The sequence below is a fragment of the Mesorhizobium sp. WSM4809 genome (assembly GCF_055811655.1).
The window spans coordinates 54,610-110,336 of sequence record NZ_JBVVQW010000006.1 but is presented as its reverse complement, the minus strand read 5'-3'; the positions used below and the strand labels follow the sequence as shown (position 1 = coordinate 110,336).

Below are 55,727 nucleotides of genomic sequence, written 5' to 3'. Positions count from 1 at the left end.
CAATCCTGGCTGCTGACCTTGAAGACAAAGGCAGGAGTTCCGGTGGAAGGTGCCGCGATCGCGATTTCGGGCGGTATGCCACTGCACAGTCACGGCCTGCCGACCAGCCCGCAGGCGACCGACTATCTCGGCGACGGGCGTTATCGAATCGAAGGAGTGAAATTCACCATGAGCGGCTGGTGGCAGTTGCATTTCGCCATCTCGGCCACCGCCGGCTCCGACACGGTGCTCTTCAACGTGGTGCTGTGAGCAGGACATGAGGCGGCGTTCGCGTTTTCTGGCGCTGATGGTGGCCGTTGTCCTTGCCGGTTGCACGAAGCCGGATTTTTCCGACGCCGAAAAGACGACCATCGCCTCGCTGGCGCTGTCGTCCCTGCCGGCGCTCAAGCCCGACACCACCAATCGTTTTGCCGACGTGCCGGCGGCTGCCGCACTCGGCTCGACGCTGTTCTTCGACCAGGGCATGAGCGGTGACGGGTCGGTATCCTGTTCGACATGCCACAAGATCGACCGCCAGTTCCAGGACGACCTGCCGCAGGCGGTCGGGGTCGGCCGTACCAGCCGGCGCACCATGCCACTGGCCGGCGTCGCGCGCGATCCCTGGTTCTTCTGGGATGGCCGCCGCGACAGCCTGTGGGCGCAAGCGCTGACGCCGCTCGAAAACCCGCTGGAGCAGGCGGGAAACCGCACCGCCTACGCGCATTACATCAAGGCGCGCTTCGGCGAACGCTATGAGCGCATCTTCGGGCCGCTGCCTGATTTTTCCGGCATGCCGTTGGATGCCAGCCCGCTTGGAAACGATGTCGAGAGGGCGGCCTGGAATGCCATGAGCGGCCCGCAGCGTGACGCTATCAACGGCGTCTTTGCCAATCTAGGCAAGGCGATTGCCGCCTTCGAACGCTCGATCGCGCCGGCGCCAACGCGCTTCGACCGCTTTGCGCTGGACCTCGCCACCGGTGCCGAGCCGAAGGGCGATGCTGTCTTTTCCAAACAAGAAATCCGTGGGCTTAAACTGTTCATCGGCAAGGCCAATTGCGTGACCTGTCACAACGGCCCGCGCTTCACCGACAACAGCTTCCACAACACCGGCGTGCCATCCGTTGCGGGCCTGCCGCCGGATCGCGGCCGTATCGATGCCGTGCACCAAGTCGAGGCGGACCCGTTCAACTGCTTCGGCGCCTATCGCGATGGCGACGCCAGCGCCTGCGGCGAGTTGCGCTTCATGGTCAAGGATGCGCCCGAACTCGTTCGCGCCTACAAGACGCCATCGCTGCGCGGAGCGGCAACGCGGCCGCCCTATATGCATGCCGGGCAGTTTTCGTCGCTCGACGAGGTGGTGGCGCACTATGCGAAGGCCGCGCCCAGCGTTGAGGGGGTGTCAGAAGTTCACCCGCTGGAGCTTTCAGATCGAGAGCGTGCGGCGCTGGTGGCGTTTTTGACGACGCTGGCGGAGTGAGGTTGCCGGCGATAGGAATAGTTGAGCGAAGCGAGGCGAGTTGGTGCTGAAGCGAGCAAAGGAGGTTCTATGAGCCGGAGTATGATTCCCGTCGAGGAAGCCGCCAAGGAATGGTTCAAGGATTCAAAATTCGCTGCCCAATATGAGCATTGGAAGAGGAATTCGCAATCGCAGAGGCTTCGATCAAGGCTCGGTGCGAGAAACAGGAAGCCAAAGTCGTGGGGCGACCGCTGAGCGCCTAATTCCTTAAGCACGGACCGCATGCTTCGGCGATTGGCGCAAACATCCATCGCTTCGTCATCCTGGGGCGTAGCAAGGAGCGAAGCGACGCGGCGCAGACCCCAGGATCCATGCCGGGACTCGGAAGCGCTGCTGCGGTGCGGAATTCTGCTCCGCTGCATTCTTCGGCCGAGGTCGCGGCATGGATCCCAGGGTCTCCGAGACGGAGCTTCGCTCCTGCTTCGCCCTAGGATGACGAAGTTGGGGAGGCTTCAGCCATCCCTACGCTCTACCGATCCTTGACCGTCTCCATGGCCACGAAGGTCGAAGTCTGGGCGACGTGGGGCAGGGCTGAGATGCGTTCGCCGAGGACGCGGCGATAGGCGGCGATATCCCTGGTGCGGACTTTCAGCAGATAGTCGAAGCTCGACGCCATCATGTGGCACTGCTCGATCTCCGGCACGGCCTGTACGGATCGGTTGAAGGCATCGAGCGCGGCGGATCGGGTGTCGGACAATTTCACCTGGACGAAAGCGACATGGCCTTCGCCCATGCGCTCGCGGTCGATGATCGCCTGGTAGCCTCTGATATAGCCGTCCTTTTCCAGCCGCTTCACCCGCGCCTGCACCGGCGTCTTCGACAGGCCGACCTTTGTCGCCAGTTCCGACATGGAAAGCCGGCCATCGCTTGCCAGCGCCGACAGGATATTCCTGTCGATGCGGTCCAATTGGTCTTCTATCATCGAAAATGCAGTCCATATGTCAGTTTTGAGCCGTTATGATAGATCGAATGACCTGCAATGTCGATTTCTTCGGACCGACTGAAAATTCGTACCTGTGCTAGCTTGCGCCATTCGGTCCGGTGACCGCCGGCCCGATCTCCTTTGCTCGATCCATGGGACCGCCATGCCAGCGCTCGATGCCATCCGCCAGCAGATTCGCGCCAACTACCTGCCCGACGAAGACGAGGCCGTGAAGCGGCTTGCCGACGCTACGGCGCTCTCCGGGAAAGACCGCAAGGCGATCTCGGCACGGGCCGCCGATCTGGTGCGGGCGGTGCGCGGCTCGTCGGATCCTCGGCTGATGGAAGTCTTCCTCTCTGCCTATGGTCTCTCCACCAAGGAAGGCGTGGCGCTGATGTGCCTGGCCGAGGCACTGTTGCGCGTGCCCGACACCGAAACGATGGACGACCTCATCGCCGACAAGATCGCGCCGCACGACTGGTCGGCGCATTCGGGCGGTTCAAGCTCCATCTTCGTCAATGCCTCGACCTGGGCGCTGATGCTGACCGGCCGCGTCCTCGATGAGGGCGAGGGCGGCATCGAGGGCACGCTGCGTTCTATGGTGCGGCGGCTGGGCGAGCCGGTCATCCGCAAGGCGGTGGCCGCCGCCATGCGTGAAATGGGCGAGCAGTTCGTGCTCGGCCGCACCATCACGGAAGCCGTCAAGCGCGGCCGGCCGATGACGCAGAAGGGCTACCTCTACTCCTTCGACATGCTGGGCGAGGCAGCCCGCACCGAGGCCGACGCCTTGCGCTATCACAAGGCCTATGCCGACGCGATTTCGTCGCTCGATTCCGGCTCCAACGGTCCTGACATCAGGCAGAACCACGGCATCTCGGTCAAGCTTTCGGCGCTGCATCCGCGCTACGAGGTGGGGCAGAAGGACGAGATGCTGCCTGTCATGGCAGACCGGCTCTTGTCGCTGGCGCTGGCCGCGCGCCATTCGCGCATGGGCCTCAACATCGATGCCGAGGAGGCCGATCGCCTCGATCTGTCGCTCGACGTCATCGAGCGGGTGCTGGCCGAGCCGGAACTCGCCGGCTGGAATGGCTTTGGTGTGGTGGTGCAAGCGTATGGGCCGCGCGCGGCCTTCGCCATCGATTGGCTCTATGCGCTGGCCAGGAAATACGACCGCAACATCATGGTGCGGCTGGTCAAGGGTGCCTATTGGGACACCGAGATCAAGCGCGCGCAGACGCTCGGACTGTCAGGCTATCCCGTCTTCACCCGCAAGACCAACACCGACGTTTCCTACATGGCTTGCGCGAAAAAGCTGCTATCGATGACCGACCGCATCTATCCGCAATTCGCCACCCACAATGCCCACACCGTCGCCGCCATCTTGGCGATGGCGGACAATCGCGATTCCTTCGAGTTCCAGCGCCTGCACGGCATGGGCGAGGCGCTGCACGAGACGGTGCGCCGGTCCGAAGGCACGCGCTGCCGCATCTATGCACCGGTCGGTGCGCATTCCGATCTGCTGGCCTATCTGGTCCGCCGGTTGCTGGAGAACGGCGCCAACTCCTCCTTCGTACACCAACTGACCGACGAGGACGTCGAGCCGGAGGACATTGCGCGCGATCCGCTCGAAACGGTCGAGAGCCAGGGTCCGGCCGCCAATCCGGCGATAGCCCGGCCTTCCCAGATCTTTGGAGCCGGGCGTCGCAATTCGAAAGGATTCGACATCGCCGACACGGTCACGCTGGCGGCGATCGACAAGGCCAGGGCGGCCTTCGCCGGGCCGGATCGCTGGCATGCCAAGCCGATCACCCGTGCCGCCGGCTACGGCAAGCTGCGTCCGATCGTCAACCCGGCAAAGCCTTCCGAAGTGGTCGGCACGGTCAGCGAAGCCGCCGCAAAGCAAGTCGCGACCGCCGTGCGCTTTGCGGTGGAAGCGCAGCCGGCCTGGGCAAAACGTCCCGTTGCCGAGCGCGCTGCCATCCTCAATCGTGCCGCCGATCTCTATGAGGCGAATGCGGTCGAGTTCTTTGCACTCGCCACCCGCGAGGCCGGCAAATCGCTGGCCGACGGCGTCGCCGAAGTGCGCGAGGCCGTCGACTTCCTGCGCTACTACGCCACCGAGGCGGCCAATGCGGAGGCGGGCACGCAAGCGCGGGGCGCCATCGTCTGCATTTCACCGTGGAATTTTCCGCTCGCCATCTTCACCGGCCAGATCGCGGCCGCGCTCGTCACCGGCAATTCGGTCATCGCCAAGCCGGCCGAGCAGACGCCGCTGATCGCCTTCCGCGCCGTCGAATTGCTGCGCGAGGCCGGTGTGCCGGAAGATGTCATCCAGCTCCTGCCCGGCGACGGCCCGTCGGTCGGTGGCCCGCTGACCGCTGACCCGCGCATCGCCGGCGTATGCTTCACCGGCTCGACCGAGGTTGCCAAGCTGATCGAGAAGCAATTGGCCCAGACGGCCGAGCCCGACGCCATGCTGATCGCCGAGACCGGCGGCCTTAACGCGATGATCGTCGATTCCACCGCGCTGCCCGAACAGGCGGTGCGCGATATCCTGGCCTCGGCCTTCCAGAGTGCCGGCCAGCGCTGCTCGGCGCTGCGCGTGCTCTACGTGCAGAAGGACGTCGAGAAGAAGATGCTGGAGATGCTGAAGGGCGCCATGGAGGCGCTCAATGTCGGCGATCCCTGGCGGATTTCGACCGATGTCGGCCCGGTCATCGACGACGAGGCACAGAGCTCGATCCGCGAGTACTGCACGAAAATGGGCCTGCAGGGCCGGCTGATCGCCAAGCTCGAAGCGCCGAAGGAAGGGCGCTTCGTCGCGCCCCACGTCTTCCGCGTCAAGGGTATCGAGGATATGGAGCGCGAGGTGTTCGGGCCGGTGCTGCATGTCGCCACCTTCGACGCCGACGAGATCGACGCGGTCATCGCTGCCATCAACCGCAAGGGCTATGGCCTGACCTTCGGCCTGCACACCCGGATCGAGGGCCGCGTGCAGCATTTCGTCGACGGCATCCATGCCGGCAACATCTATGTCAACCGCAACCAGATCGGCGCCGTCGTCGGTTCGCAGCCGTTTGGCGGCGAGGGGCTTTCAGGCACCGGTCCGAAGGCCGGCGGCCCGCACTACCTCCGCCGCTTCCGCAAGGGGCCGGAGGCTGGCACCCATGTGCAGGATGGCCACAAGGTCACGGCGACCGAACTTGCCGACAATCTGCCCGATCCCGCACTTGGCGGCTGGTCGACGCGGCCCGACCGGATCGCCATTCTGAGGAAGCATCTGCGCGGCAAGGGTGCTGCGGCCATTGGTGCGGCCGCCGGCATCGATTTCGGCCAGGTCGACCTGCCTGGGCCGACCGGCGAGGCCAACACGCTGTCGCTGTCGCCACGCGGACGGGTGCTGTGCCTTGGTCCTGACGGCGATACGCTGCTGGCGCAGACGATCCAGGCGCTCGCCGCCGGCAATGCGGTGCTGGCGGTGGCGCCCGGCGCACCGGCAGCCCTTTCTGCGTTGACCGGCAAGGGCCTGCCGCTGGCCGCCATCGACGGCCGGCCGGATCCGGTCGAGGCGCGCGCGCTACGCGTCGACGTCGTCGCTTTTTCAGGCACGTCCGAGGCCGCGCGCATCGTGCGCAAGGTCATCGCCGACCGCTCCGGCCCGATCGTGCCGCTGGTCACCGAGGTGCTCAACCCGGCGGCTTATGCGCATGAGCGCGCGGTCTGCGTCGACACCACCGCTGCTGGCGGCAATGCGAGCTTGCTGGCCGGGGCCTGACCCCGGTCAACTTTTGTTTTTATGCATGTCGTTGTCCCAAAAATCGGGACCACTTTTGGACGACATGCATTACGCGCCTTCGACGACCGAAAAACCCTCGAACTGCGGGTGGCCGAGATAGTGGACCTTTGTCGTGCCGACATTCCTGTGGGCGGCGCGGAAATTCTCGGACTTGGTCCAGGCGATAAAATCGTCGTGGCTGGCCCACACCGTGTGCGACGCGAAAAGCGTATAGCCTTCGGTCTCGTTGACCGGGCCACGCAGCAGATGGAATTCCCTAAACCCCTTCATCTCAGCAAGGCTGGAGTCGCGGTTCTTCCAGACGGCTTCGAAATCGTTCTCCGAGCCGGTCTGCACCTTGAAGCGGTTCATTGCGATGTACATGGCGGTTCCTTTCGTACGGATGTTGATGATTGGCGGCTGCAGCGTTTGTTCTGCGCACATTCAAAATGGGCCGATTTCGGTCTCGAACTCCAAATTTGCGCTTGCTGCCTGTGGTGGAATCGGAGGGAAGGGGGCTGCCTTGCGGACAATGCCAAGCGCTGCCTGATCGAAAGCCGCCGATCCTGAGGTTTCCAGAATGCGCAACTCGTTTATGTTGCCCTTCCTGCCTATGACGAATGTGACAACCGCATTGTTGCGTGCCGCCAGCTGTAGGGAAGGCGGGAGGGTGCGATTGACGCTGCCGAGCTTTCTAAAAACATCGCCGCGGTAGTTGTCTTCCGCGGCCGTGCCTGCCTCCTTTTGCCTTTTGCCCTTGCTGGCTGCTTGCGCCGACCGGTCCTCGCCATCCGCCGCGCCGCGCTTCTCATCCGCCGTCTTTGAAGGGACAGCTGCCGGAGTTGGCCTGGCTCCAGGGATCGGAGGCCGCTCCGGAACGGCGACAGGCGCTTCCGTGCTCTCGGCCTGAACGGTTGGCTCCGCTGGTGTTTCGGCCTTCCTATCCACGGTCTGATCATCGGAGCGCGGGGCGCCGGCCACCAATATGTCGGGTGTCAGCGTCTGCTGTTTGACAGCTTCCGGCAAAGGCTTGAGCGGCTTTGCTGCGTCCTTCACGGGTTGCGAAGGCTCCGTTGGCGGCGACGGCTTGGGCGGCGTTGCCGGCTGTGGTTTGGCCGGTTGCGGGCTGGGCACCAGTGCAACGTTTATTGCCGCCGGGTCCTTGTCCAGCGCGCTGCCGGCCACGTTGCTGCCCGACTGTTCACTACCTTCCGGCTGCTCGGCGTCCTGGAAACTGGAAATCCCCGTAGGGGAGATCAGAAAGGCCGCCGCCACCGCGACATGGAGCAGGCAGGAGACGACGATCGCCGCCGTCCATTTGCGGCTCCAGGCCGATGGCCGCGGCAGCGCGAGCGGCTCGGTTGGCTCTATGGTCAGCTCGGCGCCGGCCTCGGGGAGGGGATTGATGTCCTGCATGTCTCGCCGCGAGACCTGCAGCGACAAGAGCAGAGTTGTCAAATCAAGATCGTTCGCCGGCAGTCTGCTATCGTCGGCCAGAGGCTGCACTACGGTGTTTCGCGGGAATGCATGATGCAGCCCCACCTCAGACTCCGAAAGCGATCCCGGTCTTGGTGTCCGTCTTCAGCTTTCGCATGCAGGCGTTCGGTTCGACGCCGGTACCGGTGCATTCGGTCGCGCTGTTGATCAGCACGCGGCTGACTTTCGAGCACTCGGTGCCGGCCAGATCGAAACGCGTCACCTTGGTCTTGCCTGCCGGCAACTCCTTGAAGTCGAGCACGGTCAGCCGGTCGACGACGCCGGCCTCGTTGAACAGGGCGATCTCGAACGCCGCCTTGGACAGGTCGGCGCCGAGATTGTTGTTGACCACGAACGTCAGGCGGCAACCCTTGTCGGAAGGTTGCGCACCGTTGAGTTCAAGGGTCAGCGCAGGGACCGGCGCGGACTCTTGTGCCCACGCCGGAACCATCGCAAGCGACATCGCCAGCATCGAGGTCAGCAGACGAAGGGATGTCATCAAGCTCGTCATGGTCATCAGCCTCCAAATCGCATCGTCGCCGCCAGCTTCAGGGTGACGCCGGGCTCGTAGGCCGCGAAAACCGGCTGCGGCGGCTGGCCGGCCGTGGTCAGGTTGAGCGGGTTGGCGTATTTTACATCGAACAGATTGTCGGCGCGGAAATCAATCTTCAAATTGTCCGTCGCCTGGTAGCTGGCGAAAGAGTTGACCAGCGTGTAGTCCTCGGCGATCGGATTGCCCTTGGGCTTGCCATTGTATTGCACTTCGCCGCCCACGGTCAGCTTGTCCTCGAGGAAGCGCAAGCCGAGCTGCGCGGTGACCTGGGATGAGGGGATGGTCAGCAGGTCGGCCCGAACGTCCTTGTAGGAAATGGTATGACCACTGGTGATTGAGGCCGAGAGCCCGGCATAGCCCCATCCGGCATCATAGACGCCCTCAAGTTCGAAGCCGTCGATCTTGGCCTTGGCAAAATTCTGGTACTGGAAGCATATCGGGATACCGGATCCGCTCGGGCAGCCGGCTGTCGGGTCAAACCGCGACAGGGTAACGCCATCGATGTAGTCTTCGACATCGTTGTTGAAATAGGCTGCCTTGATGCGCAGCGCATCGCCGACTTCGAGGATGTCATCCTGCTTGTAGTTGACGCCGAATTCGACGGTCTTTCCGGTTTCCGGCCGCAGATTGGGATTGGGCAGGAACGGGAAGGTGACACCTGCCGGATGGCGACCGCTGATCAGTGTTTCCGACAGGGAGGGTGACCGGTATCCTTCCGCATAGGTGCCGTAGAATTGCAGGCCGGCAAGGCTGGCGCTATCAAAAGGCGAGACGCCGACGGTGATGCGTGGCGACAACCGGTCCCCCGACGTTTCGTGTGTGTCATCCTTGAGGCTGTAATTGTCGTAACGCAGCCCGGCGATGACTTCGAGCCACTCCCAGGTGAGCTTGTCCTGGACATAGGCGCCGGAGACGTTCCGCTTGCCGGAAGGCGTATAGAAGCTGTCGCCACCGGCCGTGCCGCCGGTCTCGACTTTATCGCCGGCCCAGTCGCCGCCATAGGTCAGTTCGTGCGCGATTCCCGCAGTCTCGAATCTGGACGTGTTCCAAATGTCGATGCTGGTCGTGCCGATGTCGAATGTCGATGTCGAGCCAGCCGGCAAAACAACTGGAAGGCCGGTGCTCGGGTCAAACCGGTTGAGAGGCACGAGGCTGGTCAGATCGAGATTGGTCTTGTTGTAGGAGGTGTTGATATGGAGATCGAGCCAGCTCTTGTCCTCATCCGTAATGTTGTAGCGGGCGGTGAAGGTGTTCGACTTCAGGTCGACGTCATTGACCGGCACGCCGCCGCTGATCTCGTTCCAGCCGTCGCTTGAGCCGACCCAGCCGAGCTTCAGCTCACTGTTGTCGGTCGGCCGGATGGTTGTCTTGAGCAGGCCGCTAAGCACATCGAAGCCGGTGCCCTTGACGGTGTCGCCACCGCCATCCTTGTAGTCGTCATAGTTGCGGTAGACGATGTTGCCGAGCACATCCCAGTTCTCGTTGAGGCGGTAGGCACCGGATGCGCTTGTTGTCCAGCCCTTGCCGTTGCTCTCATAGCGTCCCGTGACGGAGCCGGCCCATGTTTCTTCCGGCTTAAGGAAATCCCCGGCGTCCTTGGTGTCGAAGAAGACGACGCCGCCGATGGCGCCTGAGCCATAGGTGTTGGCGACAGGACCACGGATAACATCCACGGATTTGACGAGTTCGGGGTCGATGTAGAAGGTCGACTGCGTGCCGTGGTCGGAACGCTGGAAGTTCTGACGGGCGCCGTCGACGATGACCGCGACGCGACCAAAATCCTGCAAGCCTCGGATGTTGATACTGGTGCTGACGCGTCTGGCGTCGGCCTGCGCCGCGACGCCGGGCACGCCAAGCAGCATCTCATTCGGCGTCGTCGCCATGCGGCGGTCGAGCTGTTCCTGGCCGACATGGCTGGTCGATGCCAGCGATTCGATCGCCGTCTCGCCGGTGCGGCTGATGACGAGGATCTTGTCGAGCAGCGTTGCTCCCGCTGGTGCGGCGTTTTCTTCTTCAGCCTTCTTCGTTTGCTCTGTCGGCTGCGCCGCTTGCTGGGCGTTAGCCAATTGCGCCGACAAGGCGATAGCCGCCACGCTTGCCAACAATGCCGCCGCGCCGTTCGCCGCCGACCGGCCACGCCATTCCCAAGTCACCAACCCCATGCCCCAACTCCAAAGTCCAGGTTTCATGCTGGCTGGCCCGGGGCTGGCTGGCATTTTTGATCGTCTCCGGCGTCTTAAATGTTGACTCATTTAATCCGGTATTGCACTGACTAGTAAACATGATTATTCAAGTCAAGAAATGAATCGGATTACGCAACGCCTAGCCAGACGCCCGGCACAGGAAAGGGATCGACAGAGATGAACACCCACAATCCCAACGATTTTCGCTATCGCGTCCGCCGTTCCGACGATGCCTCGGCCCCCACCCGTTTCGACCGGGTTCCGCTGGCGGTGCGAACCCTGTCCAGCAACACTCTGTTCCAGGGCGAGCACGAGATCGGCATCGAGCATCACGGTGCGCTCTACCGGCTGAAGATCACCCGTCAGGGCAAGCTCATTCTCAACAAGTAAGGCTAGAGCGGTTCACCGTTTCACGGAAACGCCGAACCGCTCTAGCTCTTTGTTTTAACGCAATTCCGGACGGAAAACCGTTTCACACTTTTCCCGGAATTGCTCTAGGCAGCAGGGACGAAACATGGATCAGCGCGTAAAACCCGCCCCGCATGAAATCCGGCGGGCACGGACAGACAATCCGAAGACGCGCGAGCGTGATCTGGCTGCCCAGCTCGGCATTTCGGAAGCCGAACTGGTCGCCGCGCATTGCGGCGACGGCGTCGTGCGCATCGAGCCGCGCGTCAACGATCTTCTGACCGGCCTCGAGGCCGTCGGCGAGGTCATGGCGCTGACCCGCAATGAGAGCGCGGTGCACGAAAAGATCGGCGTCTATGACAAGGTCGTCACCGGCAACCACAATGCCATGGTGCTTGGCGAAAACATCGACCTGCGCATCTTCCCGAAGGTCTGGGCACACGGCTTTGCCGTCGAGAAGCGAGACGGCGACGAAATCCGCCGCAGCCTGCAGTTTTTCGATGCGGCGGGCGAGGCCGTGCACAAGGTGCATTTGCGTCCGGCCTCCAGCCTCTATGCCTATCAGAAGCTGGTTGCCGCGCTCGAATCGTCCAATCAGGAGCCGACCGTCGACATTTCGGGACCACTCCCCGATGACGAGAGCCATGGCGACGAAGCGGCCGCCAATCTCGACGATCTGCGCGACCGCTGGAGCCGGCTGACCGATGTGCACCAGTTCTTCGGCATGCTGAAGACGCTGAAGCTCAGCCGCCGGCAGGCGGTGCGCCTGGTCGGGCAAGACTATGCCTGGCAGCTCGACAATGATGCCGTCCGTGCCATGTTTCATCACGCTGCGGAGGGCGAGATGCCGATCATGTGCTTTGTGGGAAACCGCGGCTGCATCCAGATCCATTCCGGTCCGATCAAGTCGATCAAGCCGATGGGGCCATGGATCAACGTGCTGGACGAAACCTTCCACCTGCATTTGCGCACCGACCACATCCAGGAGGTCTGGGCGGTGCGCAAGCCGACCAAGGACGGTCATGTCACCTCGCTTGAGGTCTATGATTCCGACGGCAAGATGTTCATCCAGTTCTTCGGCAAGCGTCATGAAGGCGAAAGCGAGCGGGACGACTGGCGCTTCCTGGCGGAAAACCTGCCGCGCATCCCAAGCGCGACCGCAGCCTGAGGAAAATGCGATGCGTTTTTTCCCAAGATTGTCGACCGTGCGCGGATCTATTTTCCGGCCGGTGATCGGTATCTCCATGGCTGTTATCGCACTGCAATCCGCCAGCGCCATGGAAGGCACGGCCGTGTTTGCCGATCCTTCGAAAATCGTGGCCGTTGGCGGCTCGATCACCGAGATCGTCTATGCGCTCGGCGAGGAAAAGCATCTGGTGGCTCGCGATTCCACCAGCCGGTACCCAAAGGCGGCGCTTGAGCTGCCCGATGTCGGCTATATGCGTGCGCTGTCACCGGAAGGCGTGCTCTCGGTCAACCCGACCGGCATCCTGGCGTTGCATGGCAGCGGTCCCAAGGAAGCCGTCGACGTCTTGAAGAAGACGAGCGTGCCGTTCATCGAAGTGCCCGAGCACTATAGCCACGAAGGCATCCTCGAAAAGGTCCGTATCGTCGGCAAGGCGCTCGGCGTCGACGCCAAGGCCGAGGTGCTCGCCGGGGAGCTCGATGCCAAGCTCACGGCAGCCGAGAAGCCGACGACGTCGATCAAGGAACGCAAGCGCATCCTGTTCGTGCTGTCGATACAGGGCGGCAAGATCCTGGCGGCCGGCAGCGAGACCGCGGCCGACGGTATGGTCAAGCTGGCTGGCGGCGTCAACGCGGTCGAGGGCTTTTCCGGCTACAAGCAAATGTCCGACGAGGCGATCATAACCGCCAGACCGGACGTGATCCTGATGATGAGCAATGCCGGGCCTCCGGTCTCGGACGACGAACTGTTCGGCAATCCGTCGATCGCCTCGACGCCGGCCGGAAAGGCGCGCAAGCTGATCCGCATCGACGGTGCCTATCTGCTCGGCTTCGGGCCACGCACGGCCGATGCCATCCACGACCTCGCTGTCTCGCTTTATGGCGGGCAGGTCACGGACTGAACGGGCGGATCATGGTCGATCAATCGATCGCCGGCCCGGTGATGGCAAGCGTATCCGAAGGCGACAGGTCGGGCCGCGCCCGCATCGTCATCCTTCTGCTGTGCCTGGGGTTGGCGGCTGCCGTTTATCTGTCGCTGACATCGGGGGCTTCGGACGCTTCGGCCGTCAACGTCATCGGGGGCTGGCTGTTCGGCACAGTGCCTGATGACGCCGCGGTGAGCGCCCGCGACAGCCTGATCGTCTATGACATCCGCCTGCCGCGCATCATCCTCGGCATGCTGGTCGGCGCGGCGCTCGCGGTCTCCGGCGCGGTCATGCAGGGACTGTTCCGCAATCCGCTGGCCGACCCCGGCCTGATCGGCGTCTCGGCCGGCTCCAGCCTCGGCGCGGTTGCCGTCATCGTGCTCGGCGCCACGATGTTGGCTCCGGTGACCGCCTTGCTTGGCACGCTTGCACTGCCGCTGGCGGCCTTCTGTGGCGGGCTCGCCACCACGCTGGTGCTTTACCAGGTCGCGACGCGGCGGGGGCAAACCTCGGTTGCCACAATGCTGCTTGCCGGCATCGCGCTGGCGGCGCTCGCCATGGCGCTGACCGGCATCCTCATCTTCATGGCCGACGATCGCCAGTTGCGCGACCTGACCTTCTGGCAACTCGGATCGCTCGGCGGCGCGACTTGGGCGAAGATCGCGTCGGTAGGGCCGATCATCGTGCTGGCGCTGGCGGCGATGCCGTTCCTGGCACGCGGCCTCAACGCGCTGGCGCTTGGCGAGGCGACCGCCGGTCATCTCGGCATTCCGGTGCAGCGGCTGAAATACACGGCCATCGTCGGCGTCTCTGCCGCGGTCGGCGCATCCGTCGCCGTCAGCGGCGGCATCGGCTTCGTCGGCATCGTGGTACCGCATCTGCTGCGCCTGCTGATTGGTCCGGACAATCGCTATCTGCTGCCGGCGTCGGCGCTGCTCGGTGCCTCGCTGCTGCTTCTGGCCGACGCGGTCGCACGCACCATCGTTGCGCCGGCCGAACTGCCGATAGGCATCGTCACCGCGATAGCGGGCGCGCCGTTTTTCCTTTGGATCCTGCTGCGCAAGCGCGGCGTGGTTGATTTGTGAGGCTTGATGATCGAGGCCAAGGATGTTTCGGTTGATATCGGCGGCAAGCCTATCGTCAGCGGTATCGATTTCCACGCGCGGCCCGGCGAGATCGCCGCCATCGTCGGCCCCAATGGTTCAGGCAAGACGACCTTCCTCAAAGCGCTCTCCGGCGAACTCGCCTACACCGGGCGCGTTGCCCTCAACGGCCGAGATCTCTCGACGATGAAGCCGGTCGAGGTGGCCGTCCATCGTGCGGTGCTGCCGCAGGCGACGACGCTGTCGTTCCCGTTCACCGTGCGGGAAGTGGTCAAGCTCGGCCTTGTCGGCGGCCGCTCAGGCGTCTTGCCGGGCGAGGATGCGCGGCTGCCGGAACGGGCGCTGGCGCGTGTCGATCTCCACGGCTTTGCCGGCCGTTTCTACCAGGAGCTTTCGGGCGGCGAGCAACAGCGCGTCCAACTCGCACGTGTGCTGTGCCAGGTCTGGGCACCGGTGCTCGACGGCAAGCCGCGTTTTCTGTTCCTCGACGAGCCGGTTTCCAGCCTCGACATCAAGCACCAGCTGATCATCATGAACATTGCCCGCGACTTCGCCAGAAGGGGCGGCGGCGTGGTCGCCATCCTGCACGACCTCAATCTGACCGCCATGTATGCCGACCGGATCTTCGTCATGCATCGCGGCAGGCTGGCCGCCACCGGGTCGCCGCGAGATGTGCTGAGCGATGACCTGATCGAAAAAGTGTTCGACTGCCGGCTCAGGGTCGGCGTGCTGCCGGCCGGCAATATGCCGTTCGTGCTGCCTCAGTCAGCGGCTTGATTGCAGATCTAGCCCGCGCCCCTGCTGGGTCAGGCAGCTGGTGCGCGGCGCTCCAGCATGTCGATTCCGAGCAGGTTGCGCACATTCGGACGTGCCGCCACGAGGTCGGCGATCGTATAGCGCTCCAGCACGGCGAAGAACGCGTTCAGCGCCTCGCGCAGCGCCGAGTTCAGCGCGCAGCTATCGACGAGCGGGCATTCGGCGGCATCGTTCTCGAAGCATTCGGCCATAGCGAAGCTCTCTTCTGTCACGCGCACGACATCGAACAGGCTGATGGCTTCGGCCGCCCGGCCAAGCTTGACGCCGCCATTCCTACCGCGCACGGTCTGGACGAGGCCGTGCTCGACCAGGGGCTGCAGGATCTTGAACAGGAAAAGCTCCGACACCGAATAGGCGGCCGCGATCTCGGGGATGCGGCTCAATCGGTCATCATTGGCCGCGCAATACATCAAGATGCGCATGGCATAGTTGGTCTGGCGCGTAAGCCGCATTTTGTCCTCACAAGGCACTGGTGCGGTGCAACCACGCCAGATCTGGAAATTTTGCTGATATGGCTTTGACCCGAATTTCCGGATTCGCCACATTGGCTCGGGCGGAATATGGCCTATACCTTGGAATAATTCCAGACTAGCTTCGTGCGATAGATGAATTTTCTCCTCAACTTTGTGTGCGCGGCCGGGGAAAGTTCCGGACGAAACCCGCTGTCGCGGGTATTTCGGCCATCGGAACACTAAATAGGCTGAGATCGACGAGGAGCGGCTCACCCATGTCACAATCGGCTTCGCCCCTGGCGCCGGTCCGTTTCGATGCCGAGGCGGATGCCAGGCTTTCCGCGTTGCGGCGGACAAAATTCCTTGCGGCGGCCGCACTGGCGCTTTGCGTGCTGGTGTTTGCGCTCGCCAAATCCTTCGAGCGCACCTATCCATGGCTCGGCTTCGTCGCCGCCTTTGCCGAGGCCGCGACCATCGGCGGTCTGGCCGACTGGTACGCGGTGGTGGCGCTGTTCAGGCGGCCGCTGGGGCTGCCGATCCCGCACACGGCCATCATCCCGGAGAACCAGAACCGCATCGCCGACAATCTCGGTCGCTTCATCGAGGCCAACTTCCTGGCGCCTGAACCGGTGCGCGAAAAGCTCGCCGAGGTGGATTTCTCGGCACTCGTCGCCGACTGGCTGGCCGATACGGAGCGCGCCGCCGGCCTGTCGCGCTTCGTCGTGCGGCTGGTGCCGCAGACGCTGGCCGCTGGCGAGCAATCCGGCCTGCGCGGCTTCGTCACCAGCCGCATGCTCGAACAGATCGAAAAGGTGCCGCTGGCGCCGCTGGCCGCCGAGCTGTTGTCAGCGCTTACCGACGACCGCCGCCACCAGAAACTGTTCGACGAGTTCACCAAGGTGATCGGCAGGTTCCTCAATGACGAACAGGCGCTGGCGACGATGCGCGAAAAGATCCGCGAGGAACTGCCGTCGCTGTTCAACCTGTTCCGCGCCGACGCCTATCTCCTGAAGAAGATCGTCGCCTCGGCCGGCTCGCTTCTCGACGAGGTGAGGGCCGATCCCGACCACCCGATGCGCGCCGAATTCGACCGCTTCGCCCAAGGCTTCGTCGAGAAGCTGAGAACATCGAAGCAATACGCCAAACGGGCCGAGAAGCTGAAGCGCGACTTCCTGGCCCGGCCGGAGGTCAAGGGGTTGGCCGGCGAGATGTGGGCAAGCCTCAGCCAGTTCATCGAGCAGGACGCCAAGGCGCCGAATTCGGTTGTCCGCGCGCATCTTGCCAACATGTTCGTCGAGGTCGGTCGCCATCTTGCCGGGGATGCGCAGATCCGGGCCGACATGAACCAAGGGTTCGTGGTGGCTCTGGCGTCGTTCGTGGAGAGCCAGAAGGCCGGCGTGTCGACATTCATCGCCGACCAGGTCAAGCGCTGGGATCTTGCGCAGCTGACGCGGCTGATCGAGATGAACATCGGTCGGGACCTGCAGTATATCCGCTTCAACGGCATGATCATCGGCGGGCTCGCCGGTGTCGTGCTCTATGTGGCCGAGCGGCTGTTCCTCGTGAATTGATGCGCGACCAGACTGGCGCTCACTCCTCCGTGTCCGAATGCGAGTGCTATTCTCCCGCCGAGGGTGCCCGCATCATGCGGCAAAGGGGAGCAAACGAGCATGGCGAAACAACCGGAATCCGATTCCTTCATGGACATGTTCGGCAGGTTCGGCCGCGACCTGAAGGTGCCCAATGTCGATGTCGAGGCGATCCTCGCCCATCACCGCAAGAACCTCGAAGCGCTAGAGAAATCGACACGAGCCAGTGCCGCCGGCGCGACCTCGCTGTTGTCCAGGCAGCGCGAGATGCTGGAGGACACGCTGCGCGAGGTCACGGACATGGCGCAAAGCTACAGGGCGCCGGGCAATCCGCAGGAACTGATGACCAAACAGACGGAGTTTGCCAGAAAGTCTTTCGAAGTCGCATTGAAGAATGCGGGCGAAGTGGCTGAACTGGTCAAGAAATCCGGCGCCGAATCGGTCGACATCCTGCGCACGCGCATCAAGGAGGCGATGGAGGAAATCCGCGCCGGCTACGAGAAGAAGTAGCGGAAATGGCCGAGGCTGGCTCGTTGCTGCCAGCGGCCCCTGAAGCCTGGAAATCCCGATTTAGCCTGCGACTGCGCTCGCGGCGTGGCACGATTGCGGCCGAAACCGGCGGAACGGATTCGCGCCGAGCGAATTGACAGAGGCCGTCAGTTCGTGGTCCGGAGGCTCTGGAAGCGATCGGGAAACCAGGAATGAACGAAATACGGCCTAAAGCGCCGCCGACCTACGAGCAGTTGAGGATGATGGCCGGGCAGGAGCTTGGCGTATCGGAGTGGACGACGGTCGACCAGAACCGCATCGACCAGTTCGCCGAATGCACCGGCGACCACCAATGGATCCATGTCGACCCTGAAAGGGCGCGGCGGCAAAGCCCGTTCCGCACGACGATTGCGCATGGCTATCTGACGCTGTCGATCATCGGCGCACTGGCGCTCGGCATGGGCATCGTGCCCGAGAACACCCAGGCTGCCTTCAATTATGGCTTCGACAAGGTGCGCTTCCTGGCGCCGGTCAAGGTCGGCGCGCGCATCAGGCTGCGCATCACGCTGCTGTCCATGGAGGACAGGGGGCCCGGCCAGTATCTCATGAAGGCAGCCAATACGGTCGAGATCGAAGGCGAGGAAAAGCCTGCCTTGACGGCTGAAACGCTGGTCATGCTCTATGAACGCCGCAAGCGGGCAGGCGCCTGAGCCTGTTTGGAAATTCTACTCTCTGAGCGGTGTGGCGCGTCACGAACCCCTGGATTCCGTGCGGCCTGCGGCGCGGGCAGAGAGCAGCGCGAGGACCAGCGCGATCAGCGCCAGCACCGTCGCCGTCTGAAATGTGACCTGCATTCCCCGGGCGGCGGCCTCGGAACCCAAAAGACCAATGCCTTCGTGCCCCTTGGCCGATGCGACGGCGAATATGGCGCCCATCAACGATGCGCCGGTGATGAGGCCGAGATTGCGCGCAAGGTTGAGCAGGCCGGAGACGACGCCGCGCTGGCCGGCACTGATGCCGGCCATGACGGCTGCATTGTTGGATGTCTGGAACAGCGCGTAGCCGATGCAGGTGACGGTGATCGGAACGACATAGCCGGCAATGCCGAGCGTCACCATGGCGAGCGACAGCAGGAACGTGCCCGTGGCGAGGCTGAGCAGGCCGGCGACCATCATCCTGTGGGCGCCGAAATGATCGGTCAGGCGTCCGGCGACCAGCGCCGACAGGGCCGAGACAAGCGGGCCGGTCGACAGCACGAGGCCGACCATTGCGGCATCGAGCCCAAGTCCGCGTGACAGGTAGAATGGAGCCACCACGAGGGTCGCCATCATGACGGTGGCGACAACGAGGCTCATGGCGAGGCTGGCGCTCAGTTGGAAGTCGCGGAAGCTGGCAAGCTGGATCAAGGGGTTTTTCACACTCGCCTGCGCGGCGGCGAAAAGAAAAACACCGATGCCGGCAGCGACCAGCAGGCCGACGTTGAGCGGTCCGAAATTGCCTCTACCAAGCGTCATGGCCAGCGCATAGGCGGCCAATGTCAGGGCCAGCAGGACAGTGCCCATGACATCGAACGTGCCTCGGTCGGCCTGCGCTGTCTTGCTGCGCGCCGGCAAGGCACGCCAGGCGAGAGCGAAGGTGAGCACACCCAGCGGGACATTGACGAGGAAGATCGCGCGCCAGCCAAAGCCGGCGATCAAAAGGCCGCCGAGCGAGGGGCCAAGTGTCGTACCGATCGCGGACATTGCGCCGAGCAGGCCCATGGCGCTGCCAATTCTGTCTTTGGTCACGGTTTCGGCGACAAAGGCCAGCGTCAGCGCCATCATCAGCGCCGCGCCAAGTCCCTGCACGGCGCGTGCGGCGATCAGCAGCCACAGCGTCGGCGCCAGGCCGCAGAGCACCGATGCCGATGTGAACAGCGCGATGCCGCCAAGCAGCAACGGCCGGCGTCCAAACATGTCGGCCAGCCGGCCGGCGCTGACGATCAGTGTGGTGATGGCGAGCAGATAGGCCAGAACAACCCATTGCACGGACTGGAACGTCGCGCCGAAATTCTGCATCAGCGACGGCAGCCCGACGCTGGCAATGCTGGTTCCCAGCGAGGATAGCAGCGTGGCGAGCGACAGGCTTGCCAACGCCCAGCCGGCGGATTGCATCTGTGGCGGTGCCGATGTCAGCCCGTCCCGATTTTGCTCAGCGATTGCCACGGCGATCTCCTTCCATCAGTCCCACAACCGGAACTGCTGGAGATCTAGTTCCGTGGCCAATGTGGCGGAAGGCGCAGCATTTGCATCTTATTCATGCGTTTGGCGCCATATCATGCCATGATCTGCCGATGACATCACCCGATCTCAACCTATTGTTCGCTCTCGACATCCTGCTGACCGAAGGCAGCGTGGCGCGTGCCGCCAGCCGCCTGCGCCTCAGCCCCTCGGCGATGAGCCGGACGCTGGCGCGGTTGCGCGAGGCTACGGGCGATCCGCTGCTGGTTCGCGCCGGTCGCGGCCTGGTGGCGACGCCGCGTGCGGAAGAACTGCGACAACAGGTGGGCCGTGTCGTCCAGGATGCGGAGGCGCTGCTGCGCCCTGCCACCTTGCTCGATCTCCCGAGCCTGGACGGGGTCTTCACGCTGCGCACCAATGAGAGCTTCGTCGAAGAATTCGCGCCGCGTCTCGTCGCCCGTATCCAGGCCGATGCGCCCGGCGTGCGGCTGCGCTTTGCGCCGAAGTCCGATAGAGACGTCATGTCGCTGCGCGACGCGGCGATCGACCTGGACATAGGCGTCGCTGGCGAGACCGGACCGGAGGTGCGCATCCAGGCATTGCTTCGCGACCGCTTCATCGGCGCCGTGCGAATGGGCCATCCGTTGAGCGAGGGCACGGTGACGCCAGAGCGCTATGCGGCAGGCCGGCACATCAGCGTTTCACGGCGTGGCCGCGAGAAAGGGCCGATCGACGAGGCCCTGAACCGGCTCGGGCTGCAGCGGACAGTCGTGTGCATGGTTTCCGGTTTCTCGGCAGCCCTTGCCATGGCGCGCACGTCCGACCTGATCGCAAGCGTTCCGGAGCGGCACACCGAGGGCGCACGCGCAGGCATGCACAGTTTTCCCCTGCCGGTTGCCACCGCGGAGGTCACCATCTCGATGCTGTGGCATCCGCGCCTCGATGCCGATCCGGCGCAACGCTGGTTGCGCGACCGCGTGCGGGAAGTCTGCGCGGCGTCTCGCTGACAACGATGAGAAGCCTGCGCCAACGGCCGAGGCTTCTCATCTGTCCCGTCTATTCGGTTTGGCGTTTCTGCAAATGCCTCAGTGCGCCTAGTGTGAGCGTCGCCATGACCGAACAGTAGCCCACCAGCGGCCACGCCGTGTCTCCATCAAGCAGGATGACGAACAGCGTGCCGAGGATGCCGACGACAAGGCTCTGGATGCAGAAGTAGAGCGCGACGGCGGTTCCCGCGACATCGCCGAACGCCTCGAGTGCACCGTTCGCGGTGACTGAGACAGTGAAGACGATACCCGCGGCAACGACCCACATCGGTAAGACGAATGTCGCGAAGGACGGCGCCGCGAACAGCTGCCCGGCCGCCAGCAGAGCCGCGCCGAGCAGCAACATCGCCATGCCTCTGATAGCACTGCCCGCAATGCCCCGACGTGCAATGAACTTTTTGGCGAAGCGGGTGGTCACGATCATCACCAGCGCCGCGGTGGCGAAGGCCAGGCTGAAACCGAGCTGTGAAAAGCCGGCGCGGTCCATGAGCACCCGCGGCGCCGTCGAAAAGAACACGAAGAAGGCGCCCATGGCGGCACTGAAGCCGAGCGTGTACGCCCAGAAGGCGAAGCTGGAGAGAATGGGACGAAACGCCATTCGCCTGTCGTTGCCATTGGTGGGCCGTGTTTCATGCCATCTCGGCCATGCGTTAAGGGTGGCGGCTATTCCCAGACCGCCGAGCGTCAGGAAGATCGCGCGCCAGCCAAGATTTTCGGCGATCAATGCACCGGCAATCGGCCCCAACGCCGGCACGAAGGCCAGCATCGAACTGAACAGGCCGTAGATGACGGCACTTTCAGGCCTCTGCGCATAGACGTCGCGAACCGTTGCAAATGTCGCAACGAGAACGGCGGATGCCCCGATGGCCTGCACGACCCGCAAGGCGACGAACACCATGGCCAGCGAGGTGCAGGCGAGCAGGACGGAAGCGCCTGCAAACAAAAGCGCGCCGCCGATCAGCACCGGACGCCTGCCGATCCTGTCGGAAATTGGGCCGAAGACGATTTGGCCGAGCGCAAGGCAGATCATGTAGAGGCTCAGTGTCAGCTGGATGACATCGGGCGATGTCTTGAGGATCTCCGGCATCGCCGGGACAATCGGGAGGTAGATGTCCATGGCCAGCGAGGCCAGGATGTCGAAGGGCGCCATCAGCACCATGGCTGCTGGCAGGGAAGTCCATGTCGGGTTTTTAGGACAAGGCATGATTGAACATCCGCTCAAATGGCTACATTTGGCGGCGATCTGCCGTTCTCACTGAAGATGGGAAATGACGGGCCGCCGCAACAACGAAGTGCTATTGCGGCCTACTTGTCTGCTGACTTGCTGGTTCCCATAGTCGCTATCCCGGATCGCGCGGATATTCTCTCGACGCGCAGATCCGTCCCTTAGCAGCCGGAGGTTGTCCAGGCAACAGGATCAGCTTGGTCGCGTCATCGCAGCCTCGATCACCCTGAAAATCCGCTCGTCCGCGCATTGGGCAGCGTTGAAGCGCAGGAAGCGGCCAGCCATCCCGGACAGGCTGAATGCGTTGCCCGGTGCCAGCACGATGTTGTCGGCCAGCGCGCGGCGGGCGACTTCGGCCGCATCGACGCCATCCGGCAGACTGCACCACAGGAACAGGCCGGCCGGCTGGTCGATCCAGGGTGAGATGCCGATCGCCTTCAGACGAACGCTGGTCTCGCCCATGGCGCGCGCAAGCCGTGCGCGCAGCAAATCCATGTGCTTGCGGTAGCTGCCGTCCTTCAGCAGGGTCAGCACCAGTTCGGCCGCAAGCCGGCCGCCGCCAAAGGTGGTGGCGATCTTCAGGTCGGCCAGGGGCTCGATCCAGTCGCGGGGGGCTGCGATGAAGCCGCAGCGAACCGACGCGGACAGCGTCTTGGAGAAGCTGCCGATGTGGACAACGCGGTTGAGACCATCGAACGCCGCCAGCCTGGGGGCGGGCGCATGTTCGAAATCGGCGAAGATGTCGTCTTCGACGATGGTCAGATCCGATTGGTCGGCGAGCTTGAGCAGCCGATGCGCGGTGACTGGCGACAGCACCGCGCCGGTCGGGTTGTGGATGGCGGAATTGGTGATGTAGAGGCGCGGCCGATGCTCGGCCAGCGCCTGCGCGAACAGATCGATGTCCGGCCCCGACGGCGTGTAGGGAACGCTGACGACCTTGGCCCGGTGGGCGCGCAACAAAGCATGGAAGTTGAAGTAGCAGGGGTCGTCGACCAGCACGGTGTCGCCGGGCTCGATCAGGAACCGGCACAACAGGTCGATGGCCTGCGTGCCTGATTCTGTCAGCATGATCTGCTCGGGAGAGGCCTCGATGCCGTGCCCGGCCATACGCCGCGCCAGCAATTGCCGTAGCGGTGGCAGGCCGAGCGGCGTGCCGTAATCGGCCAGTGCGACATCGTCCGCACGCGCTACCGTGCGCAGTGCCCGGCGCAGACCTCCCTGGGGCATCCATGAAGCGGGCAGCCAGCCGCAGCCGGGCTTCAGCATCTCGTCGCCGGCTTCCAGCGACTGGCGTGAGATCCAGAGTGGATCGACCGCGCGGTCGAGGCGGGGACCGATTTCGGCCAGCGACAGCGGCGCCAGCGATCCGGCGGCATAGAATCCGGAGCCCGGCCGCGAGCGGATCGCGCCTTCGGCGGCGAGCCGCTCATAGGCTTCTACCACGGTGGATTTGGACACTCGCATGGATTTGGCAAAGGCGCGGATCGACGGCAATTGCGCTCCCGGCGTCAGGCTGCGCGCCGCGATCCGCTGGCGGATCGTCGCCATGACACCTTCGACCAGCGTTCCGCTGCTCTCGCTTCCTGTTGTCTGTTTGTCCATCCGTACTGCTCTGCTGACCATGACAGTTTTGCATAATTGTACCGCATTGTCTCTGGCGATACCACCGGCTCCGCGCGATACGGAGCCGACAAACGGAGCATACGATGGACAAGACCGCGAGCGGCTGGATGAATGGATTCATCGGCGTGTTGATCTTCAGCGGCTCGCTGCCGGCAACGCGCGTGGCGGTCAGGGATTTCGATCCGACATTCCTGACCTCGGCCCGGGCGGCGATTGCCGGCCTGCTTGGCCTGGCGCTGCTGCTTCTGTTCCGGCAGAAACGCCCGGAGCGCGGCGATCTGCTGTCGCTGGTGATCGTCGCGCTTGGCGTGGTTGTCGGCTTTCCCCTGCTGACCGCGTTGGCGCTCAAGCACGTCACCACGGCCCATTCCATCATCTTCGTCGGCCTGCTGCCGTTGGCGACCGCGATCTTCGGCGTGCTGCGCGGCGGCGACCGTCCGCGCCCGGCGTTCTGGCTGTTTTCATGCATCGGCAGCGCGCTGGTCGCGGGTTTTGCCCTGACGCAGGGCGTGACGGCCTCGCCGGTCGGCGATGGTCTGATGCTGGCTGCCATCATCGCCTGCGGCCTGGGCTATGCCGAGGGTGCCGCGCTGTCACGCAAGCTCGGCGGCTGGCAGGTGATCTGCTGGGCGCTGGTGCTGTCGCTGCCGATCATGCTGGTGCTGACGCTGATGACCATGCCGCCGTCGTTCGACGGCGTCGGCGTCAGTGCGTGGATAGGGCTTGCCTATGTCTCGCTGTTCAGCATGCTGATCGGCTTCGTGTTCTGGTATCGCGGGCTGGCGCAAGGCGGCATCGCCGCAGTCGGGCAGTTACAGCTGCTGCAGCCATTTTTCGGACTGGCACTGGCTGCGACGCTGCTGCACGAGCAGGTCAGCCCGCTGATGGTGGTCGTCACGCTTGGCGTCGTGCTTTGCGTCGTAGGCGCCAAGCGATTCGCGAGGCAGGAATTGCCACGACGCGCGATCGCCTGACGACGGTGCCGTCCTCGCCCAATGCATGTCGCCCAAAAGTGGCCCCGGTTTTGGGAGAACGACATGCATAAAAACAAGGACCTAAAGCGCGTCGCCTGGATCCGTTCAAACGCGACGCGCTTTAGAACTTCGTCACCACCCCAATACCAATGCCCTCGAAGCCGCCCATCGCCATCAGGGCCGCGGGCGCCTCGTCGAGACTGATTCTCTTGCCGACCAGCAGTTCGGGCTTCAGCTTGCCGTTGCGGATCATGTCCATCATCGCCTGGTAGCGATAGGCCTGCATGCCGTGGCTGCCGAGGATTTCGAGTTCGAAGGCGATCACCTTGTCCATCGGCACCTGCGGCCGGGCATGCTCGCCCAGCATCAGGCCGACCTGCACATGGCGGCCGCGCCGGCGCAGATTGGATATCGAATTGAACGAGGTGGTGGGGTGGCCGAGCGCGTCCATCGACATATGTGCGCCGCAATTGGTGATCTGCTTGACCGCCTTGACCACATTCGGCGTCTTTGACGCGTTGATGGTGGCGACGGCGCCGATCTTTTTGGCGAAATCCAGTTTCTCGTCGGTGAGATCGATGGCGATGACATTGGCGCCCATGGAACTGGCGATCATGATCGCCGACAGGCCGACGCCGCCGCAGCCATGCACCGCGACCCATTCGCCCGGCTTAACCCGGCCCTGGTCGACGATGGCTCGAAACGAGGTGACGAAGCGGCAGCCGAGGCTGGCGGCGGTGGCGAATTCCATCTCGTCGGGCAAGCGCACGAGATTGGTGTCGGCGTGTTCGATGGCGACATATTCGGCAAACGAGCCCCAGCCGGTGAAGCCGGGCTGGGTCTGGTGTTCGCAGACCTGGTGATTGCCCGAATTGCACTCGAAGCAGCGGCCGCAGCCGACGGCGAACGGCACGGTGACGCGCTCGCCGGCCTTCCAGCGGGTGACCTGCTTGCCGGCGGCGACGACGATACCGGCCAGTTCGTGGCCCGGCACATGCGGCAGCGTGATGCCGTCGTCATGACCCATCCAGCCATGCCAGTCGCTGCGGCACAGGCCGGTCGCCTCGACCTTGATGACGACGCCATCGGCGGCCGGCTTCGGATCGGGAACGGTCTGGATCGTCGGCGCTTCGCCGAATTTCTCGAAGACGACGGCTTTCATTGGTCACTCCACCCTCTGTGCTGCAGGAAACGATAGCCGATTCCCTGTCTGGTCGAGCAGAAATCGATTCCGCCAGGCCTGTCGGCAGGCAGCAGCTCTTAACCGGTTTCGCGGTTGCGAAAGTCGGCAAGCCGGGTTTCGCCGGGGGCAAGTTGCCGCCCGTCCTCGGCATGAACTTCCAGGCGCCTGATCGGCCTGCCGGTGAGATTGTCGACCATGAAGGTATAGGGTTCGCCCGGTCCGGCGAAGTAGGTCTCGCCCCATTGCCGCAGGGCAACCAGGACATAGAACAGGCCGCGTCCCTTTTGCGTCAGCACATATTCATGGTGCGCGCTGCCGTCGGGTGCCGGGACCGTTTCGAGGATGCCATGCGCGACGAGATTGCGCAGCCGCGACGACAGGATGTTCTTGGCGACGCCGAGGCTCTTCTGGAATTCGCCGAAGCGCCGCAAGCCGTCGAATGCGTCACGCACGATGAGCAGCGACCACCAGTCGCCAATCGCGTCCAGTGGTCGCGCTATGAGGCAATCCGCTTCGTGGTGGCTCGTTCGTTTCACCATGGCAGTCGTTGGTCCAGCATTCGATTTTCGGTTGCAACATAAAACTGTTCTGCCTATCCAGCAAGAGGTTTCAAGTTGAAACCTTCTGTGGAGAGAGCAGACATGAACATGCAGGTGGCGAACAGCGGCGCAACAAGCCTCGAGCAATCCGATGGGCCGCCTCGGGTGGCGCCGCCGCCTGCGGGATTGTCACGATTGACCGCGCTGATCTTCGCCATCGCCTGCGGCCTGAGCGTTGCCAATGTCTATTTCGCCCATCCGCTGCTCGACGCCATGGCGCATGATTTTGCTATCGCGCCGGCCTCGGTTGGCATCGTGGTGACGGTAACGCAGATCGGCTATGGGCTCGGCCTGTTCTTCATCGTGCCGCTGGGCGACCTGTTCGATCGCCGCAAGCTGATTGCCGGGCAGGCGATTCTGTCTGCCGTGGCGCTGGTGGCGGTCGGGGTCGCGCCCAATGCGGCGATGCTGCTGGCGAGCCTGGCAGTGGTCGGGCTGCTTGCGGTGGTGGTGCAGGTGCTGGTCGCCTTCGCTGCCGACCTCGCCGTAGCGTCGCAGCGGGGGCGGGCGGTCGGCACCGTCACCAGCGGTGTCATCCTGGGCATCCTGCTTGCCCGCTTCGCTTCAGGGGTCGTCGCCGATTTCGCCGGCTGGCGCTGGGTTTATCTTGTCTCGGCCATGTTGACGCTCGTCATGGCGATGGTTCTCTACCTCATCCTGCCGCGCCATGAGGCGGAGCGGCCACGCACATCCTATCCGCGCCTGCTCGCTTCGGTACTGCTGCTGTTCGTACAGGAGCCGCTGCTGCGCGTGCGGGCGGTGTTGGCCATGCTGATCTTCGCCAGCTTCAACGTGCTGTGGGCGCCGCTGGTGCTGCCGTTGAGTGCTGCGCCATTTTCACTTTCGCATACCGAGATTGGGCTTTTCGGTCTTGCGGGCGTCGCCGGCGCGCTCGGTGCGCGCTGGACCGGTGGCCTCGTCGATCGCGGCCGCGGCCAGTTGGTCACCGGACTCGGCCTGCTGCTGATGATGGCGGCCTGGCTGCCGATCGCCTTCATGGGCATGTCTCTGTGGCTGCTCGTCGCCGGCATAGTCATGCTGGATCTGGCGATCCAGGCCGTCCACGTCACCAACCAGAGCTTGATCTTCGCCCGCCGCCCGGATGCGCGCAGCCGCCTGGTTGGCGGCTACATGATCTTCTACTCGGTCGGCAGCGCCCTGGGCTCGATCGCCTCGACCATGGCTTATGGTGCAATGGGCTGGAGCGGCGTCTGTGTGCTTGGGGCCGGCATCGGCCTGTTGGCGTTGCTGTTCTGGGCGCTGACGCTGCGCGTCGGCAGATAGGCCTATGGCGACGGCGCGGTGTCGAGAAGCGGCTGCCAGCCTCGGAACCAGTCGCTCGCCTCGGCCTGCCACGGCCAGATGCCGTCCACAGTGGGATAGATCAGCTGGAGAACACGGAAATCCAGGCCGTCGTAGAACCAGAGGTCCCAGCCGAAATGCTCGCGGTAGTGGTCGATATGAACGGCGCCGAATTGACAGTCGAAACCTTCGATAAAACCGGACGATCGCTGCCCTGGTTGGAAAACCTCGCCGGAGCGGACGCGGCTGCAATACTCGTTGATGATGAACTGGGAGATTTCCGGCTTCAGGCCGATGACGATGAGTTCCGGCGCCTTGAAGTTGTGCTCTATCCCAACCGAATAGGTGAAAGGCGGATCGTCGCCTTCCTCCAGCACATGCAAGATGTGGCAGCCATACGCTTCGATATCGGCCAGCGCCTTGGCTTCATCCGGGTCGGTGGCTTCTCTACTCGGCATCGAGCTGGTTCTGGGGCGCGGCTTTCTGGAAGGCTGGCAGCGCTAGGCAGGCGGCGTTGATGCGCGCGATCGTCGGGTAGGGCGTCAGATCGACGCCGAACCGGGCGTTGCTGGCAATCTGCGCGGCGAGGCAGATGTCGGCCAGGCCCGGCGCGTCGCCATGGCAGAATGCACCCGTTTCGGGCGAGGAAGCCAGGATCTGTTCAAGCGGCTGAAAGCCCTCGTTCACCCAGTGACGGAACCAATTGGTGATGTCCTCGTCGCCGGCGCCGAACAGGGTGCGCAGCGAGGTCAGCACACGCAGATTGTTCACCGGGTGAATGTCGCAGGCGATCATCTGCGCCAGCATTCTCACGCGGGCCCGGCCGGCCGGGTCCTTCGGCAGCAGCGGTGGTTCCGGGCTGGTCTCGTCGAGGAATTCGATGATCGCCAGCGATTGCGTCAGCAGCGTGCCGTCGCCGAGGATCAGCGCCGGCACCAGCCCTTGCGGATTGACCGCGAGATAGGCTGGTTCCAGATGCTCGCCATGGCGCAAATGATGCGGGACGTAGTCGTAGCTCAGCCCCTTCATCTCCAGCGCGATCCGCACCCGATAGGAGGTGGAGGAGCGATAGTAATTGTGCAGGACGAGTTCGCTCATGGCCTCACTTCGGCTGGCCGATGGTCACTTCGATGGTCCCGATGCCGTCGACGCCGCCGGTCATCGTGTCGCCGGGGCCAACCGCGCCGACGCCTGCCGGCGTACCGGTGAAGATCAGGTCGCCGGGCTCGAGTTCCATCGCCTCGCTGCAGATCGACACGATATCCGATATCGGCCAGATCAGTTCGGCGAGGTCGGCATCCTGCCTGATCTTGCCGTTGACGGCGAGCCAGATGCGGCCCTTCTGCGGGTGGCCGGATTCCTGCGCTTGCACCAGCGGGCCGCAAGGGGCGGAGCGGTCGAAGGCCTTCGACCAGTCCCAGGGCCGGGCGGCCTTCTTGGCCTCGTCCTGCAGGTCGCGGCGGGTGAGGTCGATGCCGACACCATAGCCCCAGACATGGTCCAGTGCCTTGTCGCGGGGAATGCGGAAGCCGGCTTTGCCGATCGCGGCCACCAGTTCGATCTCGTGGTGCAGATTGGCCGTCAGCGGCGGATAGGGGATAGCGGTGCCGGAATCGACCACCGCATCGGCCGGCTTGGTGAAGAAGAAGGGCGGATCACGCTCGTCATTGCCGAATTCTCGGGCATGCGCCGCGTAGTTGCGGCCGACGCAGTAGATACGGCGCACCGCGAAACGATCGGACGAGCCGGCAACGGCCACCGATGCGGTTGCGGGCAGGGGAAGGACGAATTCTGTCATCAAGGGTCTCTGCTTGGTTGCCGGAACATTCGACCGATTTGGGGGGCTGGACAAGGCGATTTGGTCGAGAAAGTGCCGGCGGCACTTTCCGCGGGAGATGGCGATATACTATTTGGCAATAATCTGGCCATGGTGGAGAGGTTATTCTAATCGCTCACGAACTGAAATGAACCCCATGACCGCAACCCACGATCGCGCCCGGTTCCTGATCATCGACGACCATCCGCTGTTTCGCGAGGCGCTGCACAGCGCCGTGCAGATGGCCTATCCGGAAGTCGACACGGTGGAGGCACGCTCGATCACTGAAGCGCTCGATCTTCTGGCCGATGCCAAGCCGTTCGACCTCGCGCTTCTCGACCTTTCGATGCCCGACGTGCATGGTTTTGACGGGCTGCTGCAACTCCGGACCCGCTATCCGCGCCTGCCCGTGGTCATCGTCTCAGGCTATGAGGAGCCGAAGATCATTTCCGAGGCGCTGTCCTACGGCGCTGCCGGCTTCATCCCCAAATCGGCACGCAAGAGCGACCTCGCCGCCGCCATACGCTCGGTGATGGAAGGCGCGATCTATGTCCCGGAAACCTATGAAGGCCGCACGCCGGACGCCGAAAGCGTCGACCGCGCCGACATGGTGCAGCGCCTGTCGACGCTGACGCCCCAGCAACTGCGCGTGCTGCAGATGTTGCGCCAAGGCCTGCTCAACAAGCAGATCGCCTACGAGTTGCAGGTGGGCGAGACGACCGTGAAGGCGCATGTCTCGGAGATATTGCGCAAGCTCAATGTCTACAGCCGCACGCAGGCGGTGATCGAGGTGTCGAAGCTGGACAATGCGGAGCTTTTCAGGGATCAGGCGGGGTTTTGAACTTAACCCTCCCATCAATGGGAGGGTATGAAGCTAAGCCAGCAAATGCGCCAGCAGGGCCCTTAGCTGCGCCGGTTTCAGCGGCTTGCGCATCAGTTCGATGCCGCCGGAGCGGGCGGCTTTGGCGACTGCTTCCGAACTGTCGGCGGTGACGATCAGCGCCGGCACGGCGCGGCCGAGATAGTCGCGGACTTCGGCGATGGTCGTGGTGCCGAGATCGCCGCCGTCGAGATGCTGGTCGGCAATGACGATGTCGGGCACCCAGTCGGTGTCGCCAAGCATGTCGAGCGCATCGTCGGTCGAGGTCGCGGCCCGCACCAGGCATTGCCAGCGTTCGAGCAGGAAGGTCATGGCCTGCAGCACTTCGATATCGTTCTCGACCAGCAGCACCTTGGTGCCGAACAGGCCATAGCCGCGCGGCCGTTCCATGTCGGCAACCCTGGCGATGGCATCGGTTGGCGCACCGATGCCGACGGGAACATCGATGTGGAAGATCGTGCCGCGTTCGACCTTCGACGAGAATGTCACGGGATGGCCGAGCGCGCTGGCCATGCGGCGCACGATGGCAAGCCCGAGCCCGAGACCGCCACCGTCCAGTTCGGCATTGGCCGGCGAGGTGCCGCGGTGGAACTCCTCGAACACCGCCTCGCGCTGGTCGTCGGGAATGCCGCAGCCAGTATCGGCGACGTCGATGCGGATGGTGTCGCCGCGATGCCTGGTGCCGACAAGCACGCCGCCCGAGCGTGTATAGCCCAGCGCGTTGGAAAGAATGTTCTGCAGGATGCGGCGCAGCAGCGTGCGGTCGGAGCGGACCACCGCATGGACCGGCCGGAATTTCAGCGACAGGCCTTTCATCTCCGCCACCGGCAGGAAATCCGAGCGGAGCGACGAGAACAGCGCCTCCAAGCTGACATCGCTCATGTCGGGCTGCACCACGCCGGCATCGAGCTTTGATATGTCGAGCAGGGTTCGCAGCAGGTCCTCCATCGTCTCCAGCGAGCGCTCGACCTGCCGCACCAGTTTCTTGCCCTCGTCACTGGTCTGAACTTCGGCGAGCGCCGAAACCGAGAGATGGGCCGCGTTCAGCGGCTGCAGCACGTCGTGGCTGGCAGCGGCGAGGAAACGGGTTTTCGACAGGTTCGCCAATTCGGCGTTTTCCTTGGCGGCGCTGAGGTCGATGTTCGACTGCTCCAGCCGCCGCAAGGTCGAGTGCAGTTCCTCGGTGCGGGTGCGCACCCGGTTTTCCAGCGAGATCGCGGTCTGAAACAGCGAAAAGGCGTTGCCTTGCTGGTCCATCGAGCGCTCGACGCGGCTGACCAGTGCCGCGTTGATCTTCTTCAGCTTTTCAAGATCGTTTATGTCCCTCAGCGGCATCTTGTTGCGCCGTCCTATTCCGCCGCCTGGCGCTCGCCGAAGGCGATGCCGGTAAAAGTCTGATTCAGATGCATCGACCGGTACTGTTCGCCATAGGTGCCGAAGCCGATGACATTGTTGACCCGGTAGAGTTCCGAGATCTCGCGAAACACCTGCCGATTGCGCGCGTCCAGCCGGCGCAGCACGCAGTCGAAGCCGAGGATCATGTCGATACCGCCAAGCCTCTCCTCGACATCGCGCAGGGCGGCGCGCGTCGATTCGACCATGTCCTTGGGTTGAGCGATCGACAGCACGACGCCATCGTCTATGGCGCAGAAGAACGACAGCGAGCCGTCGGCATGCATCTTCTGGATCGACCGGCAATAATATTGGCCGCCCACTTTCACCACCACGGGATGCGAGGCGAAGCTCAGTGGCGTCAGCATCTGCGCGACGATGCCGACGGACGCGGAATATTCCTGCGCCGCATTGGTGGCATTGAACTCGCGCACGATGCGATGATCGGGATCGGAAGCCGTCACCACCAGTTTTTCATCGGTGGGAACGAAATTGTCGGTCTTGAAGACATGGAAGGGAATTTCGGTCGATATCAGCACGATGATGGCGCTGTCGGAGGTGACCTTGCCGTTCGAGATCAGGCGCGTCGTCTCGAATTTCAGATCGTCGCCGGCGGAGCCGCCAAGCAGCGGAATGTCGTCGAGGCCCCAGTGGATGGCTGAACTCACCGCTTCTTCGGCATAAGAGAGCCCGTCGATGAAGCAGAGCGCGAAAGTGCCTTTGGTCCGATCGCAACCAAGGCGCGCGCGCAGCGATCGCCGCAGGGTCTCCACCTCGCCGGTGATCCTGTCCATACCCGACGAGGACAGATTTTCGACCATCACGCTGACGGCGGTGAACGCGGTGGACGGAAGCAGCATGGCCAGCACATGGCCATCCTCGAGACCTTGCGGCGTGATCTCGCCGGCAGTCGAACAGCCGGCGTGGTGGAGCGCCGGTGCGTGGGTCATGAGCGCCTGGGAAAGGGCGCTGGCTTCGACCAGGCTCTGGGAAAAGAACAGCAGGGCAAAGCCTGCGTCGATGGCGGCTGCTTCCAGTGCGATCGCCTTGGCGAACGCCTCCATGTCGGGCTCGTCCGTAGTGAGCGCCGACAAGCCGCATGCATAGCGCGTCTGTGAATTGGCCAGCGATGTTCTCCGCATTTCCTCCGACGCTTTTTTGTGCGCGGCTGTTTTTAAATGCTTCTGGCGCGCGGGCGTCGACCGACATTGTTGCCTTCAATCGGCGGTTTGGCAATGGGGCCACCGGCACCGCATGTTTGGGCGCGGCCATGATCGAAAGTACAATGTTCCGCGTTTGCGACGTGCTGTTTTTTGTCCGATGTGCGGTGTACGAATAATGCACCACCGAAGCGCGAATACCGCGTCGGCAGCGTGGATACCAAGGTTGATACCCAGGGAGGGACCATGTCGGACGTTTCGTTGATGGTGAACGGAAAGCGGGTCAGCGGTGCTGCCGAGGACCGAACACTTCTGGTTCACTTCCTGCGGGAAAATCTCGGCCTTACCGGCACGCATGTCGGTTGCGACACTTCGCAATGCGGTGCCTGCGTCGTCCACGTCGATGGCAAGGCGGTCAAATCCTGTACGATGCTCGCGGTGCAGGCCTCCGGCTCCACCGTGTTGACGATCGAGGGCCTGGCCAATGGCGCCGACCTGCATCCGGTGCAGGCTGCCTTCAAGGAACATCACGGGCTGCAATGCGGCTTCTGCACGCCGGGCATGATCATGACGGCGACCGACATGATCAGCCGCCACCCCGAAGGGCTCGACGAGGCGACGGTGCGTGCCGAGCTCGACGGCAACATCTGCCGCTGCACCGGCTACCACAACATCGTCAAGGCGATCCTCGCCGCATCGATGACGATGAAGGGGTCGAAGGGTAAGGCGAAACAAGCTGCTTAGGCAAGGGAATAAGGGAGTAGGGCAGTAGGGGAGTAGGGCAAAAAGGCCAACGCAACGAGGCCCTTTTCCCTACTCCCTTACTCCCTACTGCCCTACTCCCATAAATTCCGGAGGAATTTCTGATGGGCATTGAAGGTGTAGGCGCTCGGGTCGCGCGCAAGGAAGACAAACGGTTCATCACGGGCGCCGGCCGCTATGTCGACGACATGGTGGTTCCCGGCATGAAGCACGCCGCCTTTGTGCGCAGTCCGCACGCGCATGCGCAGATCAAGAAGATCGATGTGAAGAAGGCCCAAGGCATGCCCGGCGTCATCGGCGTGCTGACCGGCAAGGAACTCAAGGCCGACGGCATCGGCAATCTCATCTGCGGTTGGATGATCCACTCCAAGGACGGCTCGCCGATGAAGATGGGAGCGTGGTCGCCACTCGCCTTCGACCGGGTCCGTTATGTCGGCGACGCCGTCGTCATCGTCGTCGCCGAGACCAAGGGGCAGGCGCGTGATGCCGCCGAGGCGGTCGAGATCACCTACAAGGAGCTGAAGGCCGTCGTCGACGCCTCCAAGGCGATGGACAAGGGTGCGCCGCAGATCCACCCCGAGGCGGACAACAATCTGATCTTCGACTGGGACATCGGCAATGCCGACGACACCGCGGCAGCCTTCGGGAAGGCGGCCCATGTCGTCAAGATGGACATCATCAACAACCGGCTGGTGCCCAACGCCATGGAGCCGCGCGCCGCACTTGGCCATTACGACAAGGCCGAGGATCACTATACTTGCTGGACGACCTCGCAGAACCCGCATGTGGCACGGCTGGTGATGAGCGCCTTCTACAATGTCGCGCCGGAAAACAAGCTGCGCGTGATCGCGCCCGATGTCGGCGGCGGCTTCGGCTCGAAGATCTACATCTATCCCGAAGAGATCGTCTGCCTGTGGGCGTCGAAGAAGACCGGCGTGCCGGTCAAATGGGTGGCCGACCGGACCGAGAGTTTTCTGACCGACGCGCATGGCCGCGACCATCACACCCATGCTGAAATGGCCTTCGACAAGGACCACAGGATCCTCGGCCTGAAGGTGGAAACCCAGGCCAATCTCGGCGCCTATATGTCGCTGTTCTCATCGGCGACGCCGACCTATCTCTATGCGACGCTGCTGTCGGGCCAGTACAACATCCCGGCCATCCACGCCAATGTGAAGGCGATCTACACCAACACCGCGCCCGTCGATGCCTATCGCGGGGCAGGGCGGCCGGAAGCGACCTTCGTCATGGAGCGCATGATGGAGACGGCGGCCCGCCAGTTCGGCGTTTCGCCGGCCGAGCTGCGGCGCAAGAACTTCGTCACAGCGTTTCCGCATCAGACGCCGGTCATCATGTGCTATGACGCCGGCGACTATGCCGCTTCGCTCGATGCGGCAATGCAGGCGTCGGACTATGCCGGCTTCGCCAAGCGCAAGGCCGCCGCCGCCAACAAGGGGTTGCTGCGCGGCATCGGCATGAGCTGCTACATCGAGGCCTGCGGCATCGCGCCGTCTGCGGCTGTCGGCTCGCTCGGCGCCGGTGTCGGCCTTTGGGAATCGGCGGAAGTGCGCGTCAACGCGGTCGGCACGATCGAGGTGCTGACCGGCTCCCACAGCCACGGCCAGGGCCATGAGACGACCTTCGCGCAACTGGTCAATGAGCGCTTCGGCGTGCCGCTCGATTCGGTCTCGATCGTCCATGGCGATACCGACAAGGTGCAGATGGGCATGGGCACCTATGGCTCGCGTTCGGGTGCGGTCGGCATGTCAGCCATCGTTAAGGCGCTCGACAAGGTCGAGGCCAAGGCCAAGAAGATCGCGGCGCACCTGCTTGAGGCCGACGAAGGCGACATCATCATCGAGAACGGCGCGCTGAAGGTGGCCGGCACCGACAAGAACGTGCCGTGGTTCCAGATGGCGCTGGCCGCCTACACTGCCCACAACCTGCCTGATGGCATGGAGCCCGGGCTGAAGGAGACGGCGTTCTACGATCCGTCGAATTTCACCTTCCCGGCGGGCTGCTATATCTGCGAGGTCGAGGTCGACCCGGAAACCGGCGTGACCGAGATCGTCCAGTTCGTCGCCGCCGACGATTTCGGCAACATCATCAATCCGATGATCGTCGAGGGCCAGGTGCATGGCGGGCTGGCGCAAGGCATTGGCCAGGCACTGCTCGAAGGCGCCCATTACGACAACAGCGGACAATTGCTGACCGCGAGCTACATGGACTACACCATGCCGCGCGCCGACGATCTGCCGTCGTTCAAGGTCTCGACCTCGAACACGCCTTGCCCGGGCAATCCGTTGGGGATCAAGGGTTGCGGCGAGGCCGGCGCGATCGGCTCGCCGCCGGCGGTGATCAACGCTATCACCGACGCCATCGGCAGCAACGATCTTGCCATGCCGGCTTCGCCGTCCACCGTGTGGGCCGCGATCCGCGCGACGAAACATTGAACGCGAATGGCGAATAGGGGTAGCGAATAGGGAAGAGAATGTTCGCTACTTCCTGCTCGCTCTTTCACCCAGGGGAGAAAGACAAATGTACGCAGTCAACTATCATCGCGCCGCCTCGGTCGCCGATGCCGCCAAGCTGATCAAGACCGGCGACGCCAAGCTGCTTTCGGGCGGTATGACGCTGATCCCGGCGATGAAGACGCGGCTTGCCGCGCCGTCCGACCTTGTCGACCTGTCGCGGATCACGGAGCTGCAGGGCGTCACGGTGTCGGGCAAGACCGTCACCATCGGCGCTGCCACCACGCATAATGCTGTTGCCAATGACGAGAAGCTGAAGAAGGTCTGTCCGGCGCTTTCCCATCTGGCATCGCTGATCGGTGATCCGGCGGTGCGCCACAAGGGAACGATCGGCGGCTCGATCGCCAACAACGATCCGGCGGCCGATTATCCGGCGGCGCTGCTGGCGCTGGGCGCGACCATCGTCACCAACAAGCGCGAGATCGCTGCCGACAAGTTCTTCAAGGGCCTGTTCGAGACCTCGTTGAAGGATGGCGAGATCGTCACCGCCGTCACCTTCACCGCGCCGGGCAAGGCGGCCTATGAAAAATTCCGCAATCCGGCATCGCGCTACGCCATCGTCGGCGTGTTCGTGGCCAAGGGCAAGGATGGCGTCAGCGTCGCAGTCACCGGTGCCGGCGATGACGGCGTCTTCCGCTCGAAGGAGATTGAGGCAGCATTAGCCGGGAACTTCGCGTCCTCGGCATTGGAAGGGGTGAAAGTGCCGGCGAAGAATTTGATGACCGACATTCATGCCTCGGCCGATTATCGCGCCAATCTGATCGCGGTGATGGCCAAGCGCGCGGTGGCTGCCGCCAACGCCTGATACGATCAGTTGCGGACAGGGAGAAGGGGTCATGCGCCCCTTTTCCGTTTGTGGCGACCTGTAGTTGTCCAAACTTTGATGGAATCGCCCCCGCACCAATCGTTTGCCTGAGCAATTTTGTCTCGCCGAGACTTCACCTGGAACTGCACCGGCGGCAATCTCGCACTTGCACAAATCCATATTGCACTGCAATATGGTTTTGGGCGGGAATGCGAGCCGGGTTCGAAATATCGTGCCCTTTCGCATGCCTATTTGCGAGAGGATCGGCATGACCGACATTTCCGCGACGCATGTCGTTCCGTCCCGATCCGCCGCCGACAGATCAACCAGAACAAGACTGGCCTATCTCGACGGCTGGCGCGGGCTTTCGATCGCACTGGTGCTGATCGGCCATTTCTTTCCGGTTCCGGGAATCAATCTGGGTGTGCTGGGCGTCGAATTCTTCTTCGTGCTCAGCGGCCGGCTGATGGGCGAGATCCTGTTCATCGAACGCTACCCGCTGAAAAAATTCTTCAAACGCCGCTTCTCCCGCATCTATCCGGCTCTTTTGGTCTTCGTAGTCGTCGCGATGATTGCGCTGTCCGGCACATTCATCGCCTTCAAATGGAAGGCGGCGCTGACGGCGCTGACATTCACCTACAACTATGCCGGCATTCTCGTGACGCGGGCAGGGGCGCTCGACCATATCTGGTCGCTCTGCATCGAGGAGCACGCCTACATCATCCTGGCGCTGATCAGCGTCATCGTCTCAAGTCGCTCTCGCGTGGTCGTGCTGCTCCTGGCGCTGGCCTTGCTGGCCATGGCCAATGGCGCGGTTTCGTACTGGGTCTTCGGGATGGACTACGAAACCACCTATTGGCGCACCGACGTGCACATCGCGTCGATCCTGCTGTCGGCTTCGATCTGCCTGCTGAAGGCCGACGGCATGCTGCCGGCGTTTTTGAGAGGCAAGCATGTGGCCCTGGTGGCGACGTTCTGTGCCGTTGTCCTGTTCCTGGATCAGGTGCCGACGCCGATCCACTATCTCTTCGCGGTGCCGCTGCTGGCTCTGGCCGTCAACGCACTCGATTTCAGCCCACGGTATATTTCCGGATTGCTGTCCTCCTGGCCGATGGCGACGCTGGGTCTGTGGTCGTACTCGCTCTATCTGTGGCAGCAGCCGTTCTACAAATTCGTCTATGAGCAAGGCGTCATGCCGATGCCGATGCTGGCCGCAGTCTTCGCTTGTGCGGCCTGCAGCTACTACCTCATCGAGCGCCCGGCGCGCGAATGGCTCAACCGCAACTGGTGAGCAACAGGGCGTTCAGGCCGTCTTGCGGCGCGCCCGCCCTCTCTATGCCTGCAGCGATCTGACGTAATAGCGCACTGCTTTCTTACCGCCATGGATCACTGCGTCGCCGGCCTCAGTGAAGCCAAGGGCGGCGTGAAAGGCATCCGAGGCAGGGTTCGGCGGGTCGGTGTTGACTTCGCAGGTGACCAGATTGTAGCCGGCGCGCTCAACATGGCCGAACAGATCCTGATAGAGCCGGCGGGCATGGCCGCGGCCGCGCGCGTGCGCCGCCACGACAACGCGGTCGACATAGACGAAGCGCTCGTAGCGTTCGCGAAACCAGAGGAAATTCGGGCTGTCGTAGCGGGCGTCCTGGTCGAAGGTCATGATGAAGGCTTCGAGATCGCCGATGCGCCTGGTGTAAAACGCTTCGCCAAGCAGGAAGGACAGCCGCTCAGCCTCCAGCCACGACAGTTCTGCGGCATGCTCGTTGTTGAGCGCCAGGATCGCCGCTTCGTCTGCGGCCGATACACGGGCTATCGGGGCAGGGGTCGAGGTCATGCCTTGGCTGCCGCGATCGTTGCCGCCACCAGCGGTGTGTCGGTGAGCGTGTTGCGGTATTCGCGATCGAGATCGGAACCACCCATGCCGACATGGGGATTGCGGTAGTCCATGGCACTCGGCACATCCTTGAGGGCGGCAAAATGCATTTCGGACAGGCCGGTTTTGCTGCGCACTTCGGCAATGTTGTGCAAATCCAGTCCGCCGCAGCCGAGGATGACGATGCGCTCGCCGGCCTGCCGCACCAGATCCGCCAACAGCGGCAAGCCTTCGATAGCAGTGTCACGCTGGCCGCTGGTCAGCACGCGGCCGACCTTGCTGCGGATCAGCGATTCGAGCGCCTCGGCCGGGTCGCGCGTCATGTCGAAGGCGCGATGACAGGTGACGTTCAAGGGGCCGGCCGCCTGCGTCAGTTCGCTCATGCGCGCCTCGTCCATGGTGCCATCGGCGTTCAGGCAGCCAAACACCACGCCGGGCACGCCGAGTTCGCGCAATGCCGAGACATCGGCCAGCATCGAGGCGTATTCGGTCTCACTGTAGAGAAAATCGCCGCCGCGCGGCCGCACCATGACGTGAAACGGCACACTTGCCTGCTCGAGGGCGGCGCGGACCGTGCCGAGGCTCGGCGTGATACCGCCTTCGATGAGGCTGGCGCATAGTTCGATCCGGTCGGCGCCGGCGGCTTGCGCCGCGAGAAGGCCGTCAATGCCTTCGACACAGATTTCGATCAGCGGCAGGCGGAGAGCTTTGGTCAAGGGCAGATCCAGTCCATGATTTTCGCCAGCCCTAGCACCGGGCCGGTCGCAGCGAAAGCGGGAACAGCCTTCCGCCTTCGCCCACAGACTTGGCGGCTATTGGCGCAATTCCGTATTCTTGGCGCCTTGCTCGACCTGATCGATCACCAGAAGCTTCACCTCGACATCCCCGATATTGGTGGCCTGATGCCACTGGCCGATCATTTCGATGATGAAATCGCCAGCCTTGTAGGTGTTGCTGATGCCGGTCTCGACATTGGTGACCTTCAGCGTGCCGGCTTGGACATACGCATAGCGCGGGAAGGGGTGCCTGTGGACCGGCAAGGTCGCGCCCGACGCGATGTCGTAGGTCGAGACCAGCACCTGCACGTTCTTCTGCGGCAACGTGATCGGTTGGCCGGACGCGGTCGTCGTGCGCGACGCAAGAGGGGTCACGACCACAGGCGTGCCGCTGCTGTCCAGCGCGTGGGCCGGGTTCGCGGAAAAGGCCACCGCGAGCAGTAGTCCGGACATCAAAATCTTTCGCATGATTCGCTCCACCCCTGGCGTCAACATCGCGCAGCGGCCAGCAGCACGCAAGGCAGCGCCTTGGGCACCTGCCTGCCGGCCAGAAAATTTTTTACGCCCCTCTTGACGGAAAAAACCACGATTACCAGATCGTTTCCGTCGAGGCTTCGGCTCGACATACTGGCGTCGCAGCGGCGCTGCGACAGCCTCGTAACCCATGTTGCTTCACGGAGGATATGGCTATGAGAAGCTTTGATTATACCCCTCTTTACCGCACAACGGTCGGCTTCGACCGTCTCTTCGATATGCTCGAAAAAAGCGTGCGCTCTGACTGGCCTCCCTACAATATCGAGAAGATTGGCGAGCACGACTATCGCATTACGATGGCTATCGCCGGCTTCGCTCTCGATGAGGTCGAACTCATGCAGAACGGCCCCGAATTGTCTGTCATCGGCCAAAGGAAACCCGACCAGGAAAATCGGGAGGTCCTTCATCGCGGCTTGGCGACGGGCAACTTCAAGCAGGTGTTCAAGCTTGCCGACCACGTAAAGGTCAAGGCGGCCAACCTCGAGAATGGCTTGCTGTCGGTGGACCTGATCCGCGAAGTGCCCGAGGAACTCAAGCCTCGGCGCATTGAGATAGGGTCCGAAGCCAAAGCGGTTTCGCTCAAGCGACCCGACAGGACGCAGGCGATCGATTCGGATGCGGAGCCCCAACGCGAGGTCGCCTGATTCCCTGGAACCTAGATCTACGGTCCGCCTCCCGGTTCGGCCGGGAGGCACAGATCGCGGAGAATGGAGATGAGAACCGAAACCTACAGTTTTCACCAACCCGAACCGAAAAATTCTGCCGCGGAACCCGCTGGGTTGCGGACGCCGGATGATGTTCTGAACGAGGAGACGATGACGATCGGTGCAAAGCGGGCTTTGCTCGCTTTCTGGGCTTCCGACATTCATGCGGTTCCTGACAATCCCGCGTTGCGGCAATTGGACAACGGCGCCATCGTGGAAGTCAGCGACATACTTCGCGCGCTCCACCTCCTGGACGAATCCGGGCGGGAAACGCGTGTTTCAAAGGTGTCGCCAAGCGTCAGCCTGTCTTTCGACCGGCGCCGCAGGAAGAGCCGTCTCGGTTGGATGCGGCACCCCTGGCGAGATGACGACGATGATCCGCCGCCAATCCCGGCCTTTGCAACGGTGCCGCCCGGGCGTGGAGGTGGCGGCATGTTGGCCGAGCCGGAGCATGCAATCGCATGATTTCCCGAACCAGCAACAACCCACCGTGCCGAATGGAGGATTACATGAGTGACAGGACGTTCGACCAACCGGTCCTGGTCAAGAATGGTGGGTTCATTCAAGAAATAGGCTGCCTCGACGACGCGTTCGACTTCTTTGACGAGTGGCCAAGGGAACGGCGGGGTCCGATTTTCGAAACGGCCTTTCGAGCCTGCCAGCGTGCTCACGACGGCCAGGTTCCGCTGACGGTGGCGCGCGATGCCGTCGCCGGCTTCGCAAGATCCGTCAAGATCCTGCAGGAACCGCTTGCTCAATTTCCTTGGATGGACGGCACAAGGTCAGGTCGCGGTGGGGTCACCGCTTAGCCTTGATAGGGGCGGCGCTGCCAGGATGGCCCGCTGCATGGTCGTCGTTCACATCCGCTACAAGGTGAACTGCCGTACCAGCTCACCTTGTAGTGGGGCGGCTCGATCGTTTGTTCGAACTCCCTGGTGCGGTTTTTGGCGACTGGCTAGGTCAGCCTCGCAACAGTCAACGCTAATATAATGTTCGAAGCGTCGCCACAGGAGGTTCAATGGTTTCCGCTATCGCAAGTCAACATCCGCATGTCCCGGAAAAACAAACGGCAGTGGGGAAGCCGCAAGCCGGCGAAGGATTTTCGCCGGGCCGCAGCGCGGACGCCGTAGGACATCTGGCCAAAATCATGGTTGCCGCAGGCGGCGATATGGATGCTGGCGCGCAAGGCCGCGCGGCATCCAAGATCGCCAGGATGGACATCACGGTTCTGACCGCACCACCCGTAGAAACACCAACAGAGTAAGATATGCTCGTTCGGGCGCCTCCGCGCCGTCATCAGCGGCGTGGGCCGCTCTCGCAGATTACGCCACGGCTCTCAGCGGAGGCTCCGCCATCGTCCCAAGGCCGTCGCATTCCGCGCAGGCGCCCGTCTTTCCGGGGCAGCCGCCCCGATGGGTTCCATGCGGGCAGCAGTGCCCGTTTGACGCATACCACTTGGAGCAGTCGAAAACCCTGCCGCTGCCATGACAGCGCGGGCATTCCATATTCGATGAAATCATACCAATTCTTGCCCAACCCAAACGCACTCGCCCTGCGCCGCAAGTAACAGGAATCATTGCGCTTTCAAGCACATCGCCCTGACTTAAATTGGGGGGATCGACGGATGGCCGGCATCGATGGCGAGCTATTGTTGCGCCGTAATCAGGTTCCCCGTGAAGACCTTGCTCGCCACAAGCCGCGTTGGGCATTGGCCGGCAACAATAGGCTGCGCCGGCTTGTCCCGTTCGTTCTCGGCGGTCACAGCAACTGCGTCATCGGGCTGCGCGTTGGCGGCCTGTGTGGCCGTGGACGCGAAGAGCACCGTCTGGGTGATGAGAGCGGAAACTGCGGCAACCTGGACCAGCACGGCGGCGAGGGCGATCTTCTTCAGCATGCGAGAAAACGCTCTTCGATGTTCCCGGTTCCCCACGCATTCAGGTTTTCTGCTCGCTACGGAACAAGAGACCGGCAGGGCGGTTAACTCGATTATGCCAAGCAAGATCAAAGAGCCACCATCGAAGCCCGCACCGGAGAAGGTACCTGTCCAACGCCGGGACAAAGAAGGCCCGCCAGAGCTTGAGCATGTCGCCCCGCCACCGCGAGATGTGCGAGAGGCACCCAACCCGAACGGCGACAAGAGATGAGATCGCCGAGATCGCAGCAAGGCCTTATGCCTGCTCGCGCGAACCTTCCCGATGCCGCGGCGTCATCGAGAGCGCTGGACAGCGGCGCCAGGTCAAGTTGAGAATCAACCTGCTGATCGCGATTTTGCAGACATGCCATAGATCAGCCCCTATGGGCGACGTGACCGTCTCAAGGCCTTGAAAAATTTGGCTCCCCGGGCCGGATTCGAACCAGCGACCAACCGGTTAACAGCCGGTTGCTCTACCACTGAGCTACCGGGGAACGGATGCTCTTATGTGAGTGGCGCAGCCTATAGCTGCCCTTTTCGGCTTTGCAAAGAAGCTTTTCACATTTTTCCGAGGCTTTTTCGCGCAGGCCTTTCTCGCAATCGTCGACGGTTGCCCTCATATTAGCCGTCTTGGCAGTGATATGGAACCGAAAGCGCGGCGGCGGCTTTGGTTCCAGCATGCTTGCGAACAATCAAACGGGTCAATTTTTCGAGACGATGACAGCACAAGACAACCAGATGCCGGCGCGGAAAATCTCCGTTTTCGGGCGCGAGTTCAAAATGCCGCGCTCGCGCGGGCTCAGAATCACGATCGGCATCCTGCTGACCATCGGCGGTATCCTCGGTTTCCTGCCGATCCTCGGCTTCTGGATGGTTCCGCTCGGGCTGCTGGTGCTGTCCTATGAATTCGCCATGGTTCGCCGTCACCGGCGTCGCTTTGTCGTCTGGTGGGAACGGCGTCGCCGGCCCGATTGACCGCCGATAGCGCAAGGTGGGTGTTCAGCTGGCGGCGTGCTCTTCCAGTGCCTCACGGATCTGCTTGAGAATCGCCGCAGCCGAGGCAAGCCTTGCCCTGTCGTGCGGCGACAGGCTGTCCGCACCTTCGATCGACAGGCGGTCGATGGCGCAGTGCAGAAGCTCTCCGCATTGTGGCAGGGACAGGCCGGACGAGGCACTCGTATTTGCGGCCATTGTCCGGCGCATGGCTCTTCCTCCTGCCCTGTCCAACGCACGGGCCGCCGATGAGTTTCTTCTCCGGGGCGGCTATGCTTAACTGTCCGCTAATGGAGCGGTCAGGCCCGGTCCGACGATTTGCCGGATGCCGTCCGGACTGACGCGAGGAAACCGTTCGGAATGCACGGTGGCGGCTTGACGGCATTTTCGCCGCAACCTATTGGAACCGGGTGGAACGCCGGGAGCAATGAGGCCTCGTGGCGGAGTGGTTACGCAGAGGACTGCAAATCCTTGCACCCCGGTTCGATTCCGGGCGAGGCCTCCAATGCCCGGGCCCCCGCGCGGCAGCGCAGGGGCCTGAAGTTCCTGACACAATGGACCGCGGTTCTGGCGCGGCAAGCGGATTGGTTGGGACATGAGCGCTGATTTCTCCGAACTACGCGTCAAGATGGTCGACGGCCAGGTCCGCACCACCGATGTGACCAGCGCGCCGCTGCTTGATGCAATGCTTGTCATCCCAAGAGAGATGTTTGTCGGCGCCGCCCAGCGCGATCTCGCCTATATCGACGAGGACATCCGCATTGCCGCCGGCGCGGACGGCGCACGCTACCTGATGGAAGCATCCCCGTTGGCCAAGCTTATCCAACTGGCCGAGATCAATCCGACCGATTCGGCGCTCGATGTCGGTTGCGGAACCGGCTACGCCTCGGCCATCCTGTCGCGGCTGGCCAGGTCCGTGGTGGCGCTTGAGAGTGATTCGGCGCTGGCGGAAACCGCCAGATCGACGCTTTCGTCGCTGGGCTGCGGCAATGTGACCGTCGTCCAGGGTGCGCTGCCGCAAGGGCATGCCGCCCAGGCGCCTTATGACGTCATCCTTGTCGGCGGCAGCGTCGCGGAAGTCCCTGTGACGCTGCTGGACCAGCTCGCCGAGGGCGGCCGCCTTGTCGCCGTCGAAGGGCAGGGCAATTCCGGCGTGGCTCGTCTCTTTTTCAAGGCCGGGGGGGTTGTAACCGGAAGACGGGCATTTAATGCGGCAATTAAGCCACTACCGGGGTTTGAACGCATTCGTGCTTTCGAATTCTGAATGATTTGGCCTTGCAGCAGAGGCTTTGTCATGGTCGCTTGCATTTGAACGATCGCTGCTGATGCCAAACTGGGGGCACTTTGGGGTGAGCAGCAGGGAACATCGAACACGCGGCGCCGGCTGATCTATGAGAGAAGCAGGCGCGGCGCGGTTCCCATGGAAAACGAATGAGGGTTTAACCGTGCCGTCTTTACGCAAGTCACTTTTCACCGCCGTCCTCGTTTCGGCGACCATGCTGTCCCCACTGGCCGCTTCAGCCGAAACCATCTCCGGCGCGCTTGCAAAGGCCTACCAGTACAATTCTTCGCTGAATGCATCCCGCGCCGGCGTTCGCGTCACCGACGAGGGCGTCGCCATCGCCAAGTCGGGCTACCGTCCGGTTGTCACCGGCTCGGCGAATATCGATTATTCGAGCAGCCATCTCAACGGCACCAATTCAAGCGTGCGGCTGACCACCGGCAATTTTGGCGTCCAGATCGACCAGACGTTGTTCGACGGCTTTCAGACCAGGAACAATGTCGCTGCCGCCGAAGCGCAGGTTCGGGCTTCGGTCGAAAGCCTGCGCAACACCGAAGAGGGTATCCTGTTCAGCGCGGCCCAGGCCTATATGAACGTGATTCGCGACCGGCAGGTCGCCGTGCTGACCGAGCAGAACCTGCAGTTCCTGACCGAAACGGCGCGCGCGGCGCGTTCGCGTTTCGAGGTTGGTGAAGGCACGCGCACCGATGTCGCGCAGGCCGACGCTTCACGCGCCGCCGCGGTGGCATCGCTGAGTGCTGCCCGGGCGCAGGCGCTGGCAAGTGCGGCGCTCTATCGCCAGATCGTCGGCGACGAGCCGGGCAAGCTCAAGGGCGCTTCGCCGGTGGCAAAGCTGTTGCCGTCGAGCCTCGCCGCCGCCGTCGGGGTGGCCTCGAACGAGCATCCGGCCATCCTTGCCACGCAGCATCTGGTCGACGCCGCCGCGTTTTCGGTGAAGTCGGCCGAAGGCGCGCTGTTGCCGCAGCTCTCGGCTTCCGCCGGCGTTTCGAGCGCCTATCGCAATACCTCGCCTTTGCCAGGCGTCGGTTCGCAGGATGGCACGACCAATTCGGCCAGTGTCGGGGCAACGCTGACGATCCCGATCTATTCGGGTGGCCGCACCTCGGCGATCGTGCGCCAGAACAAGGAATCACTCAGCCAGGCCCGCATCCAGGTCGACGTCAGCCGCGACCAGGTGCGCCAGGCCGTCACCGCCGCCTGGACCGAGTATACCGCCGCGCAGCAGCAGCTGACGGCCAACAGGCAAGTGATCGAGGCCGCGAAGCTGGCACTGAACGGTGTCATCGAAGAACGCAATGTCGGCCAGCGCACCACGCTCGACGTCCTCAACGCACAGGCGACGGTCATCACCGCCCAGATCAACCAGGCCGGTTACGAACATGATGTGGTGGTGGCGAGCTACGCCATCCTGCAGGCGACCGGCCGTCTGTCCGTCGACCGCCTTGGCTTGCAGGTAGCGAAGTACAAGCCTGAAGAGCATTACAACGCGGTCAAGGACAAGTGGTACGGCCTGCGCACGCCGGACGGCCGCTGAGGCGTTCGGCCAGGACTGGCGGTGTTCCCCGTTTGAGCAGGATCTTTCGCACTCGGGTTCAGATTGCGCTAATCTGTTGAAATCCCACAAGTCCCCAGATTGGGGATTCTCGTGCGGCGATCCGTCGGTTACGCTGTCGCCATGATTCGATCCGGCTCTGCCGGAGCGGAAACCCACAGGGGTCACAAAGGCGGCGGATGTGACGATGGCAACGGCAAGCAGCGCACAGCGCGAACCTTCCATGGAAGAGATACTGGCTTCCATCAGGCGGATCATCGAGGACAGCGACGGCGGCCGCAAGCAGCCGGGCGACGCCGATGAGCTGAGCCAGGATCTGGAGCACGCGTCGAGCGCCTATGCGGCCCCTGACGTGGAAGCATTCCGTGCCGACCTGCATGCCGCCCCCGAAGGCAGGAAGCCGGTGACGCTGGCGGAAGTCCAGGCACAGTTGCCGGCGGCCGAGCCGGTGGTCGCGCGCATGGAAACGCCTGCGCGCCCCGATCCCAGCCCGGCAAAGCCATCGATGACACTTGCCGAAGTTAGCGCCCGCGTCGCCGCCGAGCCAATCACGGTTGAATCGCCGGGATCGCGTCCTGTCGCCGACGCTTCCATCGCCGATTGGCGTCGCGAGATCGCCGCGGTCGGTGAGCAGGCGAGGGCGGTGTCGGACCGGAGCGAGGCACGCAAGACGGCTGCCCAGCCGTCCGTGGAGACTCCAAGGGACGAACCGACCGCGAAAGTAGCCGTCGGGCCCGAGCCGTCTCGTCCGGATGCAAGCGTGGTGCGGCCGGTGGCGGCCAGCGACGCGCCGCGTCCGGCAATCGTTTCCGAGCATACCGGCCGTCAGGTCGCGGCTGCCTTTGGCGAGCTTTCCGATGCGTTTGCCAGCCGCAGCAAGAAGACATTCGACGAGATGGCCGAAGAGATGCTGCGGCCGATGCTGCAGGATTGGCTGGACAACAATCTGCCGACACTGGTGGAAAGGCTGGTGCGCGAGGAGATCGAGCGCGTGGCGCGCGGGGCGCAGTAGTTCCCCATGTCGATTGCCAATGGAAACGGCGCCTTCGCGGCGCCCATTGGTGGGGTCAGCTTGTTGGCAGGACGACGGATCGCGTTCCGTTGAAATGACCAGGGCCGCGCCTATCTGGTTGTGAGGGTCCGAGACAGCCCTTGCGGTTGACTTGGCCAAAACCTTCCGATTTACACCGGACCAGCAAAACTCCCGACAGCGCGGACCATTTTCCCATGCTTGAAAAGACCTACGACGCCAAAACCGTCGAGCCGAAGATCGCCAAAGTCTGGGAAGAGGCCGACGCGTTTCGTGCCGGCGCCGGGGCCGAGGAGGGGGCGGAAGCCTTCACCATTGTCATTCCGCCGCCGAACGTCACCGGTTCGTTGCATATGGGGCACGCGCTCAACAACACGCTGCAGGATATATTGGTGCGCTTCGAGCGCATGCGCGGCAAGAACGTCCTGTGGCAGCCGGGCATGGACCATGCCGGTATCGCCACGCAGATGGTGGTCGAGCGCCAGCTGATGGAAAAGCAGATCCATCGCCGCGACCTGACCCGCGAGCAGTTTATCGAGAAAGTGTGGGAGTGGAAGGCCGAATCCGGCGGCGCCATCTTCAACCAGCTGAAGCGGCTCGGCGCCTCGGCCGACTGGTCACGCGAACGCTTCACCATGGACGAAGGCCTGTCCAAAGCCGTGCTCGAAGTGTTCGTCACGCTCTACAAGGAAGGGCTGATCTACAAGGACAAGCGCCTTGTGAACTGGGACCCCAAGCTGCTCACCGCGATCTCCGATCTCGAGGTCGAGCAGCAGGAGGTCAACGGCAATCTCTGGCACTTCCGCTATCCCATAGAGGGCCAGGTCTTCGACCCGGAAAACCCAACAACCTTCATCACCGTGGCGACGACGCGCCCGGAGACGATGCTGGGCGATACGGCCGTCGCCGTGCACCCTGACGACGAGCGCTTCCGGCATCTGGTCGGCAAGAACATCGTCCTGCCGATCGTCGGTCGCAGGATTCCCGTGGTGGCGGACGAGTATTCCGATCCGGAAAAGGGTTCGGGCGCGGTCAAGATCACGCCGGCGCATGACTTCAACGACTTCGAGGTCGGCAAGCGCCACAAGCTGCCGGCGATCAATATCCTGACCACGGAGGCGGCGGTAAGCCTCAGGGACAATGAGGATTTCCTTGCCGGTCTCGAGGTGACGCCGGAGCGCCAGCTTGTCTGGGACGAACTCGACGGCCTCGATCGCTTCGTCGCGCGCAAGAAGATCGTCGATCTGATGGAAGAGGGCGGCTTCCTCGAAAAGGTCGAGCCGCATCGCCACGCGGTGCCGCATGGCGATCGCGGAGGCGTGCCGATCGAGCCATTCCTGACCGAGCAATGGTATGCCAATGCGGCGGAACTGGCCAAGCCGGCGATCGCTTCCGTGCGCGAAGGTCGCACGAACTTCGTGCCGAAGAACTGGGAGAAGACCTATTTCGACTGGATGGAGAACATCCAGCCCTGGTGCATCTCGCGCCAGCTGTGGTGGGGTCATCAGATCCCGGCCTGGTACGGGCCGGACGGGCGCGTCTTCGTCGAGAAGACCGAGGAAGAGGCGCTGAGCGCCGCGATCGAATTCTATCTGGCGCTGGAAGGACCGTGGAAGGCCTGGGTCGAGGACAAGCTGGAGAACTTCAAGCCGGGCGAGATCCTGACCCGCGACGAGGATGTGCTGGACACCTGGTTCTCATCGGCGCTGTGGCCGTTTTCGACGCTGGGTTGGCCCGACGAGACGCCCGAGCTGAAGACCTACTACCAGACCGACGTGCTGGTGACAGGCTTCGACATTATCTTCTTCTGGGTCGCCCGCATGATGATGATGGGTCTGCACTTCATGGACGAGGAGCCATTCCACACCGTCTATGTCCATGCGTTGGTGCGCGACAAGAACGGGCAGAAGATGTCGAAGTCGAAAGGCAACGTCATCGATCCGCTCGACCTTATCGACGAATACGGCGCGGACGCGCTGCGCTTCACCCTGACGGTGATGGCGGCACAAGGCCGTGACGTGAAGCTCGATCCGGCGCGCATCGCCGGCTATCGCAATTTCGGCACCAAGCTGTGGAACGCTACGCGTTTTGCCGAGATGAACGAGGTCGCGCGCAATGACGATTTCTGGCTGAACGATGCCAGGCTGGCGGTCAACCGCTGGATCCTGACCGAACTGACGCGGGCGGCGCGCGAGATCACCGACGGCATCACCTCATACCGCTTCAACGAGGCGGCGGGCGCTGCCTACCGCTTCGTCTGGAACCTGTTCTGCGACTGGTACCTGGAACTGCTGAAGCCGGTGTTCATGGGCACCGACGAGGCGGCCAAAGCAGAAAGCCGTGCCTGCGTCGCCTTCTTGCTCGACGAGATCTACAAGCTGCTGCATCCGATGATGCCGTTCATGACCGAGGAACTGTGGGCGCAGACCGCTGGCGAAGGCAAGCAACGCTCGTCGCTGCTGTGCCATGCCGCGTGGCCCTCGCCGGACTTCGAAGACGCCGAGGCTGCAGCCGACATCAATTGGCTGGTCGACCTCGTCTCCGGCATCCGCTCGGTGCGCTCGGAGATGAACGTGCCGCCGGCAGCCATTGCACCGCTCGTCGTGGTCGGCGCCAACGCTGTGACACGCGAACGGCTTGTCCGCGAAGAATCTGCGATCAAGCGGCTGGCGCGGGTCGGCGACATCTCGCTTGCCGATGTCGCGCCCAAGGGTTCGGCGCAGATCGTGCTCAACGAGGCGACGATCTGCCTGCCGCTTGGCAGCCTGATCGACCTCGCCGCCGAGGCCGCTCGGCTGCAGAAGGAACTGGCCAAGGTGACCGAGGAGATCGCGCGCCTGCACAAGAAGCTGTCGAACGAAAGGTTCGTCGCCAGCGCGCCGGCCGAGATCGTCGATGCCGAGCGTGAAAAGCTCGCTGAATACCGCGATGCGCAGGACAAGCTGTCGGTCGCGTTGGCCAGGGTTCGCGACGCCGGTTGAGGAGATTCGCGAGACTTCAGCCTTCTGTAAAGTGCTTGTTTTTCGCCTCGAAAATCAGCATGCCCTTGCGTTAATATTGACGTAAACGGAAGTTTTAGCCCCATTGTTGCCATAATGTAACAATGGGGCTCCTGGAGCCTAAAAAAGGCCTGTTTTCGAGCCTTTTTGGATAGTTCTCTCTGTTTTTTGAGACCCGCTCAGCCCTACAGGCCATTTTTCGGCCTTGCCGCACCCGGTTGCATTTCCTCGAAAATGCGCCTGGCCAATGTGTACATGTACGCCCGCGAATTCGTTGTTGCACCGTTAACCTGAATTGGTTCTAGCTTGATGCACTCGAATTCGGGGAGGACGTTTCATGACTATTCTGCGACTGAAGGCGCTGCTGGGGGCGGGCTGCTTTTCGCTGGCTTTGATCGGGACGGCGATGAATCCGGCACATGCCGGCGGCCTGGAGCGCGGCGGTTACGATATCGATTTGCTGTTCGATCCGGCTCCGTTCGCGACCGAAGCCGAATCGACCTATGTGATGCCGCAACGCAAGCTCAAGAATGCGGTGGACACCAACCCGCTCGACGGCGATTTGACGCCTCTGGGCAGCACGGCGAAGGACAGCGAGAGCTATTGGGTGCCGCGGATCGGCGTCAAGGCGCAGATCGTCCAGGGTGTCGACTGTATGTTCGACTATTCCCAGCCTTGGGGTGCGCACACAAATCCGGGTCTTTGGGCCGGTGCCCAGTCCAACATGGAAACCGACATCAAAAGCAACAACTACGCCACAACCTGCTCCTACAAGATGGACGCCGGCAAAGGCCAGGTTCGCTTCATCGGCGGCGTCTACTACCAGGAAGTCTATGGCTTCAAGCAGGACCTGATATCGCCGCTGGTGCCGGATTTCCAGGGTACCGGGCGTGTCGATCTCAAGGGGACCGGCTGGGGCTGGCGCGCCGGCCTGGCCTATGAAATCCCCGAGATCGCACTGCGCGCCAGCCTCGTCTACAATTCGCGGGTCAAGCTCGACAATATCTCGGGCACGCTGGATTTGACGCATGTTGGCAGCGTGGTGCTTCCGATCTACGGCTCAACGCAATACATGCCGGATACAGTCGAATTGAAATTGCAGTCAGGCATTGCGCCAGGCTGGCTCGCCTTCGGTTCGCTCAAGTGGGTCAATTGGAGCCTGCTGCAGAGCGTTCCAATTTGCGTCGTAGGTACCCCCGCAGGGGCATGCGTCACTGGTGATGCTCTCCATTCGGGCCAGATCACCTCGCTGGACCTGATGTATCGTGACGGCTGGACAGTTACCGGCGGCATTGGCCACAAGTTCAACGATCAGTGGAGTGCTGCCGGCCAGCTTTCCTGGGATCGCGGCACGTCGCATGGCTATGGCTCGCAGACCGATACCTGGACACTGGGCGGCGGCGTCGCCTTTACGCCCAAGCCGAACATCGAAGTGCGTCTGGCCGGCGCGGTTGGGGTGCTGACCAGCGGCCATTCTGGAGCGTTGGCTGGTGAGAGCGGATACGTCGCCGGCACGGATGTCAGCTACGACTTCGGCAACGATCTGGTCACGGCGATTTCAGGTGGCCTTAAGATCAAGTTCTAAGTCTCTGACAATTATAACAAAAGGCCGGGGATTACCCGGCCTTTTTTGTTTGGGATCGCATCGCCCCGATTTGTCTCATCCAAGCTGCGTTGCATATTATCCGTACCGCTTTCGCCCCCTGCTATTGTGATGTTTTGGCAACAGTTTCTGAGCAACCCCTGCGCTGGAAGCCGGGCTGAGGAAATTGCCTATTTCCCGCCATAAACCCGGCGCACCTCGATCTTGTCTCGGGACACGCGCCAAAAGGCTCGGCGAGGGGGCAGCCGCTCCGCCCCATTTGCAGGGAAGATGGGGCAAGGAAGAATATGGACGCCAAAGTCATCTCCAAGGCTAAGCTCCCTAGCCGCTATGTGACCGTCGGTCCGGCGCGTGCGCCGCATCGTTCCTATCTCTATGCCATGGGTTTGTCGGCGGCCGAGATTGCGCAGCCGCTGGTCGGGGTCGCCTCCTGCTGGAACGAGGCGGCGCCCTGCAACATCTCGCTGATGCGTCAGGCGCAGGTGGTCAAGAAGGGCGTCGCGTCCGCCAGCGGCACGCCGCGCGAATTCTGCACCATCACCGTCACCGACGGCATCGCCATGGGTCACCAGGGCATGAAGTCGTCGCTGGTGTCGCGCGAGGTCATCGCCGATTCGGTCGAACTCACCATGCGCGGCCATTGCTACGATGCGCTGGTCGGGCTGGCCGGCTGCGACAAGTCGCTGCCCGGCATGATGATGGCCATGGTGCGGCTCAACGTGCCGTCGATCTTCATCTATGGCGGTTCGATCCTGCCCGGCAGCTATCGCGGCCGCCAGATCACCGTGCAGGATGTGTTCGAGGCGGTCGGTCAGCACTCGGTAGGCACCATCGACGATGCCGAACTTCTCGAAATCGAGCAGGCGGCCTGCCCGTCGGCCGGCTCCTGCGGCGCCCAGTTCACCGCCAACACCATGGCCACCGTTGCCGAGGCGATCGGCCTGGCGCTGCCCTATTCCTGCGGCGCGCCGGCACCCTATGAAATGCGCGACCGGTTCAATTTCGCCTCCGGCGAAAAGATCATGGAACTGATCGCGAAAAACATCCGGCCGCGCGACATCGTCACGCTGAAGGCGCTGGAGAATGCGGCGACCGTGGTCTCGGCCACCGGCGGTTCGACCAACGCGGCACTGCATCTGCCGGCGATCGCCCACGAGGCCGGCATCAAGTTCGACCTGTTCGACGTGGCCAAGATCTTCGAGAAGACGCCTTACATCGCCGACCTCAAGCCGGGCGGCAAATATGTTGCCAAGGACATGTTCGAGGCCGGCGGCATTCCGCTGCTGATGAAGACGCTGCTCGACCACGGCTATCTGCATGGTGATTGCATGACCGTGACTGGCCGCACTTTGGCCGAAAACATGCAGCACGTTGTCTGGAATGAGCATCAGGATGTGGTCCGCCCGGCCAACACACCCATTACCCAAACCGGCGGTGTCGTGGGCTTGAAGGGAAACCTTGCCCCCGAAGGCGCGATCGTGAAGGTTGCGGGCATGGCGGAGTTGAAGTTCTCCGGCCCGGCACGCTGCTTCGATTCGGAAGAGGAATGTTTCGAGGCGGTGACGCATCGCAACTACAGGGAAGGCGAGGTTCTCGTCATTCGCTACGAAGGACCGCGCGGCGGCCCCGGCATGCGCGAGATGCTGTCGACGACGGCAGCGCTGTACGGCCAGGGCATGGGCGGCAAGGTGGCGCTGATCACCGACGGGCGCTTCTCGGGCGCGACGCGCGGTTTCTGCATCGGCCATGTCGGCCCCGAGGCAGCCGTGGGCGGCCCGATCGGGCTGCTCAGGGATGGTGACGTGATCTCGATCGACGCGGTGAACGGCACGATCGACGTGGCGTTGTCCGATAGCGAACTGGCGGCGAGGGCAAAGACATGGAAGGCGCGCACGACCGACTATCAGTCGGGCGCGATATGGAAATATGCACAGACGGTAGGGCCGGCGCGCGATGGCGCGGTGACCCATCCGGGCGGTGCGAAAGAAACACACTGTTATGCGGACATCTGAGTTGTTGAGGTCGTCTGTCTTTTCGGCACTGGTCGTGGCCGCCACATTTGGCGCGACCTTTGGCGCCGTGGGCCAGGCCATGGCCTTCGACGACAAGGTATTCGACGACAAGACCGGGGTGAAGCCGCAATCCAGCCCTTGGGCGGTCTTCCAGTTCGGCTTCTCCGCCTACAAGAACGGCCACAAGGAACAGGCTGCCGAGGCCTACAAATACGCTGCCGAAAATGGCCAGATCGGTGCCACCTGGAAGCTTGCCCGCATGTATGCCGAGGGCGACGGCGTGGCGCGCGACGACTATGAGGCGTTCAAGTTCTTCTCCGAGATCGTCGACCAGGACGTCGAGCCCGGCTCGCCTGAGGAAAGCTATGTCTCCGACGCGCTGGTGGCGCTTGGCGACTATTTGCGCACGGGCATTCCCGGCAGCCCGGTCGCCGAGAACGAGGTGGCGGCCCAGGAATATTACATGCGCGCCGCCGCCAACTACCGCAATCCGAACGCGCAGTTCGAGATGGGGCAGATGTTCTTGAAGGGCGAGGGCGGCGTGAAGGCCAGTGTCAAGCAGGCCGGGCGCTGGTTCCAACTCGCCGCCGAGAAAGGCCATGCCGGCGCCCAGGCGACACTGGGCCATTTGTTGTTCCAGAGCGGCAAGATCGTTCGCGGCCTGGCGATGATGACGGCAGCGCTCGAACGCGCTTCGCCGGCTGACCAGCCCTGGATCCGCGGCATGCAGGAAGAGGCATTCGCCACCGCCGGCGAGGCCGACCGCCGCACCGCGATCTCGCTGGCCGATGATATCCTCACCAAGGGCAACAACGCGGACCAGTAGTCTCGCGGCTGCGTCAGCTTCACCAGCAGCACTCGATTGTCGATCGCGATCAGTTCTCGATCGGCTCCGTCGGCACCATGCTGGGCGCCGGCATCGAGATCGGCGTGACATGGTGGTGTGGCGCCAGCGTGTTTTCCGGGCAGCTATCCCCGATGTTCGTCCACGATGTGTTGTTGAGCACCATGTCGCAGCGGGCCAGATGGCTCCGGTCGGCAACCGTCAGGCAGGCGACCTGGCCAAGCTGGTAGGATTTTCCATTGGCCAGGCATTCCTGGTCGGCAAATGCCGCACCGGGAGCGGCCATGGCAAATGCCAGGCCGATCGGACAAAGATGAAATCGTGTGCTCATGGAACCCCAGCCGCCATGCTGGCCCGCAATGAACGGCGCGAAATGTGGCGATATGAGGTCCAGCGCCTGCGTGCCCGGCGAGGGTTTTCTCAGGCCGGCTGAAGCGCGAGATCGATCGCCACCGGGACGTGATCGGACGGTTTTTCCCAGGCGCGCACGTGCTTTTCGATGGACGCGGAAGAAAACCGGTTGGCGGCTTCCGGCGACAAAAGCAGGTGGTCGATGCGGATGCCGTTGTTCTTCTGCCAGGCGCCGGCCTGATAGTCCCAGAACGTGTAGGTGTCGTGCGCGTCGGTGACCGCGCGCACCGCCTCGGTGAAACCAAGGTTGAGCAGCCGGCGGAAGGCTTGTCGCGTCTGCGGCTGGAACAGCGCG

Annotated in this window: 54 protein-coding genes and 2 tRNA genes (2 of these 56 only partly in view); 32 read left to right on the top strand and 24 right to left on the bottom strand. The window is 63.0% G+C overall.

What is annotated here, in order from left to right; all coding sequences use genetic code 11:
- Both AC0L24_RS17105 and AC0L24_RS17100 read left to right on the top strand, forming a co-directional pair.
- Nucleotides 1-249, top strand: partial view of a FixH family protein gene (locus AC0L24_RS17105; RefSeq protein WP_027039042.1) — the 3' portion only. The gene continues 201 nt to the left of window position 1, outside the view; the window shows 249 of its 450 coding nt (coding positions 202-450); its start codon lies off the left edge, out of view; its stop codon occupies nucleotides 247-249.
- Nucleotides 250-256: 7 nt separating this feature from the next.
- Nucleotides 257-1,456 carry a cytochrome-c peroxidase gene (locus AC0L24_RS17100; RefSeq protein WP_473563995.1) on the top strand — a complete coding sequence of 400 codons (1,200 nt, stop codon included), beginning with the start codon at nucleotides 257-259 and terminating at the stop codon, nucleotides 1,454-1,456.
- Between the two features lie 508 nt (nucleotides 1,457-1,964).
- Here AC0L24_RS17100 and AC0L24_RS17095 read toward each other — a convergent pair.
- Complete coding sequence (locus AC0L24_RS17095) at nucleotides 1,965-2,417, bottom strand: Lrp/AsnC family transcriptional regulator (RefSeq protein ID WP_127399081.1); 453 nt, start codon at nucleotides 2,415-2,417, stop codon at nucleotides 1,965-1,967.
- Nucleotides 2,418-2,580: 163 nt separating this feature from the next.
- Between AC0L24_RS17095 and putA the strand changes: the two genes are divergently transcribed.
- A complete protein-coding gene (gene putA / locus AC0L24_RS17090) occupies nucleotides 2,581-6,192 on the top strand; it encodes a bifunctional proline dehydrogenase/L-glutamate gamma-semialdehyde dehydrogenase PutA (RefSeq protein ID WP_473563994.1) in 3,612 nt (1,203 codons plus the stop codon).
- Between the two features lie 69 nt (nucleotides 6,193-6,261).
- Here the strand turns inward: putA and hmuQ are convergent, their stop codons facing one another.
- The 4 genes from hmuQ to AC0L24_RS17070 form a co-directional block, all read right to left on the bottom strand.
- A complete protein-coding gene (gene hmuQ, locus AC0L24_RS17085; protein ID WP_027039045.1) occupies nucleotides 6,262-6,576 on the bottom strand; it encodes a heme-degrading protein HmuQ in 315 nt (104 codons plus the stop codon).
- Nucleotides 6,577-6,636: 60 nt separating this feature from the next.
- On the bottom strand, nucleotides 6,637-7,650 hold the full coding sequence (locus AC0L24_RS17080; protein WP_473563993.1) for an energy transducer TonB: 1,014 nt from the start codon (nucleotides 7,648-7,650) through the stop codon (nucleotides 6,637-6,639).
- 85 nt (nucleotides 7,651-7,735) lie between these two features.
- Nucleotides 7,736-8,179, bottom strand: a complete 444-nt coding sequence (locus AC0L24_RS17075; protein WP_023812248.1) for a hypothetical protein — start codon at nucleotides 8,177-8,179, stop codon at nucleotides 7,736-7,738.
- Nucleotides 8,180-8,184: 5 nt separating this feature from the next.
- Entirely contained in the window at nucleotides 8,185-10,383 is a 2,199-nt protein-coding gene (locus AC0L24_RS17070) for a TonB-dependent hemoglobin/transferrin/lactoferrin family receptor (protein WP_473563992.1), read from the bottom strand.
- Between the two features lie 198 nt (nucleotides 10,384-10,581).
- On the opposite strand from AC0L24_RS17070, the gene hemP reads away from it, so the two are divergent.
- From hemP to AC0L24_RS17045, 5 genes are all read left to right on the top strand, one after another.
- Nucleotides 10,582-10,794 (top strand): hemin uptake protein HemP, encoded by a 213-nt coding sequence (gene hemP / locus AC0L24_RS17065; RefSeq protein ID WP_127271521.1) that lies wholly within the window; start codon nucleotides 10,582-10,584, stop codon nucleotides 10,792-10,794.
- A 124-nt stretch (nucleotides 10,795-10,918) separates the two neighbouring features.
- Nucleotides 10,919-11,980 (top strand): hemin-degrading factor, encoded by a 1,062-nt coding sequence (locus tag AC0L24_RS17060; protein ID WP_127396589.1) that lies wholly within the window; start codon nucleotides 10,919-10,921, stop codon nucleotides 11,978-11,980.
- A 10-nt stretch (nucleotides 11,981-11,990) separates the two neighbouring features.
- A complete protein-coding gene (locus AC0L24_RS17055) occupies nucleotides 11,991-12,899 on the top strand; it encodes a heme/hemin ABC transporter substrate-binding protein (RefSeq protein ID WP_127396590.1) in 909 nt (302 codons plus the stop codon).
- Nucleotides 12,900-12,910: 11 nt separating this feature from the next.
- A complete protein-coding gene (locus AC0L24_RS17050; RefSeq protein ID WP_473563991.1) occupies nucleotides 12,911-14,008 on the top strand; it encodes a FecCD family ABC transporter permease in 1,098 nt (365 codons plus the stop codon).
- 6 nt (nucleotides 14,009-14,014) lie between these two features.
- Nucleotides 14,015-14,803, top strand: a complete 789-nt coding sequence (locus AC0L24_RS17045; RefSeq protein ID WP_127810236.1) for a heme ABC transporter ATP-binding protein — start codon at nucleotides 14,015-14,017, stop codon at nucleotides 14,801-14,803.
- A 29-nt stretch (nucleotides 14,804-14,832) separates the two neighbouring features.
- On the opposite strand, the gene rirA is transcribed toward AC0L24_RS17045, so the two are convergent.
- Nucleotides 14,833-15,294 carry an iron-responsive transcriptional regulator RirA gene (gene rirA / locus AC0L24_RS17040; RefSeq protein ID WP_127267528.1) on the bottom strand — a complete coding sequence of 154 codons (462 nt, stop codon included), beginning with the start codon at nucleotides 15,292-15,294 and terminating at the stop codon, nucleotides 14,833-14,835.
- Nucleotides 15,295-15,569: 275 nt separating this feature from the next.
- Here rirA and AC0L24_RS17035 point away from each other — a divergent pair, with 275 nt between their 5' ends.
- From AC0L24_RS17035 to AC0L24_RS17025, 3 genes are all read left to right on the top strand, one after another.
- Nucleotides 15,570-16,865 (top strand): DUF445 domain-containing protein, encoded by a 1,296-nt coding sequence (locus tag AC0L24_RS17035; RefSeq protein ID WP_473563990.1) that lies wholly within the window; start codon nucleotides 15,570-15,572, stop codon nucleotides 16,863-16,865.
- A 99-nt stretch (nucleotides 16,866-16,964) separates the two neighbouring features.
- Nucleotides 16,965-17,393 (top strand): phasin family protein, encoded by a 429-nt coding sequence (locus AC0L24_RS17030; protein ID WP_127810238.1) that lies wholly within the window; start codon nucleotides 16,965-16,967, stop codon nucleotides 17,391-17,393.
- Between the two features lie 191 nt (nucleotides 17,394-17,584).
- The gene (locus AC0L24_RS17025) at nucleotides 17,585-18,082 is read left to right on the top strand and encodes a MaoC family dehydratase (RefSeq protein WP_127267530.1); all 498 of its coding nucleotides are present in this window, start codon (nucleotides 17,585-17,587) and stop codon (nucleotides 18,080-18,082) included.
- 39 nt (nucleotides 18,083-18,121) lie between these two features.
- Here AC0L24_RS17025 and AC0L24_RS17020 read toward each other — a convergent pair whose 3' ends face one another.
- Nucleotides 18,122-19,576, bottom strand: coding sequence for an MFS transporter (locus tag AC0L24_RS17020; RefSeq protein WP_127810239.1), 1,455 nt, complete (start codon nucleotides 19,574-19,576; stop codon nucleotides 18,122-18,124).
- 128 nt (nucleotides 19,577-19,704) lie between these two features.
- Here AC0L24_RS17020 and AC0L24_RS17015 point away from each other — a divergent pair, with 128 nt between their 5' ends.
- Nucleotides 19,705-20,598: a LysR family transcriptional regulator gene (locus AC0L24_RS17015; RefSeq protein WP_127810240.1), complete on the top strand. Its 894-nt coding sequence runs from the start codon at nucleotides 19,705-19,707 to the stop codon at nucleotides 20,596-20,598.
- 49 nt (nucleotides 20,599-20,647) lie between these two features.
- On the opposite strand, the gene cml is transcribed toward AC0L24_RS17015, so the two are convergent.
- Nucleotides 20,648-21,841 (bottom strand): CmlA/FloR family chloramphenicol efflux MFS transporter, encoded by a 1,194-nt coding sequence (gene cml / locus AC0L24_RS17010; protein ID WP_473563989.1) that lies wholly within the window; start codon nucleotides 21,839-21,841, stop codon nucleotides 20,648-20,650.
- Between the two features lie 213 nt (nucleotides 21,842-22,054).
- Entirely contained in the window at nucleotides 22,055-23,464 is a 1,410-nt protein-coding gene (locus AC0L24_RS17005; RefSeq protein WP_127810241.1) for an aminotransferase-like domain-containing protein, read from the bottom strand.
- Nucleotides 23,465-23,568: 104 nt separating this feature from the next.
- Between AC0L24_RS17005 and AC0L24_RS17000 the strand changes: the two genes are divergently transcribed.
- Nucleotides 23,569-24,459: a DMT family transporter gene (locus AC0L24_RS17000; RefSeq protein ID WP_127810242.1), complete on the top strand. Its 891-nt coding sequence runs from the start codon at nucleotides 23,569-23,571 to the stop codon at nucleotides 24,457-24,459.
- Nucleotides 24,460-24,580: 121 nt separating this feature from the next.
- Here AC0L24_RS17000 and AC0L24_RS16995 read toward each other — a convergent pair whose 3' ends face one another.
- Together AC0L24_RS16995 and AC0L24_RS16990 are read right to left on the bottom strand one after the other, a co-directional pair.
- Complete coding sequence (locus AC0L24_RS16995; RefSeq protein WP_127810243.1) at nucleotides 24,581-25,621, bottom strand: zinc-dependent alcohol dehydrogenase family protein; 1,041 nt, start codon at nucleotides 25,619-25,621, stop codon at nucleotides 24,581-24,583.
- Between the two features lie 98 nt (nucleotides 25,622-25,719).
- Nucleotides 25,720-26,181 (bottom strand): winged helix-turn-helix transcriptional regulator, encoded by a 462-nt coding sequence (locus AC0L24_RS16990; protein ID WP_127810244.1) that lies wholly within the window; start codon nucleotides 26,179-26,181, stop codon nucleotides 25,720-25,722.
- Between the two features lie 102 nt (nucleotides 26,182-26,283).
- Here AC0L24_RS16990 and AC0L24_RS16985 point away from each other — a divergent pair, with 102 nt between their 5' ends.
- Nucleotides 26,284-27,525: an MFS transporter gene (locus AC0L24_RS16985; RefSeq protein WP_127810245.1), complete on the top strand. Its 1,242-nt coding sequence runs from the start codon at nucleotides 26,284-26,286 to the stop codon at nucleotides 27,523-27,525.
- Nucleotides 27,526-27,527: 2 nt separating this feature from the next.
- Here AC0L24_RS16985 and AC0L24_RS16980 read toward each other — a convergent pair whose 3' ends face one another.
- The 3 genes from AC0L24_RS16980 to AC0L24_RS16970 are packed head-to-tail and all read right to left on the bottom strand — an operon-like array spanning nucleotide 27,528 to nucleotide 29,341.
- The gene (locus tag AC0L24_RS16980) at nucleotides 27,528-28,001 is read right to left on the bottom strand and encodes a DUF4262 domain-containing protein (RefSeq protein WP_127810246.1); all 474 of its coding nucleotides are present in this window, start codon (nucleotides 27,999-28,001) and stop codon (nucleotides 27,528-27,530) included.
- Entirely contained in the window at nucleotides 27,991-28,641 is a 651-nt protein-coding gene (maiA, locus tag AC0L24_RS16975) for a maleylacetoacetate isomerase (RefSeq protein ID WP_127810247.1), read from the bottom strand. Before maiA ends, AC0L24_RS16980 begins: the two co-directional genes overlap by 11 nt.
- 4 nt (nucleotides 28,642-28,645) lie before the next feature.
- Nucleotides 28,646-29,341 carry a fumarylacetoacetate hydrolase family protein gene (locus AC0L24_RS16970; protein WP_127810248.1) on the bottom strand — a complete coding sequence of 232 codons (696 nt, stop codon included), beginning with the start codon at nucleotides 29,339-29,341 and terminating at the stop codon, nucleotides 28,646-28,648.
- Nucleotides 29,342-29,516: 175 nt separating this feature from the next.
- Between AC0L24_RS16970 and AC0L24_RS16965 the strand changes: the two genes are divergently transcribed.
- Nucleotides 29,517-30,200, top strand: coding sequence for a response regulator (locus tag AC0L24_RS16965; RefSeq protein WP_027039066.1), 684 nt, complete (start codon nucleotides 29,517-29,519; stop codon nucleotides 30,198-30,200).
- Nucleotides 30,201-30,233: 33 nt separating this feature from the next.
- On the opposite strand, the gene AC0L24_RS16960 is transcribed toward AC0L24_RS16965, so the two are convergent.
- Entirely contained in the window at nucleotides 30,234-31,574 is a 1,341-nt protein-coding gene (locus AC0L24_RS16960) for a hybrid sensor histidine kinase/response regulator (protein ID WP_127396088.1), read from the bottom strand.
- A 14-nt stretch (nucleotides 31,575-31,588) separates the two neighbouring features.
- Complete coding sequence (locus AC0L24_RS16955; protein ID WP_127329575.1) at nucleotides 31,589-32,773, bottom strand: FIST signal transduction protein; 1,185 nt, start codon at nucleotides 32,771-32,773, stop codon at nucleotides 31,589-31,591.
- Between the two features lie 264 nt (nucleotides 32,774-33,037).
- Between AC0L24_RS16955 and AC0L24_RS16950 the strand changes: the two genes are divergently transcribed.
- From AC0L24_RS16950 to AC0L24_RS16935, 4 genes are all read left to right on the top strand, one after another.
- On the top strand, nucleotides 33,038-33,535 hold the full coding sequence (locus tag AC0L24_RS16950; protein WP_127291588.1) for a (2Fe-2S)-binding protein: 498 nt from the start codon (nucleotides 33,038-33,040) through the stop codon (nucleotides 33,533-33,535).
- Between the two features lie 122 nt (nucleotides 33,536-33,657).
- A complete protein-coding gene (locus AC0L24_RS16945; protein WP_473563988.1) occupies nucleotides 33,658-36,006 on the top strand; it encodes a xanthine dehydrogenase family protein molybdopterin-binding subunit in 2,349 nt (782 codons plus the stop codon).
- Nucleotides 36,007-36,091: 85 nt separating this feature from the next.
- Nucleotides 36,092-36,889, top strand: coding sequence for an FAD binding domain-containing protein (locus AC0L24_RS16940; protein WP_127810250.1), 798 nt, complete (start codon nucleotides 36,092-36,094; stop codon nucleotides 36,887-36,889).
- Nucleotides 36,890-37,157: 268 nt separating this feature from the next.
- Complete coding sequence (locus tag AC0L24_RS16935; RefSeq protein ID WP_127268337.1) at nucleotides 37,158-38,180, top strand: acyltransferase family protein; 1,023 nt, start codon at nucleotides 37,158-37,160, stop codon at nucleotides 38,178-38,180.
- A gap of 42 nt (nucleotides 38,181-38,222) precedes the next feature.
- On the opposite strand, the gene AC0L24_RS16930 is transcribed toward AC0L24_RS16935, so the two are convergent.
- The 3 genes from AC0L24_RS16930 to AC0L24_RS16920 form a co-directional block, all read right to left on the bottom strand.
- Nucleotides 38,223-38,720 (bottom strand): GNAT family N-acetyltransferase, encoded by a 498-nt coding sequence (locus AC0L24_RS16930; protein WP_127810251.1) that lies wholly within the window; start codon nucleotides 38,718-38,720, stop codon nucleotides 38,223-38,225.
- Nucleotides 38,717-39,475, bottom strand: coding sequence for a copper homeostasis protein CutC (locus AC0L24_RS16925; protein ID WP_245481722.1), 759 nt, complete (start codon nucleotides 39,473-39,475; stop codon nucleotides 38,717-38,719). The genes AC0L24_RS16930 and AC0L24_RS16925 overlap by 4 nt, the downstream gene beginning before the upstream one ends.
- 96 nt (nucleotides 39,476-39,571) lie before the next feature.
- A complete protein-coding gene (locus AC0L24_RS16920; RefSeq protein WP_127322303.1) occupies nucleotides 39,572-40,003 on the bottom strand; it encodes a cupin domain-containing protein in 432 nt (143 codons plus the stop codon).
- Nucleotides 40,004-40,224: 221 nt separating this feature from the next.
- On the opposite strand from AC0L24_RS16920, the gene AC0L24_RS16915 reads away from it, so the two are divergent.
- From AC0L24_RS16915 to AC0L24_RS16900, 4 genes are all read left to right on the top strand, one after another.
- A complete protein-coding gene (locus tag AC0L24_RS16915) occupies nucleotides 40,225-40,713 on the top strand; it encodes an Hsp20 family protein (protein ID WP_127397528.1) in 489 nt (162 codons plus the stop codon).
- 171 nt (nucleotides 40,714-40,884) lie between these two features.
- The gene (locus AC0L24_RS16910) at nucleotides 40,885-41,238 is read left to right on the top strand and encodes a hypothetical protein (RefSeq protein ID WP_473563987.1); all 354 of its coding nucleotides are present in this window, start codon (nucleotides 40,885-40,887) and stop codon (nucleotides 41,236-41,238) included.
- A 44-nt stretch (nucleotides 41,239-41,282) separates the two neighbouring features.
- On the top strand, nucleotides 41,283-41,582 hold the full coding sequence (locus AC0L24_RS16905; protein WP_127397526.1) for a DUF982 domain-containing protein: 300 nt from the start codon (nucleotides 41,283-41,285) through the stop codon (nucleotides 41,580-41,582).
- Nucleotides 41,583-41,791: 209 nt separating this feature from the next.
- On the top strand, nucleotides 41,792-42,037 hold the full coding sequence (locus AC0L24_RS16900) for a hypothetical protein (protein WP_127397527.1): 246 nt from the start codon (nucleotides 41,792-41,794) through the stop codon (nucleotides 42,035-42,037).
- 381 nt (nucleotides 42,038-42,418) lie between these two features.
- Here the strand turns inward: AC0L24_RS16900 and AC0L24_RS16895 are convergent, their stop codons facing one another.
- Both AC0L24_RS16895 and AC0L24_RS16890 read right to left on the bottom strand, forming a co-directional pair.
- A complete protein-coding gene (locus AC0L24_RS16895; protein ID WP_127272210.1) occupies nucleotides 42,419-42,667 on the bottom strand; it encodes a hypothetical protein in 249 nt (82 codons plus the stop codon).
- A gap of 437 nt (nucleotides 42,668-43,104) precedes the next feature.
- Nucleotides 43,105-43,179, bottom strand: a tRNA-Asn gene (locus tag AC0L24_RS16890).
- Nucleotides 43,180-43,402: 223 nt separating this feature from the next.
- On the opposite strand from AC0L24_RS16890, the gene AC0L24_RS16885 reads away from it, so the two are divergent.
- A complete protein-coding gene (locus AC0L24_RS16885; RefSeq protein ID WP_024503836.1) occupies nucleotides 43,403-43,660 on the top strand; it encodes a hypothetical protein in 258 nt (85 codons plus the stop codon).
- 24 nt (nucleotides 43,661-43,684) lie between these two features.
- On the opposite strand, the gene AC0L24_RS16880 is transcribed toward AC0L24_RS16885, so the two are convergent.
- Nucleotides 43,685-43,888 (bottom strand): hypothetical protein, encoded by a 204-nt coding sequence (locus AC0L24_RS16880; protein ID WP_128289036.1) that lies wholly within the window; start codon nucleotides 43,886-43,888, stop codon nucleotides 43,685-43,687.
- Nucleotides 43,889-44,109: 221 nt separating this feature from the next.
- On the opposite strand from AC0L24_RS16880, the gene AC0L24_RS16875 reads away from it, so the two are divergent.
- The 8 genes from AC0L24_RS16875 (at nucleotide 44,110) to AC0L24_RS16840 (ending at nucleotide 55,003) form a co-directional block, all read left to right on the top strand.
- Nucleotides 44,110-44,183: transfer RNA gene (locus AC0L24_RS16875), tRNA-Cys, on the top strand.
- 90 nt (nucleotides 44,184-44,273) lie between these two features.
- Nucleotides 44,274-44,942, top strand: a complete 669-nt coding sequence (locus tag AC0L24_RS16870) for a protein-L-isoaspartate O-methyltransferase family protein (protein WP_127267806.1) — start codon at nucleotides 44,274-44,276, stop codon at nucleotides 44,940-44,942.
- A 181-nt stretch (nucleotides 44,943-45,123) separates the two neighbouring features.
- A complete protein-coding gene (locus AC0L24_RS16865) occupies nucleotides 45,124-46,515 on the top strand; it encodes a TolC family outer membrane protein (RefSeq protein WP_127322716.1) in 1,392 nt (463 codons plus the stop codon).
- A gap of 205 nt (nucleotides 46,516-46,720) precedes the next feature.
- A complete protein-coding gene (locus AC0L24_RS16860) occupies nucleotides 46,721-47,545 on the top strand; it encodes a PopZ family protein (RefSeq protein WP_127397634.1) in 825 nt (274 codons plus the stop codon).
- Nucleotides 47,546-47,760: 215 nt separating this feature from the next.
- Nucleotides 47,761-50,544: a valine--tRNA ligase gene (locus AC0L24_RS16855; RefSeq protein WP_292656857.1), complete on the top strand. Its 2,784-nt coding sequence runs from the start codon at nucleotides 47,761-47,763 to the stop codon at nucleotides 50,542-50,544.
- A gap of 355 nt (nucleotides 50,545-50,899) precedes the next feature.
- Nucleotides 50,900-52,147 (top strand): OmpP1/FadL family transporter, encoded by a 1,248-nt coding sequence (locus AC0L24_RS16850; RefSeq protein WP_292634642.1) that lies wholly within the window; start codon nucleotides 50,900-50,902, stop codon nucleotides 52,145-52,147.
- A gap of 305 nt (nucleotides 52,148-52,452) precedes the next feature.
- A complete protein-coding gene (gene ilvD, locus AC0L24_RS16845; protein WP_127270685.1) occupies nucleotides 52,453-54,177 on the top strand; it encodes a dihydroxy-acid dehydratase in 1,725 nt (574 codons plus the stop codon).
- A complete protein-coding gene (locus tag AC0L24_RS16840) occupies nucleotides 54,164-55,003 on the top strand; it encodes a tetratricopeptide repeat protein (RefSeq protein ID WP_127270686.1) in 840 nt (279 codons plus the stop codon). The genes ilvD and AC0L24_RS16840 overlap by 14 nt, the downstream gene beginning before the upstream one ends.
- 49 nt (nucleotides 55,004-55,052) lie before the next feature.
- On the opposite strand, the gene AC0L24_RS16835 is transcribed toward AC0L24_RS16840, so the two are convergent.
- Both AC0L24_RS16835 and xth read right to left on the bottom strand, forming a co-directional pair.
- Nucleotides 55,053-55,352 carry a hypothetical protein gene (locus tag AC0L24_RS16835; RefSeq protein WP_473563986.1) on the bottom strand — a complete coding sequence of 100 codons (300 nt, stop codon included), beginning with the start codon at nucleotides 55,350-55,352 and terminating at the stop codon, nucleotides 55,053-55,055.
- 89 nt (nucleotides 55,353-55,441) lie between these two features.
- Nucleotides 55,442-55,727 carry the final stretch of an exodeoxyribonuclease III gene (gene xth / locus AC0L24_RS16830; RefSeq protein ID WP_127270660.1) on the bottom strand. 509 nt of this gene lie beyond the right edge of the window, so only the last 286 of its 795 coding nucleotides appear in the window; its start codon lies beyond the right edge, outside the window; the stop codon is at nucleotides 55,442-55,444.

Coding starts and splice junctions, on each gene's coding strand:
- AC0L24_RS16900 (WP_127397527.1), top strand. CDS start 41,792: ATGGTTTCCGCTATCGCAAGTCAACATCCGCATGTCCCGGAAAAACAA.
- hemP (WP_127271521.1), top strand. CDS start 10,582: ATGAACACCCACAATCCCAACGATTTTCGCTATCGCGTCCGCCGTTCC.
- AC0L24_RS17070 (WP_473563992.1), bottom strand. CDS start 10,383: ATGGGGTTGGTGACTTGGGAATGGCGTGGCCGGTCGGCGGCGAACGGC.
- AC0L24_RS17030 (WP_127810238.1), top strand. CDS start 16,965: ATGGCGAAACAACCGGAATCCGATTCCTTCATGGACATGTTCGGCAGG.
- AC0L24_RS16835 (WP_473563986.1), bottom strand. CDS start 55,352: ATGAGCACACGATTTCATCTTTGTCCGATCGGCCTGGCATTTGCCATG.
- AC0L24_RS16905 (WP_127397526.1), top strand. CDS start 41,283: ATGAGTGACAGGACGTTCGACCAACCGGTCCTGGTCAAGAATGGTGGG.
- AC0L24_RS16950 (WP_127291588.1), top strand. CDS start 33,038: ATGTCGGACGTTTCGTTGATGGTGAACGGAAAGCGGGTCAGCGGTGCT.
- AC0L24_RS16985 (WP_127810245.1), top strand. CDS start 26,284: ATGAACATGCAGGTGGCGAACAGCGGCGCAACAAGCCTCGAGCAATCC.
- AC0L24_RS17050 (WP_473563991.1), top strand. CDS start 12,911: ATGGTCGATCAATCGATCGCCGGCCCGGTGATGGCAAGCGTATCCGAA.
- AC0L24_RS16885 (WP_024503836.1), top strand. CDS start 43,403: ATGACAGCACAAGACAACCAGATGCCGGCGCGGAAAATCTCCGTTTTC.
- AC0L24_RS16910 (WP_473563987.1), top strand. CDS start 40,885: ATGACGATCGGTGCAAAGCGGGCTTTGCTCGCTTTCTGGGCTTCCGAC.
- ilvD (WP_127270685.1), top strand. CDS start 52,453: ATGGACGCCAAAGTCATCTCCAAGGCTAAGCTCCCTAGCCGCTATGTG.
- AC0L24_RS16860 (WP_127397634.1), top strand. CDS start 46,721: ATGGCAACGGCAAGCAGCGCACAGCGCGAACCTTCCATGGAAGAGATA.
- AC0L24_RS16965 (WP_027039066.1), top strand. CDS start 29,517: ATGACCGCAACCCACGATCGCGCCCGGTTCCTGATCATCGACGACCAT.
- AC0L24_RS16970 (WP_127810248.1), bottom strand. CDS start 29,341: ATGACAGAATTCGTCCTTCCCCTGCCCGCAACCGCATCGGTGGCCGTT.
- AC0L24_RS16915 (WP_127397528.1), top strand. CDS start 40,225: ATGAGAAGCTTTGATTATACCCCTCTTTACCGCACAACGGTCGGCTTC.
- AC0L24_RS16955 (WP_127329575.1), bottom strand. CDS start 32,773: ATGCGGAGAACATCGCTGGCCAATTCACAGACGCGCTATGCATGCGGC.
- AC0L24_RS16850 (WP_292634642.1), top strand. CDS start 50,900: ATGACTATTCTGCGACTGAAGGCGCTGCTGGGGGCGGGCTGCTTTTCG.
- AC0L24_RS17075 (WP_023812248.1), bottom strand. CDS start 8,179: ATGACGAGCTTGATGACATCCCTTCGTCTGCTGACCTCGATGCTGGCG.
- AC0L24_RS16855 (WP_292656857.1), top strand. CDS start 47,761: ATGCTTGAAAAGACCTACGACGCCAAAACCGTCGAGCCGAAGATCGCC.
- rirA (WP_127267528.1), bottom strand. CDS start 15,294: ATGCGGCTTACGCGCCAGACCAACTATGCCATGCGCATCTTGATGTAT.
- AC0L24_RS16940 (WP_127810250.1), top strand. CDS start 36,092: ATGTACGCAGTCAACTATCATCGCGCCGCCTCGGTCGCCGATGCCGCC.
- AC0L24_RS17095 (WP_127399081.1), bottom strand. CDS start 2,417: ATGATAGAAGACCAATTGGACCGCATCGACAGGAATATCCTGTCGGCG.
- maiA (WP_127810247.1), bottom strand. CDS start 28,641: ATGAGCGAACTCGTCCTGCACAATTACTATCGCTCCTCCACCTCCTAT.
- AC0L24_RS17015 (WP_127810240.1), top strand. CDS start 19,705: ATGACATCACCCGATCTCAACCTATTGTTCGCTCTCGACATCCTGCTG.
- AC0L24_RS17005 (WP_127810241.1), bottom strand. CDS start 23,464: ATGGACAAACAGACAACAGGAAGCGAGAGCAGCGGAACGCTGGTCGAA.
- AC0L24_RS17055 (WP_127396590.1), top strand. CDS start 11,991: ATGCGTTTTTTCCCAAGATTGTCGACCGTGCGCGGATCTATTTTCCGG.
- AC0L24_RS16945 (WP_473563988.1), top strand. CDS start 33,658: ATGGGCATTGAAGGTGTAGGCGCTCGGGTCGCGCGCAAGGAAGACAAA.
- AC0L24_RS16930 (WP_127810251.1), bottom strand. CDS start 38,720: ATGACCTCGACCCCTGCCCCGATAGCCCGTGTATCGGCCGCAGACGAA.
- AC0L24_RS17100 (WP_473563995.1), top strand. CDS start 257: ATGAGGCGGCGTTCGCGTTTTCTGGCGCTGATGGTGGCCGTTGTCCTT.
- AC0L24_RS16920 (WP_127322303.1), bottom strand. CDS start 40,003: ATGCGAAAGATTTTGATGTCCGGACTACTGCTCGCGGTGGCCTTTTCC.
- AC0L24_RS16880 (WP_128289036.1), bottom strand. CDS start 43,888: ATGCGCCGGACAATGGCCGCAAATACGAGTGCCTCGTCCGGCCTGTCC.
- putA (WP_473563994.1), top strand. CDS start 2,581: ATGCCAGCGCTCGATGCCATCCGCCAGCAGATTCGCGCCAACTACCTG.
- AC0L24_RS17000 (WP_127810242.1), top strand. CDS start 23,569: ATGGACAAGACCGCGAGCGGCTGGATGAATGGATTCATCGGCGTGTTG.
- AC0L24_RS17060 (WP_127396589.1), top strand. CDS start 10,919: ATGGATCAGCGCGTAAAACCCGCCCCGCATGAAATCCGGCGGGCACGG.
- AC0L24_RS17045 (WP_127810236.1), top strand. CDS start 14,015: ATGATCGAGGCCAAGGATGTTTCGGTTGATATCGGCGGCAAGCCTATC.
- AC0L24_RS16895 (WP_127272210.1), bottom strand. CDS start 42,667: ATGCTGAAGAAGATCGCCCTCGCCGCCGTGCTGGTCCAGGTTGCCGCA.
- AC0L24_RS16990 (WP_127810244.1), bottom strand. CDS start 26,181: ATGGTGAAACGAACGAGCCACCACGAAGCGGATTGCCTCATAGCGCGA.
- AC0L24_RS16995 (WP_127810243.1), bottom strand. CDS start 25,621: ATGAAAGCCGTCGTCTTCGAGAAATTCGGCGAAGCGCCGACGATCCAG.
- AC0L24_RS16960 (WP_127396088.1), bottom strand. CDS start 31,574: ATGCCGCTGAGGGACATAAACGATCTTGAAAAGCTGAAGAAGATCAAC.
- hmuQ (WP_027039045.1), bottom strand. CDS start 6,576: ATGTACATCGCAATGAACCGCTTCAAGGTGCAGACCGGCTCGGAGAAC.
- AC0L24_RS17035 (WP_473563990.1), top strand. CDS start 15,570: ATGTCACAATCGGCTTCGCCCCTGGCGCCGGTCCGTTTCGATGCCGAG.
- AC0L24_RS16935 (WP_127268337.1), top strand. CDS start 37,158: ATGACCGACATTTCCGCGACGCATGTCGTTCCGTCCCGATCCGCCGCC.
- AC0L24_RS16980 (WP_127810246.1), bottom strand. CDS start 28,001: ATGCCGAGTAGAGAAGCCACCGACCCGGATGAAGCCAAGGCGCTGGCC.
- AC0L24_RS16870 (WP_127267806.1), top strand. CDS start 44,274: ATGAGCGCTGATTTCTCCGAACTACGCGTCAAGATGGTCGACGGCCAG.
- cml (WP_473563989.1), bottom strand. CDS start 21,841: ATGCCTTGTCCTAAAAACCCGACATGGACTTCCCTGCCAGCAGCCATG.
- AC0L24_RS16840 (WP_127270686.1), top strand. CDS start 54,164: ATGCGGACATCTGAGTTGTTGAGGTCGTCTGTCTTTTCGGCACTGGTC.
- AC0L24_RS17025 (WP_127267530.1), top strand. CDS start 17,585: ATGAACGAAATACGGCCTAAAGCGCCGCCGACCTACGAGCAGTTGAGG.